50 protein-coding genes and 4 pseudogenes (2 of these 54 only partly in view) are annotated in these 57,151 nt (G+C 70.2%); 29 read left to right on the top strand and 25 right to left on the bottom strand.

All coding sequences use genetic code 11. From position 1 onward, the window contains the following. Together AB5J51_RS02370 and AB5J51_RS02365 are read left to right on the top strand one after the other, a co-directional pair. Nucleotides 1–625, top strand: partial view of a DUF4255 domain-containing protein gene (locus AB5J51_RS02370; RefSeq protein WP_369776605.1) — the 3' portion only. 32 nt of this gene lie to the left of the window's left edge; 625 of the gene's 657 nt are visible here — the last part of the coding sequence; its start codon lies beyond the left edge, outside the window; it ends in the stop codon at nt 623–625. Beyond that, nucleotides 625–2,637, top strand: coding sequence for an ATP-binding protein (locus tag AB5J51_RS02365; RefSeq protein WP_369776604.1), 2,013 nt, complete (start codon nt 625–627; stop codon nt 2,635–2,637). The genes AB5J51_RS02370 and AB5J51_RS02365 overlap by 1 nt, the downstream gene beginning before the upstream one ends. A gap of 74 nt (nt 2,638–2,711) precedes the next feature. Here AB5J51_RS02365 and AB5J51_RS02360 read toward each other — a convergent pair whose 3' ends face one another. Further along, entirely contained in the window at nt 2,712–4,190 is a 1,479-nt protein-coding gene (locus AB5J51_RS02360) for an RICIN domain-containing protein (RefSeq protein ID WP_369776603.1), read from the bottom strand. Nucleotides 4,191–4,385: 195 nt separating this feature from the next. Between AB5J51_RS02360 and AB5J51_RS02355 the strand changes: the two genes are divergently transcribed. From AB5J51_RS02355 to AB5J51_RS02295, 13 genes are all read left to right on the top strand, one after another. Next, entirely contained in the window at nt 4,386–5,975 is a 1,590-nt protein-coding gene (locus AB5J51_RS02355) for a phage tail sheath subtilisin-like domain-containing protein (protein ID WP_136227086.1), read from the top strand. A 144-nt stretch (nt 5,976–6,119) separates the two neighbouring features. Next, a complete protein-coding gene (locus tag AB5J51_RS02350; protein WP_136227087.1) occupies nt 6,120–6,563 on the top strand; it encodes a phage tail protein in 444 nt (147 codons plus the stop codon). Then, the gene (locus AB5J51_RS02345; protein WP_369776601.1) at nt 6,563–7,066 is read left to right on the top strand and encodes a hypothetical protein; all 504 of its coding nucleotides are present in this window, start codon (nt 6,563–6,565) and stop codon (nt 7,064–7,066) included. Before AB5J51_RS02350 ends, AB5J51_RS02345 begins: the two co-directional genes overlap by 1 nt. Then, nucleotides 7,063–7,221, top strand: coding sequence for a DUF6760 family protein (locus tag AB5J51_RS02340; RefSeq protein WP_168724423.1), 159 nt, complete (start codon nt 7,063–7,065; stop codon nt 7,219–7,221). Before AB5J51_RS02345 ends, AB5J51_RS02340 begins: the two co-directional genes overlap by 4 nt. 2,302 nt (nt 7,222–9,523) lie before the next feature. Continuing rightward, the gene (locus tag AB5J51_RS02335) at nt 9,524–10,255 is read left to right on the top strand and encodes a hypothetical protein (protein ID WP_369776600.1); all 732 of its coding nucleotides are present in this window, start codon (nt 9,524–9,526) and stop codon (nt 10,253–10,255) included. A 56-nt stretch (nt 10,256–10,311) separates the two neighbouring features. Further along, entirely contained in the window at nt 10,312–10,737 is a 426-nt protein-coding gene (locus AB5J51_RS02330) for a phage tail protein (protein ID WP_136227090.1), read from the top strand. A gap of 14 nt (nt 10,738–10,751) precedes the next feature. Further along, nucleotides 10,752–11,501 (top strand): LysM peptidoglycan-binding domain-containing protein, encoded by a 750-nt coding sequence (locus tag AB5J51_RS02325; protein WP_369776597.1) that lies wholly within the window; start codon nt 10,752–10,754, stop codon nt 11,499–11,501. After that, on the top strand, nt 11,501–13,408 hold the full coding sequence (locus tag AB5J51_RS02320; protein WP_369776595.1) for a VgrG-related protein: 1,908 nt from the start codon (nt 11,501–11,503) through the stop codon (nt 13,406–13,408). The genes AB5J51_RS02325 and AB5J51_RS02320 overlap by 1 nt, the downstream gene beginning before the upstream one ends. A 112-nt stretch (nt 13,409–13,520) precedes the next feature. Further along, nucleotides 13,521–13,928, top strand: a complete 408-nt coding sequence (locus AB5J51_RS02315) for a GPW/gp25 family protein (protein WP_136227093.1) — start codon at nt 13,521–13,523, stop codon at nt 13,926–13,928. Beyond that, complete coding sequence (locus AB5J51_RS02310) at nt 13,928–15,886, top strand: putative baseplate assembly protein (RefSeq protein ID WP_369776593.1); 1,959 nt, start codon at nt 13,928–13,930, stop codon at nt 15,884–15,886. Before AB5J51_RS02315 ends, AB5J51_RS02310 begins: the two co-directional genes overlap by 1 nt. After that, on the top strand, nt 15,883–16,446 hold the full coding sequence (locus AB5J51_RS02305; protein ID WP_369776591.1) for a phage tail protein: 564 nt from the start codon (nt 15,883–15,885) through the stop codon (nt 16,444–16,446). Before AB5J51_RS02310 ends, AB5J51_RS02305 begins: the two co-directional genes overlap by 4 nt. Then, nucleotides 16,443–17,813, top strand: a complete 1,371-nt coding sequence (locus tag AB5J51_RS02300; protein WP_369776590.1) for a zinc ribbon domain-containing protein — start codon at nt 16,443–16,445, stop codon at nt 17,811–17,813. Before AB5J51_RS02305 ends, AB5J51_RS02300 begins: the two co-directional genes overlap by 4 nt. A 34-nt stretch (nt 17,814–17,847) precedes the next feature. Continuing rightward, nucleotides 17,848–22,971 carry a hypothetical protein gene (locus AB5J51_RS02295; RefSeq protein ID WP_369776588.1) on the top strand — a complete coding sequence of 1,708 codons (5,124 nt, stop codon included), beginning with the start codon at nt 17,848–17,850 and terminating at the stop codon, nt 22,969–22,971. A gap of 42 nt (nt 22,972–23,013) precedes the next feature. Here AB5J51_RS02295 and AB5J51_RS02290 read toward each other — a convergent pair whose 3' ends face one another. Next, a complete protein-coding gene (locus AB5J51_RS02290; protein WP_369776587.1) occupies nt 23,014–25,167 on the bottom strand; it encodes a DUF4157 domain-containing protein in 2,154 nt (717 codons plus the stop codon). 523 nt (nt 25,168–25,690) lie between these two features. Further along, nucleotides 25,691–25,921 (bottom strand): hypothetical protein, encoded by a 231-nt coding sequence (locus AB5J51_RS02285; protein WP_369776586.1) that lies wholly within the window; start codon nt 25,919–25,921, stop codon nt 25,691–25,693. Between the two features lie 259 nt (nt 25,922–26,180). Here AB5J51_RS02285 and AB5J51_RS02280 point away from each other — a divergent pair, with 259 nt between their 5' ends. Further along, a complete protein-coding gene (locus AB5J51_RS02280) occupies nt 26,181–27,374 on the top strand; it encodes a hypothetical protein (RefSeq protein WP_369776585.1) in 1,194 nt (397 codons plus the stop codon). On the opposite strand, the gene AB5J51_RS02275 is transcribed toward AB5J51_RS02280, so the two are convergent. Beyond that, nucleotides 27,322–28,368 (bottom strand): hypothetical protein, encoded by a 1,047-nt coding sequence (locus tag AB5J51_RS02275; protein WP_369776583.1) that lies wholly within the window; start codon nt 28,366–28,368, stop codon nt 27,322–27,324. The genes AB5J51_RS02280 and AB5J51_RS02275 overlap by 53 nt on opposite strands. 61 nt (nt 28,369–28,429) lie before the next feature. Further along, nucleotides 28,430–29,506 (bottom strand): hypothetical protein, encoded by a 1,077-nt coding sequence (locus AB5J51_RS02270; RefSeq protein ID WP_369776582.1) that lies wholly within the window; start codon nt 29,504–29,506, stop codon nt 28,430–28,432. A gap of 946 nt (nt 29,507–30,452) precedes the next feature. On the opposite strand from AB5J51_RS02270, the gene AB5J51_RS02265 reads away from it, so the two are divergent. Then, entirely contained in the window at nt 30,453–31,718 is a 1,266-nt protein-coding gene (locus AB5J51_RS02265) for an IS701 family transposase (protein ID WP_369776581.1), read from the top strand. Between the two features lie 140 nt (nt 31,719–31,858). On the opposite strand, the gene AB5J51_RS02260 is transcribed toward AB5J51_RS02265, so the two are convergent. Continuing rightward, nucleotides 31,859–32,667 (bottom strand): IS5 family transposase gene (locus AB5J51_RS02260; RefSeq protein ID WP_369780200.1). Its coding sequence is split into 2 segments (ribosomal slippage): nt 31,859–32,310 and nt 32,310–32,667, totalling 810 coding nucleotides; the frame shifts between segments, so codons are not numbered across the junction. 124 nt (nt 32,668–32,791) lie between these two features. Here AB5J51_RS02260 and AB5J51_RS02255 point away from each other — a divergent pair. Beyond that, the gene (locus tag AB5J51_RS02255) at nt 32,792–33,106 is read left to right on the top strand and encodes a hypothetical protein (RefSeq protein ID WP_369776579.1); all 315 of its coding nucleotides are present in this window, start codon (nt 32,792–32,794) and stop codon (nt 33,104–33,106) included. A 95-nt stretch (nt 33,107–33,201) separates the two neighbouring features. Here the strand turns inward: AB5J51_RS02255 and AB5J51_RS02250 are convergent, their stop codons facing one another. Continuing rightward, the gene (locus tag AB5J51_RS02250; RefSeq protein WP_369776578.1) at nt 33,202–33,603 is read right to left on the bottom strand and encodes a pentapeptide repeat-containing protein; all 402 of its coding nucleotides are present in this window, start codon (nt 33,601–33,603) and stop codon (nt 33,202–33,204) included. Nucleotides 33,604–33,822: 219 nt separating this feature from the next. Between AB5J51_RS02250 and AB5J51_RS02245 the strand changes: the two genes are divergently transcribed. Beyond that, complete coding sequence (locus AB5J51_RS02245; RefSeq protein ID WP_369776577.1) at nt 33,823–34,323, top strand: transposase family protein; 501 nt, start codon at nt 33,823–33,825, stop codon at nt 34,321–34,323. Between the two features lie 82 nt (nt 34,324–34,405). Beyond that, nucleotides 34,406–34,774: a transposase gene (locus AB5J51_RS02240; RefSeq protein ID WP_369776576.1), complete on the top strand. Its 369-nt coding sequence runs from the start codon at nt 34,406–34,408 to the stop codon at nt 34,772–34,774. A 78-nt stretch (nt 34,775–34,852) separates the two neighbouring features. On the opposite strand, the gene AB5J51_RS02235 is transcribed toward AB5J51_RS02240, so the two are convergent. From AB5J51_RS02235 to AB5J51_RS02220, 4 genes and pseudogenes are all read right to left on the bottom strand, one after another. Continuing rightward, the gene (locus tag AB5J51_RS02235) at nt 34,853–35,215 is read right to left on the bottom strand and encodes a DUF1330 domain-containing protein (protein WP_369780199.1); all 363 of its coding nucleotides are present in this window, start codon (nt 35,213–35,215) and stop codon (nt 34,853–34,855) included. 222 nt (nt 35,216–35,437) lie between these two features. Beyond that, on the bottom strand, nt 35,438–35,995 hold the full coding sequence (locus AB5J51_RS02230) for a GNAT family N-acetyltransferase (protein WP_369776575.1): 558 nt from the start codon (nt 35,993–35,995) through the stop codon (nt 35,438–35,440). Between the two features lie 415 nt (nt 35,996–36,410). After that, nucleotides 36,411–37,062: pseudogene (locus AB5J51_RS02225) on the bottom strand (transposase); the annotation flags it as partial. 148 nt (nt 37,063–37,210) lie between these two features. Next, nucleotides 37,211–37,744 carry a transcriptional regulator gene (locus tag AB5J51_RS02220; protein ID WP_136227677.1) on the bottom strand — a complete coding sequence of 178 codons (534 nt, stop codon included), beginning with the start codon at nt 37,742–37,744 and terminating at the stop codon, nt 37,211–37,213. Nucleotides 37,745–37,801: 57 nt separating this feature from the next. Between AB5J51_RS02220 and AB5J51_RS02215 the strand changes: the two genes are divergently transcribed. Beyond that, nucleotides 37,802–38,707 carry a S41 family peptidase gene (locus tag AB5J51_RS02215; RefSeq protein WP_369776574.1) on the top strand — a complete coding sequence of 302 codons (906 nt, stop codon included), beginning with the start codon at nt 37,802–37,804 and terminating at the stop codon, nt 38,705–38,707. 310 nt (nt 38,708–39,017) lie between these two features. Further along, nucleotides 39,018–39,125 (top strand): annotated as a pseudogene (locus AB5J51_RS02210) (IS5/IS1182 family transposase); the annotation flags it as partial. A gap of 351 nt (nt 39,126–39,476) precedes the next feature. Here AB5J51_RS02210 and AB5J51_RS02205 read toward each other — a convergent pair. Next, nucleotides 39,477–40,028, bottom strand: a complete 552-nt coding sequence (locus tag AB5J51_RS02205) for a hypothetical protein (protein ID WP_369776572.1) — start codon at nt 40,026–40,028, stop codon at nt 39,477–39,479. A 69-nt stretch (nt 40,029–40,097) separates the two neighbouring features. Between AB5J51_RS02205 and AB5J51_RS02200 the strand changes: the two genes are divergently transcribed. Beyond that, a protein-coding gene (locus AB5J51_RS02200; RefSeq protein ID WP_369776330.1) for an IS3 family transposase occupies nt 40,098–41,308 on the top strand; the annotation gives its coding sequence in 2 pieces (ribosomal slippage) (nt 40,098–40,389 and nt 40,389–41,308; 1,212 coding nt in all). A 19-nt stretch (nt 41,309–41,327) separates the two neighbouring features. Here AB5J51_RS02200 and AB5J51_RS02195 read toward each other — a convergent pair. From AB5J51_RS02195 to AB5J51_RS02180, 4 genes and pseudogenes are all read right to left on the bottom strand, one after another. Beyond that, a complete protein-coding gene (locus AB5J51_RS02195) occupies nt 41,328–43,130 on the bottom strand; it encodes a P-loop ATPase, Sll1717 family (RefSeq protein WP_369776571.1) in 1,803 nt (600 codons plus the stop codon). A gap of 210 nt (nt 43,131–43,340) precedes the next feature. Next, on the bottom strand, nt 43,341–43,814 hold the full coding sequence (locus tag AB5J51_RS02190) for a hypothetical protein (protein WP_369776570.1): 474 nt from the start codon (nt 43,812–43,814) through the stop codon (nt 43,341–43,343). A gap of 261 nt (nt 43,815–44,075) precedes the next feature. Then, nucleotides 44,076–44,165: pseudogene (locus AB5J51_RS02185) on the bottom strand (DUF6233 domain-containing protein); the annotation flags it as partial. 18 nt (nt 44,166–44,183) lie between these two features. After that, nucleotides 44,184–44,648 (bottom strand): annotated as a pseudogene (locus AB5J51_RS02180) (transposase); the annotation flags it as partial. 42 nt (nt 44,649–44,690) lie between these two features. Here AB5J51_RS02180 and AB5J51_RS02175 point away from each other — a divergent pair. Beyond that, nucleotides 44,691–45,161: a hypothetical protein gene (locus tag AB5J51_RS02175; protein ID WP_369780417.1), complete on the top strand. Its 471-nt coding sequence runs from the start codon at nt 44,691–44,693 to the stop codon at nt 45,159–45,161. 1,201 nt (nt 45,162–46,362) lie between these two features. On the opposite strand, the gene AB5J51_RS02170 is transcribed toward AB5J51_RS02175, so the two are convergent. The 4 genes from AB5J51_RS02170 to AB5J51_RS02155 form a co-directional block, all read right to left on the bottom strand. Continuing rightward, nucleotides 46,363–46,548, bottom strand: a complete 186-nt coding sequence (locus tag AB5J51_RS02170; protein ID WP_369776568.1) for a hypothetical protein — start codon at nt 46,546–46,548, stop codon at nt 46,363–46,365. Nucleotides 46,549–46,611: 63 nt separating this feature from the next. Next, on the bottom strand, nt 46,612–47,247 hold the full coding sequence (locus AB5J51_RS02165) for a VOC family protein (RefSeq protein WP_369776566.1): 636 nt from the start codon (nt 47,245–47,247) through the stop codon (nt 46,612–46,614). 74 nt (nt 47,248–47,321) lie between these two features. After that, nucleotides 47,322–47,453: a hypothetical protein gene (locus tag AB5J51_RS02160; RefSeq protein WP_369776564.1), complete on the bottom strand. Its 132-nt coding sequence runs from the start codon at nt 47,451–47,453 to the stop codon at nt 47,322–47,324. Nucleotides 47,454–47,616: 163 nt separating this feature from the next. Continuing rightward, entirely contained in the window at nt 47,617–47,817 is a 201-nt protein-coding gene (locus tag AB5J51_RS02155; RefSeq protein ID WP_369776562.1) for a hypothetical protein, read from the bottom strand. A gap of 130 nt (nt 47,818–47,947) precedes the next feature. On the opposite strand from AB5J51_RS02155, the gene AB5J51_RS02150 reads away from it, so the two are divergent. After that, the gene (locus AB5J51_RS02150; protein WP_206310874.1) at nt 47,948–48,280 is read left to right on the top strand and encodes a hypothetical protein; all 333 of its coding nucleotides are present in this window, start codon (nt 47,948–47,950) and stop codon (nt 48,278–48,280) included. Between the two features lie 233 nt (nt 48,281–48,513). Here the strand turns inward: AB5J51_RS02150 and AB5J51_RS02145 are convergent, their stop codons facing one another. The 3 genes from AB5J51_RS02145 to AB5J51_RS02135 form a co-directional block, all read right to left on the bottom strand. Beyond that, a complete protein-coding gene (locus AB5J51_RS02145; RefSeq protein ID WP_369776561.1) occupies nt 48,514–49,644 on the bottom strand; it encodes an FAD-dependent oxidoreductase in 1,131 nt (376 codons plus the stop codon). Nucleotides 49,645–50,168: 524 nt separating this feature from the next. Continuing rightward, on the bottom strand, nt 50,169–50,651 hold the full coding sequence (locus AB5J51_RS02140) for a hypothetical protein (protein ID WP_369776560.1): 483 nt from the start codon (nt 50,649–50,651) through the stop codon (nt 50,169–50,171). A gap of 216 nt (nt 50,652–50,867) precedes the next feature. Then, complete coding sequence (locus tag AB5J51_RS02135) at nt 50,868–51,872, bottom strand: polysaccharide deacetylase family protein (RefSeq protein ID WP_369780198.1); 1,005 nt, start codon at nt 51,870–51,872, stop codon at nt 50,868–50,870. Nucleotides 51,873–52,300: 428 nt separating this feature from the next. On the opposite strand from AB5J51_RS02135, the gene AB5J51_RS02130 reads away from it, so the two are divergent. Next, a complete protein-coding gene (locus tag AB5J51_RS02130; protein WP_369776559.1) occupies nt 52,301–53,920 on the top strand; it encodes a hypothetical protein in 1,620 nt (539 codons plus the stop codon). A gap of 510 nt (nt 53,921–54,430) precedes the next feature. Here the strand turns inward: AB5J51_RS02130 and AB5J51_RS02125 are convergent. Then, nucleotides 54,431–54,751, bottom strand: a complete 321-nt coding sequence (locus tag AB5J51_RS02125; protein WP_369776558.1) for a helix-turn-helix transcriptional regulator — start codon at nt 54,749–54,751, stop codon at nt 54,431–54,433. A 70-nt stretch (nt 54,752–54,821) separates the two neighbouring features. Here AB5J51_RS02125 and AB5J51_RS02120 point away from each other — a divergent pair, with 70 nt between their 5' ends. Beyond that, nucleotides 54,822–55,628 (top strand): STAS domain-containing protein, encoded by an 807-nt coding sequence (locus AB5J51_RS02120; protein WP_369776556.1) that lies wholly within the window; start codon nt 54,822–54,824, stop codon nt 55,626–55,628. Nucleotides 55,629–55,989: 361 nt separating this feature from the next. On the opposite strand, the gene AB5J51_RS02115 is transcribed toward AB5J51_RS02120, so the two are convergent. Beyond that, nucleotides 55,990–56,247 (bottom strand): hypothetical protein, encoded by a 258-nt coding sequence (locus AB5J51_RS02115; protein WP_234381891.1) that lies wholly within the window; start codon nt 56,245–56,247, stop codon nt 55,990–55,992. Between the two features lie 138 nt (nt 56,248–56,385). Here AB5J51_RS02115 and AB5J51_RS02110 point away from each other — a divergent pair, with 138 nt between their 5' ends. Together AB5J51_RS02110 and AB5J51_RS02105 are read left to right on the top strand one after the other, a co-directional pair. Then, nucleotides 56,386–56,661, top strand: coding sequence for an isoamylase early set domain-containing protein (locus AB5J51_RS02110; protein ID WP_369776555.1), 276 nt, complete (start codon nt 56,386–56,388; stop codon nt 56,659–56,661). 391 nt (nt 56,662–57,052) lie between these two features. Next, nucleotides 57,053–57,151, top strand: the start of a protein-coding gene (locus tag AB5J51_RS02105) for an IS630 family transposase (protein WP_369776554.1). The gene runs 993 nt beyond the window's last position; the window shows 99 of its 1,092 coding nt (coding positions 1–99); it begins with the start codon at nt 57,053–57,055; its stop codon lies off the right edge, out of view.

Raw genomic sequence — 57,151 nt, 5'->3', positions numbered from 1 at the left:
GCTGCTGAACGGCGGCGCGCTGGCCGGCTCCGGCATCGAGGTCTCCTTCGAAGCGCCGACCCGTGACTGGGCCGCCAGGCGCAACTCCACGGCTGTCAACGCCTACTTGTACGACATTCGCGAGGACGTCGCCCGGCGCCAACGCGGCACGGTCCCGGTCAAGGACGACCGGGGAGCGGTGCTGAAGCGCCGTCAACCACCCCGCTGGTTCCGACTGTCCTATCTCCTCACGGCCTGGACCAAGCAGCCCAGGGACGAACACCGGCTGCTCTCAGCGGTGCTGGCCACCCTGCTGCCCCGCGAGGTACTTCCCGCAGACGAACTTCCGGGCTCGCTGCGCACGCTGGGACTGTCCGTGCCGCTCACCGTCGCCGGGATCCAGACCGAGGCACGGTCCCTGGCCGAGATCTGGTCAGCGCTCGGGGGTGAGCTCAAGCCGTCCCTGGACCTGGTGGTGACCGCGCCCTTCCCCGCGTTCCCCGAGTACGACGCCGGGCCGCCGGTCACGGAAGGCGCGGGGGTGCGCGTACGTACGATCGACGGCAGCTTGGAGGACCTCCCGGTGTGGCGGTACCGGCCGCGGCATGCCCCCGACGGTCGCCGGAGCCCGGAGCCGCGCCGGTGATGACCCAGCACGCTTCTTCCCGCCCCGACCCGGACGTGGCCCACGCGCTCCTGACGCGACTGGCCCGGGTGCGCGACCGGGCGGCCCTGCTGGTCGAGCAGCGCAGCGCCACCGATCCCACCGCCTCCGACCCGCTGCGAGGCCTGTACCTCTCCGACGACTCCGTACGGCACTTGCTGGACTCCGCCCCGATGCCCGGGGAAGGAGTGGCAGCGGCAGTGGACGGGGTGATGCGCGCGGCGACGACGGCAGCGGGCGGCGACCGGCTGGCGCGGCTCGTGCACCGGCACGGACTCACCGAGTTGGACGCGGGCCTGCTCCTGGTGGCCCTCGCGCCCGACGTCGACCGTACCTTCGAGCCGTTGTACGGCTACCTGAACGACGACGTCAGCCGGCGCCGGGCCACCACCGGTCTGGCCCTCGACCTGTGCGGACTTCCCGTGCACCTGGCGTGGGCCCGGGCCAGGTTCCATCCGTCGGCCCCGCTGTCCGCGCTCGGCCTGGTCGAGGTCGCGGAACCCGAACGCCCCTTCCTCAGCCGCACGCTGCGCGTCCCCGACCGGCTGGTCGCCCACCTGCTCGGCGACGACGAGCCCGATGCCGCGCTCGCCGGGCACATCCGCCCTCTCATCGCGCCCTCGGGCCCGTACGACGGGGAATTCACCCGCAGGCTCGCCGAACGGCTGGCCGCCACCCCGCTCACCGTCTACCTGCGCGAACACCGCGAGGGCGACGGGCTGGCCGTCGCCTCGGCAGCCCTGCGGGCGGCCGAGCTCGACGCCCTGCAGATCACCGCCGACGACGGCGACATCCCGTTCCCGGAGCTCCTGCGCGAGGCCCGGCTGCGCTGCTGCGCGCTCGTCGTGTCACCGGTGCCGGACGAGCCGGGCCCGCTGGTCCGCGCGCTGTCCACGGCTGACGTCCCCGTGGTGTTCACCGGCGAGCGGCCCTACGACCCCCGGTGGTGCGACCGCGACCCGCTGGTCCTGGAGGCGCCCCGGCTGCCGGCGGGAGCCGGGGCGGCATGGTCGGCCGCGCTCGGCGAGGAGCCGGCGTTCGATCTTGCGGCGACCGTGGCCCCGTACCACCTCGGTGGCGACCGGATCGGCCGGGCTGCGCGCGCCGCACAGGAGCTCGCCGCGTTCGACGGCACCCCCACGACCGCCGCGCATCTGCGGCTGGCCGCCCGTCAGCAGTCCGCGTCCGGTCTGGAGCGGCACGCTCGCCGGATCAGGCCCGACGTCGGCTGGGAGGACCTCGTCCTGCCGGACAAGCCCCTGGCCCAGCTGCGTGAGATCGCCCTGCGCGCCCGCCACCGCGACCAGGTCCTCGGCGACTGGCGGCTCAGTGCCGGCGGTGGCCGGGGCCGTGGTGTCCTCGGGCTCTTCGCCGGCGAGTCCGGTACCGGAAAGACGATGTCGGCCGAGGTCGTCGCCGCCGAACTCGGCCTCGATCTCTACGTCGTCCAGCTGTCCTCGATCGTCGACAAGTACGTGGGCGAGACCGAGAAGAACCTGGAGCGGATCTTCACCGAGGCCGGGCGCACCGACGCCGTGCTCTTGTTCGACGAGGCCGACGCCGTTTTCGGCAAGCGTTCCGAGGTCAAGGATTCGCACGACCGCTACGCCAACATGGAGAGCGCCTACCTGCTCCAGCGCCTGGAGTCCTTCGACGGCATCGCCCTGCTCACCACCAATCTGCGGGCGAACATCGACGAGGCGTTCACCCGGCGGCTCGACCTGGTGATCGACTTCCCCTTCCCAGACGCCCAGCAGCGGCTGGCCCTGTGGCGGCACAGCCTCGTCCGCGTGCCGTGCGCGGAGGGCACCGACCCCGGCGCGTGCGCCCGCGACTTCGAGCTGGCCGGCGGGTCGATCCGCAGCGCCGTCGTCACCGCCGCCTACGCCGCGGCTGGTCGCGGCGATCCGGTCACCACCGCCGACCTGCTGGAGGGGGCCCGCCGCGAGTACCGCAAGGCGGGCCGCCTGGTGCCGGGTGAGGGCGGTTGGTAGCGGGCGCGGGCGGCCGACAACGGGCGAGGGGCGGCTGGTGGCAGCCGCCCCTCGCCCGGCACCGAACGACCCGGTCAGGGGACGGGGCGGAGGGCCTGCCAGTTCGGCTGAGTGGGGTTGAGGATCTGCCACAGATCCTCACCCTTGCGGCAGTCATTGATCCTCAGCCTGAGCCTGGCCGACGTGGCGGCCGTGCTGGGGCCCGTCCAGTCCAGGCACCGGCCGTTGCTCGTGTGGTTGCGAATCCAGTAGGAATCGTCGTCCTTCTTCTCCAGCCACCACAGCTGGTTTCCGCTGATGTTGCCATTGCAGCCGAACACGTCCACCTCGGTGCCGGTGGGCTTCTCGCCGAACCCGCCCGGCAGGTCCAGGCAGTGTCCGCTCTTGACGTTGCGGATCTGGAACAGGGCGGCACCGTAGGGCCCCGCGTTCTTGCTCACCAGCTCCACGTTCCAGAGCTGGTTGTCCTGCGTGCCGGGATTGCAGGTGGCCGTGTTGCCCGGAGCACCCCGGTCGGCCGCGCCTGCGCCCGGGAGGTCGGCGCACACCTTGGCCGGCTTGAGCCTCAGCAGGACGTTGTTCACGGTCTGCGGCCCGGGTTTCTGCTCGCCCGCCGGGGGCTTCGCGGCACCTCCCCCGCCGCCTCCGCCTCCGCCGCCCCCGCCGGAGCCCTCAGGAGCCTTCGACGGAGCCGGTTCGGCAGGCGGGGCCAAGGGGGGCGACGGTGCGGGGCTGGGCTCCCCGGCGGCACTCGGACCAGGCGGCGCGAGCGTATTCGCACCGGCCTCTTGGAGCTTCTCCGTGGCGGCGCTGCGGACTTGGGGCTTGTACGCGATCCAGAGCATCAGGAACGTGATGGTGAGTGCCAGGAGGATTCCGAGGAGGGTGGCGAGCCAGCCGGGCAGGAACCCGCGCTGGACGTACCTGCCGTCGACGCTCAGCGGGGCCGCCCCCGAGCGTTGCACGGCCAGCGTGTACGGCCGCTGCTGCTTCGAACCGAACCAGATGACGTCGCGTGGCTTGAGCGTCGTCTTCACGAACGCGGCGCGGCCCGGCTGGATCTGGACGTTGCTCGGCCGGATGTCGTACGAGAGCTCGTCGCCGTTGTCGCTGCCGCTGATGGACGCGGTGAGCGTGGTGTTGCCGACGTTGTCGATGGCGAGCCTGGGGCGTCCGCGGAAGCGGCCCTTGACGGTGGGCGGGACCAGCTCCGCGCGTACCTCGGTGAACGGAGTGATGGTGAGGTTGCCCTCGGGAACGGTGACCGCCTCGGGGTGCTCGGTCGGTGTGATGCGTACGGCGTACGGGTTCGGGCCGGCCGTCGCGTCGGGCGTGCGCGGTGGCGCGAACGTCAGCTCCACCGTCCCCGTGGTCCCCGGATACAGGCGGAGCGTGGCCGGTTCCACGGTGGTCCACGGTGCGATGTCGCCGACCGGCTCGAAGAGGTACTCGTCGACGACATCACCGGTGTTGCGCAGCCGCAACCGAACGGTGGTGCTGCCGCCCGGATCCACGGTCGCGGAGGCAGGTTCCAAAGAAGTCCAAAGGCTCACGCCACGACGCTACGTCGGCTCCCCGAGGCCGGTCAGAGGCCCCGGGGCACCCTTGCCTGCCCGAAGGGGCACCGCCATGGGCTGCACCTGCGGGCATCCGTGCTGCCCCGGAACAGGTACCGGTGGCCGTTTCGGCGGACCGGCTCGCGGTCGAGGGTGGATGGCGTCCCGTCTCGTACCCGAGGAGAGCACAGCATGCCGTCCTACCTGTCGCCGGGCGTGTACGTCGAGGAGGTGGCCAGTGGCTCCCGCCCCATCGAGGGTGTGGGTACCTCGGTGGCGGCCTTCGTGGGTCTCGCGCCGGCCGGTCCGCTGAACGAGCCGACTCTGGTCACCAACTGGACCCAGTACGTCGCGTCCTTCGGTGATTTCACCGACGGGTACTACCTCGCGCACAGCGTCTACGGCTTCTTCAACAACGGCGGTACGGCCGCCTATGTCGTCCGGGTCGGCGGCGCCCCCGGGGGCGTGTCCGGCGATTCCGCCGCGCCCGCCGCGGTGAAGAGCTCCGCGGCCCCCGCCGCGTTGCCGCTCGGTGAGCCGCACCGGCTCGGCACCTTCACGGTGGCGGCCGCGGCCCCCGGCGCACTGAGTGTCGAGGTGGCCGACCCGGAGGGCGACGGCCCCGCGGAGCGGTTCAAGCTGATCGTCAAGGACGGCGACAAGGTCGCCGAGACGTTCGACGTGACTGCCAAGAAGGGCGGCCGCAACTACGTCGTCACGCAGGTCAAGGAACAGTCCAAGCTCATCACCCTGCAGGAGGCGGCTCCCGCCGGGCAGCTGGCGCGCCCCGAGAACCAGACGGTGGCGCTGGCAGCCCCCGGCTCGGCTCCGACTCCCGTGCCGGCCGTCCCGTCCGGGGCGACCGTCTCCCACCCCGGCCCCGCCGAGTACCTCGGCGACTCCGCCGACCGCACCGGCTTCGGTGGCCTGGAGGCAGTCGACGAGGTCTCGATGGTCGCCGTTCCCGACCTGATGGCCGCCTACCAGCGCGGCGCGATCGACCTGGAGGCGGTCAAGGCGGTGCAGCTCGGGCTGATCGCGCACTGCGAGCTGATGGGCGACCGCGTCGCCGTCATCGACCCACCGCCCGGCCTGAACGCCCGCCAGATCCGGGTCTGGCGACAGGAGACCGCGGGCTACGACTCCAAGTACGCTGCCCTGTACTACCCCTGGATCAAGGCGTTCGACCCGGCCACCGGCCAATCCCGGATGATCCCGCCGAGCGGCCACATCGCCGGCATCTGGGCCCGCAACGACGCCGAGCGCGGCGTGCACAAGGCGCCCGCCAACGAGGTCGTACGGGGCGCGGTGGACCTGGAGATGCAGATCACCCGCGGCGAGCAGGACCTGCTCAACCCCGTCGGCGTCAACTGCATCCGCGCCTTCCCGGGCCGCGGCATCCGCGTCTGGGGCGCCCGCACCCTGTCCTCCGACCCGGCCTGGCGCTACCTGAACGTACGCCGCTACTTCAACTACCTGGAGGAGTCGATCCTCATCGGCACCCAGTGGGTGGTGTTCGAGCCGAACGACCACAACCTGTGGGCCCGGATCCGGCGCAACGTCTCCGCCTTCCTGGTCAACGAGTGGCGCAACGGCGCCCTCTTCGGCTCCCGGCCCGAAGAGGCGTACTACGTCAAGTGTGACGAGGAGACCAACCCTCCGGAGTCGGTCGACCTCGGGCGGGTCATCTGCGAGATCGGCATCGCGCCGGTCAAGCCCGCCGAGTTCGTGATCTTCCGACTGGCCCAGTTCTCCAGCGGCAGCGGGGAGCTGGAGGAGTAGAGCCGAGTCAGGCACCCCGAGTCCAGCACCGAGTCCAGCACTCCGAGTCAGAGCCCCGAGCTCCGCGTCGCAAGTCGTGAGTTCATGGCCTGCCTCTCCCTTTTCCCGTACGCGGTCACGATTTCTTGGAAGGACACAGTACAGATGAGTCTCCAGCCGGGTGACGCCCTCACCTCACATAATTTCGGGCTCCAGATCGACGGCGTGATGGTCGAGTACCTCGCGGAGGTCAGCGGCCTCAGCATCGAACAGGACGTCATCGAATACCAGCAGGTCTCCTCGCAGGGCAAGGCCGTGACGAAGAAGCTGCCGGGCGTGAAGAAGGCCGGCACGTGCACCGTCGTCCGCGGTATGACGCACTCGAACGCCTTCAACCAGTGGATCAGCGAGTCGGTCCACGGCAACATGTCCACGGCCCGGAAGAACGCCACCATCATGGTGATGGACTATCAGGACAACCCGGTCAAGCGGTACAACATGCGCAATGCCTGGTGCAGCAAGATCGACACCAGCACGGTGAAGGCCGGTGAGGCGGCTGCACTCACCGAGACCGTGACCATCACGTTCGAAGAACTGGTCATCGAATAATGCGCCGTACGACTCCCAGGGCGGGTGGTGCGGCCACGGGCCCCGGTGCCGGTGCGGTCCCGGTCGCCGACCCCTCGGCGGAAGCCGGGGCGGCGACGCCGGGGCTGCAGGCCGGGGCTCCGGCTGCCCAGCGGCTGCGCACGGAGTTCGCCTTCGAACTGCCGCGCGGATACGTCGACGAAGCCGGGACCGTGCACCGGGACGGAACCATGCGGCTCGCGACCGCCCGGGACGAGCTGATCCCGCTGCGGGACGTGCGGGTGCAGGAGAGCCCGGCCTATCTGTCCGTGGTGCTGCTCGGCCGGGTGATCACCCGCCTGGGCAAGCTGCCGATGGTGCACGACGGGGTGGTGGAGAGCATGTTCGCCTCCGACCTCGCGTTCCTGCAGGACTTCTACCGACAGATCAACGCCGAGGGCCACACCCGGGCGGGAGTCACCTGCCCGCACTGCGAGCAGCCGTTCGAGGTCGAACTCGGCGGGAGCCGCCTGGGGGAATCGTGACGTACGCGACCGACCGCCTGCACGAGGAGATCGCGTACATCGCCTACCACTTCCACTGGAGCCTGGAGGAGATCCTGGACCTCGAACACCGTGACCGCCGCCGGTACACCGAGCAGATCGCCGGGCTCGTCGCACGTGCGTCGGCGGAGGGGTGAGGGAATGGGACTTCTTGATCGACTGAAGGATGGTTTGGCCGGTGGCCGCCGGGGCCGGCGAGCTGCCGCGGCGGAGCCGGGTTCCAAGGCGGGTGCGGGTGCGGGGGCGGGGGCGGGGGTGGTCCGGTCGGAGTCCGATGCCGTCGAGCCCGTGTCCGATACGGTCCGGCCGTCGGCCGGCTGGTCCGCGCTGCCGCCGATACAGCGTGTGACCGCCGGTGCGGCCGGACCGGTCGCGGACTCGGGGTTCGGGGGTCGCCTGACCACATGGCAGGACCCCTCCTTCCGCGGGACCTTGTCCCATGCCGTGCTCGACGGTGCGCCGGGCGGCCTGGTCAAGGGGGTGCTCACGGCCTCGGCGAAGCCCAGCTCCGGACTCGAACTGCCCTCACTCACCCTGCCCGTGGTGGCGTACGGAGAGACAGCCGACCTGGCCGCCGGCGCACTGCCGGTGCAGAGGGCCGTGCAGGGGGCGACCCTTCCGGTCCCGGTATCCCGCCCGGTGGGCGTCGGGGTGACCCCCGTGAAGCCGCCTCAGACCCGGCCGACCGTTCTGACCAGGTCCCAAGGCGGGCCTGCGGTGCAGCGCCGCGCGCTGCCGGTGGCGCGGAGAGTGGCTGGGAGCGGTGGGGCGGCCGCTTCCGCGGCTGCTGCCGGTTCCGCGCTTTCCGCTGGTTCCAAGGCTTCCGTCGCTTCCGTCGCTTCCGTCGCTTCCGTCGCTTCCGCCGGTTCTGCCGGTTCCGTTGGTTCCCTTGGTTCCGGGGCTTCCGCCGGTTCTGCGGCTGCCGTCGGTTCCGTCGGTTCCGTCGGTTCGGAACCCGCTCCCGTCGGTTCGGCACGGGCTGCCGGCGGCTCGGTTCATCCGGCCTCGGGCCCGGGCCCGGAGTCGTCCGGTGGCCTGCCCCTGGCTCCGGCCCCAGCTGCCGACGTTTCCCCGTCTCCCGGTCCGCCATCGACCGGTCAGGCAACCCCCGTCCAGCGGAGCACCCCTGACGGGGCACGCCGAACGGGACTCGGCACACCGATATCCGTCGGCCCAGCCCCCGCTGCGGCCCCGGCCACGGCCCCGAGCTCTGGTTCGGGCCGGGAGTCTTCCGGTGCCCCGGGCCCGGGGCCGGTAGCCGCCTCGTTCGCATCCAGGAGCACCCAACCGACCAGCGAGGCCACACCGGTTCAGCGCAGTGCCGCCGCCCGCGCACGGGGGACGGAAGCGGCCCTGCCCGTGTCCATCGGCCCTGGCCCGGCTCCGGCCGCGGCCCCGGTGCCCACGTCCGGCTCCGGTTCGGGGCGGGAGCCCGCTGGGGCCCCGCGCCCGGCGCCGACCGGCGACGCGTCCCCGTTCCGGATCACGCCAACGGCAGGTCAGACGACCCCCGTCCAGCGGATCGCCGGAGAGGGAGCACGGACGACGGGACCGCTCGAGCTCGTAGCCCCGACACCCGAGCCGGCCTCCGCCCCGGGGCACGCGCCCTCCAACGGCACGCTCCTCCGGAACACGCCGACGACCGGCCCGGCGACCCCCGTCCAGCGGAGCGCTCCCGTCCGGGCAGGTCGTACGGGACTCGGTGCACCGATATCCGCCGGCTCGGTCTCCGTCCCGGCTTGGTCCGCACCCGCAACTCCCGTAACGCCCCTTGTACGGTCTCCCAGTGCGTCCGCGTCCCGGCAGACGCCGTCCGCCAGTGAAGTGGTGCCGGTCCGTGGGAGCGCTCCTGCCGCAGCACGGCAGCCGGACCCGAGCATGCCGGTGTCCGCCACCCCGGCCCCGGTGGTGTCCGGGTCTCAGCCGCGCAGGCGGCCGCTGTTGGGCGCGCCCCTGACGGCGACGCCGGGAGACGCCAGGCCGCCCACGGGCGGCACCGTTCAGGGTGGTGGAACCGGCGCTGTCCAACGTGCGGTGAGGGCATCAACGTCAACGTCAACGTCAGCGCACGGCGCACGGAGCGGTGGCGGCGCCGGAACAGCGGCCCCGGTCCCCAGGCCGATGCCCGGGCAGGGTCAGGCCGTCCAGCGTGCCGCTGTCCCTTCCACCGCGGGGCGCGCCCCGGGTTCCGACGACCGGATCAGGCGGGCCGTTGCGAGCACGGCCGGAGCCCCCGTACCTCGGCCCACGTCTCTGCCCGTGTGGGCGCTCGTGCCGACACCCGCGCCTGCGGCGACACCTGCGGTTGCTCCCGTACGCGCGCTTGCTCCCGCGCGTGCGTTGGCCTCCCCCCTGCCGGCCAGTGCGCCGCCCGTCGCCTCCCGTCAGCCCCAGGCGCGGGCGGCCGTACCCCTGCGCCGTGGTCCTTCCGTACCGCCCGTGCAGCGTGTCCCGGTACCGACCGCCGGAGTCCACCCGGTGCTGCCCCGCGCCGGCGCTCCCGCGACACCTGGTGCCGCGCCGGGCGGCGGTGGCCTCCAGGCGGCGGACTCCGGCGGCACCGTGCCGCCCGCACGACGGCTCGCCGTCCAGCGTCTCGCCGCCCCGAAGCCGTCGTCGGCGAACGGGGCGACCCGGGAACGGCCACAAGGAGTCGCCGCCCGGCCCCAGGCGGTACCGGGCACGCCGACCGGCCATGCCGGACGCGCTCCCGTACAGCAGCACGCCGGGCCGACCGTGGCCGGCGGCAACGTGCCCGCCTCTGTACAGCGCTCTGCGCTGCCCGCCGCAGCAGTCCTGCCGGTGCAGAGGTTCCCCGCAACCCCTCCACTGCCGCCCGTCTCCCGCACGACCCCGGCACCAGCCCCGCCCCGGGCTTCCCGCACCGTCCAGCGCGCCCCCGAACCCACGACTCACAGGGCACACGAGACGCAGAAGATGCAGAAGACGCCGCGAACGCACAAGGAGCACACCGCACAGAAGAGAGTCACGGCACCGCCCGCATCCACCTCCACCCCGATCGCCGGCGGTGTGTTCGACCCCCGCTCCCTGACCGAGTTCCAGCTCGACGAGCTGACCCACCGGCTCATCGGCCGGATCACACGGCAGCTCCGTACCGAACTCCGCCTGGACCGGGAGCGCGTCGGGAGACTCCGCGACCCGCGCCAGTGACCCGCCGCAACCCCGCAGCCCAACCCACCCGGCACCGCGCCAGAAAGGCCCACCCGATGCCCAGCCATCTCGACCCGGGCTCCACCGTCTTCTTCACCCTCACCATCGACGGCGAAAGCCTCGGCTTCTTCAACGGGTGTGAAGGACTGTCCTCCACGGTGGAGATCGAGCAGCGTCAGGAGGGCGGCAACAACGGGTTCATCTGGCAGCTTCCGTCCCGCGTGACCTTCTCCACCATCCGGCTGACCCGGCCCCTGACGCCGGAGACCGCCAAGGTCGCGGCCTGGATCTCCTCTGTGACCACCGGCGTCACCCGGCCCACCGCCCAGATCGCCGCGTTGCGCGCGGACGGCTCCGAAGTGGCCCGCTGGGGGTTGATCGACGTGCTGCCCGTCAGCTGGCAGGGGCCCTCCCTCGACCCGGCCAGCCCCGGTGTGGCGACGGAGGTTCTCGAGATCACGCACCACGGGTTCACGGACTGAGGGGACGACGCCACATGGCAGGCACGGGACGACGAAGCGGCAGCGGTGGCAAGGGCGGTGCGGGCAAGAGCCTGGTGCGCGCCTCGTTGGCCATCCATGAACCCCCGATCGGCCAGAGCACCACACCCGGCGGGCTGATCAAGAACTTCACCTTCGGGTTCAATCCGTCACAGCTCGCGCTCAGCCGGCGTGCGCAGTGGAAGACCACCCCGACCGCCGCCGTGCGCGACGGCGCCGTCCCGGAGTTCATGGGGCCCGAGCCCCGGGAGATGACGGTGGAGATCTTCCTGGACTCCTCCGGCGAGCCGGGCGGCAACACGGTGCTGAAGAAGGTGGAGGCCCTCTTCTCCTGCTGTGAGGTGACCGCGAAGAGCATCGCCGCCAAGCAGCCCTCCACCCCCTGGGTGGTGTTCCAGTGGGGATCCTTCTCGACGGCGCGCTTCACGGCGTACGTCTCCTCTGTGGACGCCACCTACTCGCTGTTCAGCACGACGGGTGTGCCGATCCGGGCCACCTGTCAGGTGCGGCTGCACGAAATCCCCAGCAGGACCAAGGGGCAGAACCCGACCTCCGGCGCGCTCACCGCACAGCGCGTGCACCGTGTCGTCGCGGGCGACACGCTGCAGTCGCTGGCTTGGCGGGAGTACGGCGACGCGAACGCCTGGCGAGCGATCGCCGAGGCGAACGGCATCGACGACCCTTCCGGGCTGCGGACCGGTACGCAAGTGGTGCTGCCGGCGGCCGAAGAATTGGGCGGTCACTGATGGTGCAGGCGTCCTTCTCCAACGTCGTCCACGTCTCGATCGGCGGCGGCAAGCTCCCGGACCGGGTCGCCGACGATCTCGTCGGTGCCTGGGTCGACCTCGGTGCCGGGGTGCCCGGGGCATTCCGGCTCACCTTCCGTGACCCGCACGGGCTGCTGCTCGGTGAGTTGAAGGTGAAGTTCGGCACCAAGGTGGTTGTGGCGCCCGTCTCGGCCGGCCAGGGCGCGGCGTCGCCGCTGCTCACCGGCGAGGTGACCGGCATGGAGACCGACTACGACGGCACCGGCACGTTCACCGTGATACGCGGCTACGACCTGGGCCACCGGCTGATGCGGCAGCGCAGGGTCGCCGCGTACCGCAACCAGACGGCCTCCGACATCGCCCGGAAGCTGGCCGCCCAGAGCGGCATCCCGATCGGCAAGGTCCAGCCCACCAAGACCGTCTACGAGTTCATCAGCCAGTCGAACGTCACCGACTGGGACTTCCTCTCCCGGCTCGCCGACGAGAACGCGATGGTCATGTCGCTGGACTCCAGGGGCAGGTTCCGGTTCGTCCGGCCCGCCCCGGCGTCCGGCGCACCGCCGACGAGCACCGACGGCGAGAAGAGCCCGTTCGTACTGCACGCCGGCCGGGACGTGCTGCGCTGCCGGGCCGCTGTATCCTCCGCGGACCAGATCGGCAAGGTCGAGTCGCGCGGCTGGGACGTCGCCACCAAGAAGGCGCTCACCGCGACGGCGCCCGCGACCGGCACCCAGGCCGTCGCCATCGGCACCACCCCGGGGCAGGCGGCCTCTGCGTTCAAGGCCGGGAAGCTGGCGGAGACCGAGACTCCGTACGACCGTCAGTCCGAGGTCAAGTATGCCGCCGAGTCCCTCGCCGACGACATCGCCTCCTCCTTCGCCGAGCTGGAGGTCACGGTGCGCGGCAATCCGAAGCTGCGCCCCGGTGTGCCGGTCACGCTCAGGGATGTGGGCACGCCGTTCGAGGGCAAGTACACGGTCACCTCCGTCCGGCACGTATTCGGCGACGACAGCCACTACCAGACCTGGGTGACCGTCAGCGGCCGGCAGTGGCGTTCCCTGTACGGCCTTGCCTCCGGTGCCGGCGGTGGCGCGGCCGCGCCGAGGCTGCCGGGCGTGGCCAACGCCCTGGTCACCGATGTACAGGACCCGCTGAAGCAAGGCCGGGTGAAGCTGCGGTTCCCGTGGCTGGACGACACGTACGTCAGCGACTGGACCCGTACCGTGCAGATGGGTGGCAAGGCGGGGGGCGGCGTCTTCCCGCTGGACGTCGGCGACGAGGTGCTGGTGGCCTTCGACCGCGGGGCCCTGGACCATCCGTTCGTCATTGGCGGCCTCTACAACGGCCGGGACACCCCGACCCCGGTCAGGGACGTGCCGCTGCACGACGGGCTGAGGAAGAAGGCGATCCGGCACACGCTGTCCGACCGGGACGGCAACCGGCTTGACCTGCTCAGCCAGACGACGGGGGCGCGCAGGCAGGGTGTGCGCGTTGCCACGGGCGACAACCGGCTGACCATCAACCTCGACCGCACCAGGACCGAGATCACGGTGGACAGCAAGGGGTCCGTCACCATCAAGGGCAGCCGGTCGGTGTCGGTGGAGGCGGGCACGGACCTCACACTGAGCGCACGCCGGGCCCTGACCATCAAGAGCGGCGGTCCCCTCAACATCCAGGGCAGCGGCCTGGTCAACCTCAGGTCGCTCGGCGGGGCGGTCAACGTGGACGCGCTGGGCGCACTCAGCCTCAAGGCGGCGGGCGCGGCGACCCTGAGCGCGGCCGGGACCATCCAGGTCAACGCCGCCGCGAACGTGGGCATTCGGGCCGCCTCGCTCCTGCTGCAGGGCATGGTCCTGGTCAACAACAAGCCGTATCCGATCCCGTGAGGGCCGTGAGGGCCGTGAAGGCCGTGACGGCCGACGGCATGGCGCGGACGGTCGTGAAGTTCGTGAAGTTCGTGAAGTTCGACACGATAAGGAGAAGGCGGGTGGTCTGCTGATGGCCGAGCAGTTCGTCGGGTCCGGCTGGGCGTTCCCCCTGCGCATCGGCCCGACCGGAGGCATCGCCCTGGTCAGCGGGGAGCGGGAGATCGAGGAGGCCATCCGGCTGGTGCTGGCCACCGCGCCGGGAGAACGGCCGATGCGGCCCGAATTCGGCTGTGCCATCCACGACTTGGTCTTCGCGCCGGTCAACGAGGCCACCGCAGGCCGGATCCAGCACGAGGTGTACGTCAGTCTCGACCGCTGGGAGCCCCGGATCGAGGTGCACGACGTCGAGGTGACCGCGGGCGCGGAGCAGGGCGTGCTCTTCATCGACGTCCGCTATGAGATCCGTGGCACCAACAACCCGCGCAGTCTGGTCTTCCCCTTCTACGTGATCCCGTCCCACGATGAGAGCGAACGCTGATGGCCCTGCCCTCCCCGAACCTCGACGACCGCCGGTTCCAGCAGTTCGTCGACGACGCCAAGCGCTACATCCAGCGGCGCGCCCCCGAGTGGACGGACCACAACGTCTCCGACCCGGGCGTCACCCTCGTGGAGACGGTCGCGCACATGGCCGACCAGATCGTCTACCGGCTGAACCGGGTGCCGGAGAAGAACCATCTGGCCTTCCTCGACCTGGTCGGCATCACTCTCTTCCCGCCGTCGGCCGCCCGTACGGACGTCACGTTCTGGCTCTCCGCGCCGCAGGAGGAACCGGTGGTTCTGCCCGTCGGCACCGAGGTCGCCACCGCGCGTACGGAGAGCGAGGAGGCGGTCGTCTTCGCCACCGAACGCGAACTGAGCATTGTACCGAGTGAGTTGGTGCATCTCATGGTGCAGCGCCAGGGCGAACCCGTCGCCGATGCGACCGCCGACCTCGCCGAGGCCAAGGACGTGATGTGCTTCGCCGAGGCCCCGCGCCCCGGCGACTGCATGCTGCTCGGGCTGAGCGCCGCCGTGCCGCACTGTGCGGTGGCGCTGGGTCTGGACAGTCGGGTCGACGGTGTCGGTGTGGATCCGCGGCAGCCGCCGCTGGTGTGGGAGGCGTGGACCGAGGACGGCTGGGCCGCGTGCGAGGTCGACCGGGACGGTACCGGCGGCCTCAACCGACCGGGCGAGGCCGTGCTGCACGTTCCCGGCGGGCACGTGTTGTCCCGCACCGGCGGGCGGGAGGCCGGCTGGCTGCGCTGCCGGGTCACCGAACCACTGCCCGACCAGCCCTTCTACACGACATCGCCGAGCGTGCGGTCCGCGGAGGCGTTCACCATCGGCGGTACCACCGGCGTCGTGCACGCCGAGACCGTGTACGACGAGGTCCTCGGCGAGTCCACCGGGCTGCCCGGCCAGCGGGTGCGGCTGGCCCACGCGCCCGTGGTGGGCGATGACCCGCCGGTGCTGCTGGAGACCGCCGGGGACGACGGCTGGCGGGACTGGGACGTCGTGCCCCACTTCGCCGGCTCCGGCCCGCGTGACCGGCACATCACGCTCGACGCCGCGACCGGGGAGATCGCCTTCGGGCCGGCGGTACGGGAGCCGGACGGCACCCTGCGGCAGTACGGGGCGGTACCTCCACAGGGCGCGGTCGTCCGGGCGCGCCGCTACCGCAAGGGCGGCGGCCGGGCCGGGAACGTCGCGCGCGGCGCGGTGCAGGTGCTCCGCACCTCCGTCCCGTACGTCTGCGAGGTCGTCAACCGCGAGGCGGCGCGCGGCGGGGTCGACGGCGAGACGGTGCAGGAGGCCAAGACGCGGGCGCCGATCACCCTGCGGGCGCACGAGCGTGCGGTGACCTTGCGCGACTACGAGGAGCTGGCGCGCCGTGCCGCCCCCGAGACGGCCCGGATCGCCTGCCTGGAGGGCGAGGAGAGCGAGCACGGGGCGTACGCGGTACGGGTACTGGTGGTCCCGCAGGCGGTCCCGGACCCCGGCGGGCGGCTGCGCTTCGAGCAACTGGTCCCCGGTGACGCCCTGTTGCAGCGCATCACCCGCCATCTCAACGACCGCAGGCTCATCGGGACGCGGCTGGCGGTCGGCCCGCCCTTCTACCAGGGCGTCACCGTCGTCGCCACCGTGCACGCCTTCCGCGGCGTGGACACCGACCGGGTGCGGCGGCAGGCGCACGACGCCCTCTACCGCCACCTCGACCCGCTGACCGGCGGCGCCGACGGTTCGGGCTGGCCCTTCGGCCGCAGGGTCCAGGCCGGCGAGATCTTCGCGGTGCTCCAGCGTGTGCCCGGCGTGGAGCTGGTCGACGAGGTCCTGCTGCATCCGGCGGACCCGCTGACCGGCAAGCGGGGCGAGGCCACGGAGCGCATCGACCTCGAACCGCCGGCGCTGGTGTTCTCCTTCGACCACCGGGTGCGTGTGATCGGAGACGACGCATGAGCACGAGGGGATCCATCGACGGGCTGAGGTCCTCCGCGCCCCTCGGCGAGATGCTGCCCGCGGTCTTCGCCGACGACGAGCTGGCGCAGCGCTTCGTCGCGGGGCTGGACGAGGTCCTCGCTCCGATCCTCACCGTCCTGGACTGCCTGGACTCCTACTTCACCCCGGTACTGGCCCCGATGGATTTCACCCGCTGGCTCGGTGGCTGGGTCGGTGCCGAGACCGACGGCACGGAAGCCGAGGACCGGCTGCGGGCGGCCGTCTCCGCCGCCGTGTATCTGCACCGGGTACGAGGCACCCGGCGCGGCCTGTCCGAGGCGATCCGGCTGGCCTTCGGCGTGGAACCGGAGATCAGCGAGAGCGGAGGCGCCGACTGGAGCGCCCGGCCGCTCGGACCGGTCCCCGGCGAATGCCGCCCGCGGCTGCGCGTCGTGCTGCGGCTGCCGGACCCGACCCGCGCGGACGAACACCGGCTCGACAGCCTCGTGGCGGCGGCCCGCCCCGCCCACATGCCCTACACGGTCCAGGTGACCGCCACCGAAAGGAACCCCGAGAGATGAGCAGCCAGACCCCTGCCCGCGGTCCCGGGAGGGACGGGGCCGCGAACTGCGCCGAGTGCGGCACCCGGGCGGAACCCGGCCAGTCCTTCTGCGACTCCTGCGGCTCGGTGCTGAGCTGGGCCGACCGTACGGAAACGCGTGGCGAGACGTCCGGCCCCGCCCCGGCAGCGGGCGACCGGCCCGGTGCCGGAGTCGAGGAGACCGTGCGGGCCGCTGCCCGGAGCGACGGCGGCGACGATGCGGGCCCGGGGCTTGCCGACCGCGCCGACGCCGATGCGGCGCCGACCGGCCGGGGCGGGGCCCGGTCGGAGCCGCGGGCGCCGCAGGCAGACTCCGACGGCGCGAGCCCGTCCAGGCCCGCTTCCGGCGGACGGGGCGCCACCGAGCCGGGTACGGCCGGGGCGGACCCCGCCGTCGGCGCGGGGTCGTCGATGCTCACCGCGGCCCTGGTCGCCTCCCCGGACGACCCCGCCGCACGGGCCAGGTCCCTGCTCGTGCCCGTCGCCGATCCCGAAGCGCGGGCGGCGGTGACACCGTCCGTGGCGCCCGTACTGCCGGGCCGTCCCCTCGCGGACCGCCCCCAGGTCCGCACTCCGGGCCGGGAGCCCGGCTCCGAGGGCGGTGTCCCGTGCCCCTGGTGCGCCACGCCCAACCGGCCGGACCGGCACTTCTGCGTCCTGTGCTCCATGCCGCTCTCCGAAGGCCCCGCGGTCCCAGTGCGCCGCCCCTGGTGGCGCCGCATGCTGGACTTCCGCAACCGGGAGGCCCCGTGGGCCGGCGACCGGCCGCGGCTGCGGCGCGGTTTCGGATACCTCATGACCTGGGTGCTCTGGGCGTCGGTGCTTGCCCTGCTGATCACCGCCATCGTCTACACCGGCGACGCGGTCAACGCAGTCCGCGATCACTTCGCCAAGCGCACCCCGGTCGGGCCGGACAGCATCGCGGCCTCACGTTCCTACCCGGGGCACGAGCCCCAGCTCGTCTTCGACAAGCTGAACAACACCTGGTGGGGCCCGGGGGTCAGCCAGTCCGGGGCGGGGGAGTGGGTCGAAGCCCGCTTCGACAGGCCCACCCGGCTGCTCGACGTCATCATCACCCCGGGCGTGTCCACCCGCGCCGACCAGCTCTCCCAGTCGGCCCTCCCGCACCGCGTCGAGGCCGTGATCACCACCGCCGACGGCAAGACGACCACCCGCGTGCTCACCCTCGACCAGGGTGCCGGTGGCCAGCGCCGTACCTTCAGGGTCGGCGACACCACCGCCGTGCGCTTCAACCTGCGCTCGGCCTACGGCACTGCCCCCGACAAGCAAGTCGCCATAGCCGAGATCGAGTTCTTCGGCCCGTCGAACAGCAGCCGATCGCAGTAGCACTCGGTCGGGACATCGGAGAGGGCGGAGCAGCGTGCGGACTCAACCACAGCCGGGCAACGGCCGGGCCGGCGACTCCCATCAGGGCCCCCGGGTGCCCCGCCCCACCAGGCCACCCACCTCCGCACCCGCACCCGCCGCCGATCCCCACGCCCTGCTCGCCTTCCAGCAGTCGGCGGGGAACGCGGCCACGGCGAACGCGGTGCGGCGGGCGCGGAACGGCGCCCCCCGGCCCGCGCCGCAGCAACGGCCCCGCCCCGCGCTGGCCGGCATCGAGGAACGCACGGAGACCGGGTTCGAGCTGCCGTCGTACCTCATGGACCTCCAGGCGGGAGGGCTCTCCACGGCGTACGGGCTGACGGGGGACTCCTTCGTGAGCCACGCGATCGCCGCAGCGGTCGGGCACGGCGACGGCACCGTCGCCGACGTCGCGAGCGAGCTGGCCGGACGACCGGAGTGCTTCTACGGGTCCGGCCGCGCCTTCGCCGTGCAGGGCAGGACGGGCGCGGAGTGGTACGACGTCACCGTCCGCATCCGGCGGGCACCCGACGACCGGCCACCCGTCTTCTACAAGGACCTTCCGGCCGCCGCCCCGACGGGCCCCGGAGGGCTGCCGCAGGCCGAACTGGAGGACCCCGAGGGCAAGGACACCAAGGTCGACGTCCAGCACAACACCGCCGCCACCGCGAGCGCCACGGCCGGCGGGTCGTCGAGCAAGGGCGCCGGCGGCCTGGCCTTCGGCCTCGCACCCGTCGTCCCGGGGCTGTGGCTCGGCGGCGCCGGCACGGGCAGCCTCCAGCCCTGGCAGTCCTCCCGCGAGTCCCGCCGCCAGCGGAACGTGGCCGAACCCCGCGTGCTGCGCAGTGACAAGGGCTCGGTCGAGGTGCCGCGTAAGGTGGGCTACGAGGTACGGATCAAGAAACACGGCGCCGGGACCGCGGAGACCTACCGGGGCTCCGGCACGCTCACCCAGCGCGTGCCGACCGAGCACCTCGTCCCGACCGTGGCTGGCGCCCCCAGCCCGCCGCGGCCCCTGGCGGCGGCCACCGCCCGGGCCGTCTCCCTCGCGGACTCCCTGGCCCCCGTCGCCGTGACCGACAGCGCCGCCCCACACCAAGGTGGTCATGGCCTCTTCGACGCCGTCGCCTCCGTCCTGCACCCTTCCATCACCGAATCCGGCGCGCCCGGCCGGGCCCGGCTGTACGCGGCGACCTCCACGGCCACCGTCCTGGAGGACCTGCCCCGGCTGCTGCGCGACGGCGTGGTCGGCGAGGACCTGCAGGCCAAGGACGGCACGACGGTGGGCAGCTACCACCTGCGCGCCGCGATCACGGGCCTTTCGCCCGCCTGGAGCACCGGCAAGACCCAGCTGCGCACCCACCAGCAGACGCAGACCTCGGTCACGGAGAGCGCGGGCAAGGGGCGGTCCGTCCAGGGCGGAGCGGGCCCGGCGATCGGCGTCGGGGCGTCGGGCAACGCGGCCGTCGTGCGGGCCACCGCCATGCCGGTCGCGGCCGCCCGCAAGGCGCGCTTCACCGTGACCGACCAGACCGTCTCCAGCCGGCAGGGCGCCGAGGTCCGGGGCGAGAAGGCGCTCTACCTCGGGACGGTGAGGTTCACCGTGGAAGGTACGGGAGCGCGCTCGCCGGACATGGTCCTGCGCCCGGGAACCCGGGTGGCCGGGCACTCGATGAACGTGTGGATCAGCCTGCGGGCCGACGAGGCGAAGGCGTTCGGTCTGCCGTTACCGTCGGGAATGGAGGCCGGGGACTTCGTCAGGAAGCCCACGAGGACGGACGAGAACGGCGACGAGGTGGACGTCGAGCGGCACCTCCCCTTCGGCGGCAAGGGTTCGAGCGTCGCGCTCAGCGGGCTCGACACCGGTCCCATGGTGCGGGCGGTGCGCGACCTGTTCGCCACCGACCCCCGGCTGGCCGGCTACCTTCCCGCCTTCGGCGCCACCCCTCCGGCCGCCGACCTCAGCGGCGAGGAGGCCGAGGCCCAGCGGCGCAACCACCGCGAGCTGACGACCGCCCTCTCGGAGACCAACCTCCGCATCAACAAAGACCAGTTGCTGTCCACCGGAATCCGGGTGCGGCTGCGCCGCAAGACGAGCCTGCACGCCCACGATGTGCAGCTCCTCGTGAAGGGCGCACTGGGCGGCACCTCCTACCAGGGCGACATCAAGGACTGGTCGGTGCGCAGCCACTCCGGTGTCTCGGGCAATGCGCAGAGCGGGCGCAGCAGTTTGCGGTCGATCGGCGGACTCGTCCTGGGCCAGGCCCGTCTGGTCCCCGGCGTGCTGACCGGCGCGGCCCGCTACGAGAGGCACGGCATCGGCACCCGCCGCAACCAGGCGGGCCCCACCGGCCGTACGGACATCGTGGCCAACGGCTCCGACACGGCGAGCGCCTTCGGGGCCGCCCTGAACCTCGACGTGGAGGTCACCATGACCTCCCGGCCCCGCAAACTCGCCCGGAGCCTCACTCCCGACGCGCCCGGCCGGACGGTCCCGCAGGCCGAGACGATGGCGTACATGAACCTCGGGCCCCAGGACGTGCGGCTGCTCACCCCGGCCGAGTTCACGGTGGACCAGGCGGGCAAGGAACGGCTCGACGCGGTGGCCGCGGCGCGCCGGGGCCAGGCCGCCGCTCCCGAGCACGACTTCAACGCCGAGGGCATCGGCGACCTGGCCGCGCTCACCCCGCAGCCCTCCACCGGGTCCCTGCTGCGGGACTGGCAGCTGGTGGAGACCCTCGACGGGGAGCCCGTCCGGGACCTCGCTCTCCAGCTGCTGTCCCGGGCGGCCGCCCGCAACAAGGGCCTGCGCGAGGACCCGGCGCTGGCCACGGAGGGGCTCGCCCCGCGTTTGGCGATCGAGGAGCGGTTCGGCGAGCGGGCCATCCAGGGCGCGCTGCGGCAGGCCGCGTCCTCTGGCTGGGTGGTGAAGAACCTCCGCTATCCGCGGCGCCTCGCGGGCCTGAACGGCGCGGTCGGCACCCGGCTTTCCCTGGCCAACCCGAAGTTCCTGCACAAGGGCGCGGGCCCGGGCACCGAGACCTTCGTGCTCGGCGGACACCAGTCGGCGGGGCAGAGCGGCCAAGGCACCTCCAGCACCGTCCAGTTCGGCTTCACCGCCTCCGAGAACGGCCCCGCGTGGCGCACCGGCCAGGGCCTGTCCACGTTCCGCACCACCAGCGAGGGAACCGCCGAGGCCTTCAGTCTGTCCGGCACCGTTGAGCGCAACGCGCATACCCCGAAGAAGGCCCCGCTGTATCTGGTCCTGTGCGACGTGCTGGTCAACATGGTCGCGGAGGTCAAGGCAACCGGCGGCGGGCCTTACGTGGCGAAGGGCGTCCGCACCCTGCCGGCCGCAGCGGGGGTGTGGCTGACGGAGGCGCAGCTGCCGCCGAGGATCCGGCGGGAACTGAGGCTGGACGCCACCACCGCGCCGAACTCGAACCCCTCCGTCCCGCCAGCGGCGCAGGGCGAGACCCGGGCGGAAAGCTCCCGGACCGCCGCCGAGCGGGCCAACACCCGAGCAGGGGCGGGTACGTCCTCGTCCTCGTCCGCGCGGGTCGCGGGTCCCGCCTCGAGGCTCGGCAGCGACCGCGCCCTGGGCTTCGGCATGATCGAGCGACTGCCGGACTTCGTCCCGCTGCTCGGGCAACTGCGCACCCGCCTCGCCGCGGGCCGGCACCGGGACCTCGCCGACGACCTGCTGCCCCGGCAGCAGCTGGGCGACCGCAACGACAACGTGCAGCGGCTGCTGCGCGTCCTGGACCGGGACGGCTCGGCCGGGATCCTGTCCAGTGCCATGGACGGAGGGGTCACCGTCGAGCTGTTCGACGGCCGCAAGACCCCGTACTGGGCGGTGTTCAAGGTGAGCCGCGTGGGCGACGGGGGCTCCGAGGGCGACGCGAACGACGGCCGGGACATGGAGTACATCACCTCGGCCGTCGTGCAGCAGGCCTCCTTCCACGACGAGGGCGCGGCGACCGGCATCGAGGGCATCCTCGCCGGATCGGGCAAACCCGACGGCGGGTCCGGCAAGTTGAAAGGCGTCGGCGGCGCGGCTGGCCTCGGCTACGCGTCCGGTGGTTCGCGGCGTAGCGGCGCCGCGAACCGTGCCCAGCTCGGTATGAAGTCCGTCGCGGACAGCTCCGCGAAGTCGGCCAAGATGCGCCTCCCGATCCGGGCGAGTCTCGAACTGTACAAGGGCAACACCCGGTTGGAGATCGCCCAGCTGGCGCATCTGACGCTCGCCCATCGCATCCTGCGCAAGGACTTGGAGGCGCTGTCCCGCGTGCGGCTCCCGGCGGACGACGTACGACTCGCCGCGCGGGGAGGGCGCGACGACGGTGGGGTCGCCCTCGGTGCCTGGCGGGCGGCCGGCGTACGGCTTCCGATGGAGGCACAGGTCAACGGTTTTCAAGGGGCGCCGCAAGTCCGGGAGTTGGTGAACTCGGCGATCCGGCAGGCGGGCGGTGGCGATCGGTTCCGCGACAAGGGACAGGCCGCGGCGTACGCGTTGAACGAGGCGGTGTCCACCGAGTGGATGATCGCCGCGCTGCCGCTGCTCACTTCTGCCGGCGCAGACCTGCCACCGGTGCACGCCTCCGGCGCGGAGGGCCAGGACCTGCGGGCCTCCCTGCACGCGCGGCTGCGCAACGGGCGGGTCCTGGGCCTCGGCGACAAGATGACCTTCGAGACGGTCGGCCAGAGCCATCTGGAGGCGCCCCGCCCCACGCAGGCGGACGGCCTGAGCTCCGCCGACCACGGCAGGGCCGCCCGCCCGGTCTTCGGTGCGGGGGTGCTCAACGCCACCGAGTTCCGCCTCAACCAGCTGATGGGCAACACGGGTGGTTCGGGCGGCGCGACCGAGGCCACGGCGAACTCCTCCGGCTCGATGCCGCTGCACAAGCCGAAGATGAAGGCGGTCCTGGTCCAGTTCACGCTGGACGTCCGGGTGGTGGCCAAGGTGACCGGCAGGGTCCGGGGCCGCGCGACCACGGCCGTGCGGGAGACGACCCTCGCGCAGCCGGTGGTGATCCGCATGCCGGAGCCCGTGGTCCGCCGCATGCTGGCTGCCCAGGGCGACCGGCTGCAGGACGTCGGAAACCACCTGGGCCCGGCCGTGCCCCCGCCTGTCTCCTAGGGATCAGGGGCGGCGGCCCGGCCCCGGCGCGCAGGTCGGGCACTACGGGATCGCGGCGGGAGCAGTGGGTACGGCGCCTGGCGCGCCCGCCTGCGCGGGCAGCGGCGGGGGCGCCGCCTTGAGGGCGTTGCAGATCGTCTGGTACAGTCTGATGGCCTGCTGGCAGAGCATCGCGAACTCACGCAAGGCGCCCTGCCGTTCCTCGCGCCGCCCCGCCTGTTCGGCGCTGTGGACCTCGGCGGACACCCGGGCGAGGGCGGTCACCAGGCGTTCGAGGCGAGTGAGGGATCGGGTCAGAGGGGTGAGGCCTGCACCGAACGCGCGCTTGTCGTACTCCTCGACGGGCTTCTCCAGCTTGTCCACCTCGTCCTCCATATGGTTGTGCCAACCCCTCAGGTTGTGGAGGAGACTGCCCGGCTGGTACCCCCGCAGTCCCTGCTCCGGCTGCAGCAGGTTGTACGGAACCCCGAAATTGTTCGCGATGTCGAGCACCTCGTGGAGCGTGTGGTAGCCCAAGGTGACGGTGTGGTCGTAGTCGAGGCGCCAGAAGGCGAACAGCGCCCACGCGGCGGCGCCGAGCTCGACGTTGTCGCCACCGGCCACAGCACCGAGGTTCAACATGCGCGCGGTCGTCTCCGACTGGCCCACCCAGACGGGGACCTTGTAGTCCCGGGCCAGCACGGTCGTGGGGTCCTTCTCGTCGCGGGTGATGAAGCCGACATTGCGGTCGACGTGCATTCCCTTGCTGGCCACCGTCGTGGACCGGTTGCCGAACAGGTCCACCTTCGAGGTCCCGCGCTTCTGGTCCGCGGTCGGGGCGCCGAGGAGACCGCTGCCCGCGGTCGCCGCACCGTGGCGTGCGGCGAGGAAGTACTCCATCACATCGTGCAGGACCACGACCTTGTCACGCATGCTGTACTTTTCCGGATGCCCCAGTACGGCGAGCATGTTGCCGTTGATTCCCGTCTTCACTGCGGGGTTGCGCGCGGCCGCCGTGATGTCGAAGTGGGTCCGGTAGGTACCGTACTCCTGCTGGTTCACGAGACCGGTCTGGAGCTCTTGGATGATCTGCTGGTGTTTGCCCGGATCCAGCGGCTTCAGGGCGAGCTCGGTGATCCAGCGGTGAACTCGGGCCAGAAGAATGTCGAGATAGACCTCGATCTCGTCGTTTCCCTTCACCTGTTGGGCGAGTTCCTTCTCACGGTGGCGCCCCGGCTTCTGCACCACCCAGCCCAACAGGCTCTGGTAGAGCTGCTCGACGTCGGGGAAGCTGTGGTTGCGGATCTTGCGGCCGTACACCGGATGGTGATGGCCGGAGCCGCCCTGGGTGTTCTTCTCGCCCGCCCCCAGGTCGTCGACCCACTTGGTCAACTGCTTCTTCAGAGCCGACCCATGTTTCCGAAACTCGGACTGGCGCCCGGCAGGCTCGTTCTGGACCCAGTTCTCCAGCTGCTTCCACAGCGGTTCTGGGTTCTTCTCGTGCGCCTGAGGATGGGAGTTGGAGTAGATCCGCCTGCCCACCACGACGGCCCGCTGTACGGGCGCCGCCAGCGCCGTCCGCGCCTCGGGGACGACGGAACGCTGGACTTCGGGCGACCGCGCGGGCACCGGACGGCTCATTACGGCCCGGGCGTTGGCCTCGGCCGCGCGCTCGAAACGGTCCGAGGGATCGCTCACCCGCAGGCCCGCGCCGTTGTCGGTGCCCGCGACGGCCCCCTGCCGCTGCTGGATCACGTGCGTCAGCTCATGGGCGAGCGTGTGCTTGTCGCTCCCGCCCTCTCCGATGATCACGTGGCTTCCCGACGTGTAGGCGCGAGCGCCCAGCTCGGCCGCGGACCGCTTCGCGGAGCTGTCGGTGTGGAGGCGTACGTCCGAGAAGTCGGCACCCAGACGTGATTCCATCTCGGACCGGGTGGTGTCGTCCAACGGTCGCCCGGGCCCCCGCAAGACATCGTGGGCGGTGGAACGTTGCACCACTGCCGCCTCTGCCCGGTGACCGCAGCTGTCGCTGTGCTCGTGCCGTTCCTGGGTCCACGGATGGCCGGCCTGCCGGAGCATCTGGACGACGGCGGCGTTCCCCGCCGCGTTCTGCAGCCCCAGCAGCCCCTGATCGGCGGCGCTCGCGGGAGCCGCGGGACGGTGCCGGGGCGCAGGATCGCGCTTGGCCGTGGAGTTCTTGTCCTTCGCGGAGATCATGGATCCTTCGTCACCTCGCGCTTTCATGAAGCGGGCTGTCCGACAGGCGGTCAGGCAAGTGAAACACGCCCCTGATGGCCGATCCGTAGGAGAGATGCGTCAACACGGCACCGAGGGGCAGGCTTTGTGCGTCTTCGGGCAACGCACCTTCACCTCCCCGTGGGCGGAAAGGGCAACCGGGGTGGGACTCCTCGGCCAAGGCAACCGACGCTCCGTCCCATAGCGGACAAGGTCGCCGCCATGACCCACCGAAGAGACCGCGTCTGTTCTTCGACTCGACTCGAGGCGTCCGGCACGCTGTCAGGTCATGAGTCCCTCAGCAGTGCCCGGAAGAGCGGCGACCGCGCATCTCGGAGCTCAAGGGCGGTAGTCGGCGGTCGCGCTGTCGACGAACGACCGCATCATCGGGTTCGCGTCGGCGGCCTTCCCCGCCGCAACTACGCGGCTCGGCGGTATGTCTGCGCGCAGCTCGAGGACGTCGCACCAGCCGGGGTGACGCGGCCCGGCGGCGCTGGCTATCGACTCACGTCCCGAGCTTCAGCGTTACGTCCGGCTGCGCTTGGCCGTCGCCGCCGAGGGTGATCGCCTCGGCGTGGTTGCGGGGAACCACCAAGTGTCCCTCGCGCTCGAAGAACTGGGCGGCGGCGTTGACGTACATAGCCCACTTGTCGGTCTGGCTGGTGCGCGGTTTCGGCTTCTCGTCCTCGCTGGCGGGCTCGATCTCCTCCAGCTGCTTGCGGCGCTCCCGCGTCAATGGCGACCGGTCACCGCGAGGCTCCCGAGGGACGATCCGGCGGCGGGGACTGGCGAAGCGCGCTGAGGAGGCAACGGGGCCGGTTTCCCTGTTCCGCCCCTGGGGAGAATCTGCGTGCAGCAGGAGGAGGTGAAGCCGGAAGGCCGCTGCAGGAGAGCCACGCGGCACCTGCGTGACGGGCCGCAGTGCAATGCGCCGACGAGGCGAGTGCTGTGAACGACCTCCACGCCACCCTTCGCGGAAAGCCGACGGAGACCTCATGCCACCTGACCCGCTCCCGCGCCGCATACGACGGTCGCGCGTCCTGCTGACCGTGTCCCTCGCCGCCGCGCTGCTGATCAGCGTCGCCGCCTTCTTCATCCTCCAGGCGATCCCGGACGTCCGTACCGCGTTCCTCATCGACACCTCGCAGACCAAGAGCGACGAGGACTTCGTCGCGATCACCAACGCCGTCGGCTCCGCGGCTCAGAACTCCGCCGACGCGGACTCCCTGTCCCTGCGCCGCTTCGGCGGCACGTGCGGCGACAGGCACAACACCGAGTCGATCGTGGAGCCCGGCACAGGGCAGGCCCGGAAGATCAACACCTCGGTGCGCACACTGACCCCGTCGGGCCAACCCACCCTGGAGAGCGGCCTCCTGGCCGCGATCGGCGAATTCTCCGGCCGTTACCCGTTCCGTGGGAGCAAGAGCAACCGGATCATCGTGGTGACCTCGCACGGAGTCGACGCCTGCACGGCGGACCGGGCCGCACTCGAGCGCGCCGTCGCCACGAAGGCTCAGGACAGCGGGGTCCGGCTGGACTTCCGGTTCGTCGGCTACAAGATCCCTCAGGAGCAACAGCAGCCCCTCGCCCGACTCGCCACCGCGGCCAAGGCTCCCGCACCCCGGTTCGTCACCACCTCCGCGGAACTCACCACGGCCCTCAAAGAACTCACCATCCCCGCGTCCCCGGACGCCAAGCACGTCGAGGTCCACCCCACGGAACCGTCGCCATCGCCGACACCGAAGACATCACCAACACCACCGCCGACGGTCTCCGCCGCGCCGGCCGCTGCCCTCGCCGACGGCACGCACCAGGTGTACATCAAGAACGTGGACCCGCAAGCGCACACCCTGACCGTCGACGAGATCGAATACCTCACCGGAGCCGAAGCCCAGGCAGCCGCGAAGGCAGACGGGATCGGCCGTGCGCCGAACGACGTCTACATCCGGAATGCAGACAAGAAGACGGTCGACCTCTCGGTCGCATCCGACGCGCGCATCGAAATCAACCGCATGACCACGGATCCTGCAGCCGGCGACCCCACGTGGAGCCGGAAGGTCAGCCTAGAACAACTGGCCGAGAGGTTCGCGGCGCTCGGCAGGACCCACTTCGAGCCGACGACGAGAGCATTCGACCTCACCATGACCAACGGGCGGGTCGGCGCGCTGCACGAGAAGTGGCGCCCTTGACGTCGTCCGGACAGCGGCATCCCTTGGAGCTGGAAGGGGCACACAGGGAAATGGCTCCCAGCGGAACGGCTGGGAATGGACACCGGGGCGCGAAAGCCGCCATCAGCGCCCGCCCACAGTTCTCCGTTCTGCGCGCTCCCGTGGGGTCGTCGGCGGGGGGTGCTCCATCCGGGGGATGGTGGAACGTTCTTTCGAGAAGGCGAGGGTTGTGCGAACGTGGCCGGTGGGACGACCATGCTGGCCGGCCGGACCGGCAGGCCATCTCATCCGTGCTGCAGATCGCGTAGGCGTAGGTCATGTTGTCGGCGCCGCGTCCGCCGCCGATCCCGCCGACCGCCGTCCAGGAGTCGGGGTTGCGCTCGCCGTCGTCCGCTGCGATCGAGCCGAAGTGGTGGTCGGCGTCGTTGAAGGTGGGGAAGCTGGCGATCGGCTTGAGGCTGCCGACGCTGGCAGGGGTGGTGCGGGCGCCGCCGCCGATGAGGACGGTGTCGGCGGGACAGGTCGCCGTCACGAGCTTGGAAGACAGCCCGACGGACGGCCCCTGGGCCTTGTTCATGACCACCTGGGTGTGCCTGATCAGGTTGCTGTTGAGGCAGATCGCATACGGGGTGGTGGAGAAGGCGTCGCTGCTGCGGCTCCCGCTTCCGCCGAACGCCATCCAGTGCGTGGCGTCGGTGCCGACGATCCCGGGTGTGTCGATGTACTCGGTGGCGCCGTCGGCGCTGGGCACCATGCCCATCACGTGATTGCCGTTGGACATCTCGTCGCTGCCGATGGCCTGGTCGGCCCCGCCGCCGGAAACGAGGCCGTCGGGGCAGTCGGCGTGTGATGAGACCCCGGTGAAGGGGGTCGGGGGACCCATGGTGGGTCCGGGAGTGACGACGGTGACGTCGGTGGTCTTGGCGTACGCGGCTCCCGGCACCGCGACGGTCAGCAGGGCGGCCAGGGTCAGGGCCTTGCCCGAGGCGGAGCCCCGCAGGTATTTCAGGCTCATAGGAGTCTCTCTCGTGGGTTCAGGTGCACGGCCGGTTGTCCGGCTGACGGGAACGGCTGCCTCAGACGCCGTCGTTGGCGCACAGCGCCCAGGCGTCGGTGTAGGTGCCGGGAGAGGACTGGGCTCCGGTGTGGGCGGAGGCCGTCCAGTACGCCGCCGTGGTGGTCCCGTCGCTGACCGCGGCGCCGCCGGAGGTGCTGGGGAAGCTGCCGTTGAGGTGGTCACCGCCCGAACCCGGCCCGGTGAAATTGGTGGTGGTCACGCTGCCTCCGCTGATTGCGGCGCCGCCGCTGACCAGGTTCCCGTCGCCCTGGCCGCAGCCCACGGTCGCCGTCTGGCCGGTGCTTCCGGTGGTCGGGCCGCTGACCTCGGTGTGGCGAACGTTCAGCGTGGTGCCGCTGACGTTGATGCCGCTTCCGCTGCAGATCGCGTAGGCGTAGGTGTAGTTGGCGCCGTTGGCGCCGGAGTCCCAGCCGACCGCCGACCAGGAGTCGGGGTTCGTCTCTCCGTCCGCCGCGGCCTTCGCGCCGAAGGCGTGCGCGGAGTTGTTGAAGGTGGGGAAGCTCGCGATCGTCTTCAAGCTGCCCGTGTTGCCCGGAGTGGTCCGGGCGCCGCCGCCGAGCAGGCGGGTGTTGGCCGGGCAGGTCGCCGTGACCAGGCCCGCGGTCGCGCCGGCGGTGGGGGTGTTCGCCTTGTGCATGACGACCTGGGTGTGATGGATCAGGTTGCTGGTGAAGCACATGGCGTAAGGAGTGGTGGAGAAGGAGGCGTTGACCTGGCCCCCGCTGCCGCCGATGCCGAGCCAGTGCGTCACATCGGTGCCGACGACGCCGGTGGAGCCGGTGTATTCGGTGGTGTCGTCGGAGCTGGGCGAGGTGCCGTTGACGTGGTTGCCGTTCACGCTGGAGCCGGTGCCGATGGCCTGGTTGATCCCACCACCGGAGATCAGACCGCTGGAACAGTCCGCGTGGGTCGATATCTCGGAGTTGGCGGAGGCGGGACCACTGGTGGCACCGGGGGTCTTCACGGTCACGCTCACGGTGTTGGCGTACGCGGTTCCCGGCACGGCCAGGGCCAGAACGGCACCCAGGAGGACCGTCTTGCCTGTGGCGAAGCGGCGCAGAAGTCCTGATTTCATGTGGATCTCCCCATCTGATGGGCGATAAGCGACGAGCGGTACACGGGGGATGGGCCTCAAAGGCGGGCATGGGCGGTACGGAGCGGAAGAGGCGCACGGGCATCGTCGGTGCAGCATTGCCACGGCATCACAACGGCTGACTGCCTCACGGATGTACGCCGCTCAGGGGCAGACCTGGGGGTCGGACCGGCCATCTCGCCACCCTGTCCCGAGCAGCGCATGCGGACTCTAACAGTCCTTAAGCCCTGCATCTACCCAGCCGCTTCGTACTTTCAAGTAGCAGATGCGTAGACGAGGGGACTGGCCTTCCCGGGTTCGCTTCTTCCCGGTCACCTTGCTGGCCCGGACGAAGAAGGCGGCGAGAGAGGTGCCCTGCGCCGGGGCCGGGGCCGGGGTGAGCGTGAAGTCAGCGATCTCCTCGAAGACTGACCAGGGCAGCTCCGGCCGGACGGACGGAAGACGACGAGCGTGACCTCCGTTGCCTTCACACTGCATCACGCCGCTTCTGCGGGCAGCAGAGGCGGGTGTGTCCAATAAACGGTCAGCGGCGGGCGGCTGAGAGTCGGCCGATGCCGGTCAGCCGGCGGGCAGGGCAGCGAGTCGGCGGAACGCGGCGGCAAGGTCCTGTCTCCAAGGCCAGGTGGCGGAGAGTCGCAGATGAAGGCGTCGGCCGCCGCAGGGGAGGACTCCACTCGAAAATCGGCCCACGCCACGTGACACGGCGAGGCTGGAACACCGAGGGGTCTGACCGACACCCTGGTGCGGCTGCGCGTTGACCGACAGCTCGAAGAGGCCTTCACCCATGGCACCGATCCCCTCCACCTCGCGCTCGTCTTCAGCATCGACGAGAAGACCGCCATCCGTTACGCGGACTCGGCTAGTAGGGCTTGGTCAGGTCGGGGCTGGTGTTGCGTGTCCTGGGGGTTTGGTGTGGCGTTGAGGACGTGTGACACCGGAGGAAATCGCATCCGTACGTGCCGAGTTGGAGGACTTCGCGGCAGAGGTCTTCGAGCCGTTCGCGAGAAACGACCAGCGTCGGTGGGGGCAGGTCTACCTGCGGGGTCTGCTCACTGACGGGCAGCGTAAGTCGGTCGAGCCGATGGCTGCCCGGCTGGGTGAGGACGGGAACCGGCAGGCGCTGGCCCACTTCGTGACTACGAGCCCCTGGGATCCGGCGCATGTGCGGGCCCGGCTGGCCTGGAGGATGGAAAAGGCGATCCGACCCACCGCGGTGGTCGTCGACGACACCGGGTTCCTCAAGGACGGCAACGCCTCGGCGTGTGTGTCCCGGCAGTACACCGGCACTGCCGGCAAGGTCACCAACTGCCAGGTGGGCGTGTCCCTGCACCTGGCCTCCGACCATGCCTCAGCGGCGGTCGACTGGCGGCTCTTCCTGCCCGAAAACTGGGCGCCCGAGTCCGTGAAGGCGGACCCGGACAAGGTCGCCCGCCGCGCCGCCTGCGGCATTCCCGACGACATCGGGCACGTGGAGAAGTGGCAGCTCGCACTCGACATGCTCGACGAGACCCGCTCGTGGGGCATCGAGGTGCCGCTGGCCATCGCGGACGCCGGATACGGTGACGCGGCGGCGTTCCGGCACGGCGTGCAGGCCCGCGGCCTCAACTACGTGGTGGGCATCTCCACCACCCTCTCCGCCCAGCCCGGCGAAGCCGTGCCAGTCGCCGAACCGTACTCCGGGACCGGGCGCCCGCCGGTGGCGAAGTACCCCGACCCGCCGCGGTCGGTGAAACAGCTCGTCATCGCGGCGGGCCGGAAGGCAGCGAAACCGGTGCAGTGGCGTGAGGGCTCCCGGCCCGGCACGGGCCGCAGTGGCTTCAAGCGGATGTACTCGCGGTTCGTCACCTTGCGGATCCGGCCTGCCGGGCGCCAGACCCGGCAGGCCGTTGACGGCCCGGAACTGCCCGAGTGCTGGCTGCTGGCCGAATGGCCCGCCGGCCAGGCCGAGCCGGTCCAGTTCTGGCTGTCCGACCTGCCCGCAGACACCCCGCTGACCACCCTGGTCCGCCTGGCCAAGCTCCGCTGGCGCATCGAGCACGACTACCGCGAGATGAAGCAGGCCTTGGGCCTGGCCCATTTCGAGGGCCGCACCTGGAACGGCTGGCACCACCACGTCACCCTCGTCTCCGTCGCGCATGCCTTCTGCACCCTGCAACGACTGGCCCAAGCCCCAAAAGACACGGCGCCGGCCTGAGCCTCTACCGAATCGTCCGCGAGCTACAGACCCTCCTCGCGACATGGACCGGCGTCTGCCCCACCTGTCAACGCGGCATACCCACCCCAGCCCCGACCTGACCAAGCCCTACTAGTGCCCTGACCGCATAAGACGTCGTTTCATTTGGTGAGGCGGCGGTGGCATATGAGGGCCGCGGCTATGCCGACGAAGGCGAGGAAGTGTTCAGCCTTGCGTTCGTAGCGGCGGTGAAGTCGGCGGCAGCCCGCGAGCCAGGACACGGTCCTCTCGACGACCCATCGGTGGCGGCCGAGCCGCTGCGAGGACTCGATGCCCCTGCGTGCGATGCGATGGCGGATGCCGCGCTTGCGGAGCCATCGGCGCAGGTGGTCGTAGTCGTAGCCCTTGTCGCCGTGCAGTTTCGCCGGCCGTCGCCTGCGGGGGCCGCGGCGGGAACGAATGGGCGGGATCCCGCGTACGAGCGGCTCGAGGCCGAGGCTGTCGTGCATGTTGGCGCCCGAGATGCCCAGCGACAGAGGCAGTCCGTTCCGGTCAGTGATCAGGTGAATCTTCGACCCCGGCTTGCCGCGGTCGGTCGGATTCGGTCCCGTCAGTGGCCCCCCTTTGCGGCCCGCATGCTGACGGAATCGATCGAGCACCGCGACCAGTCGAGCTCGCCGCGGGAGCCGAGTTCGTCAAGGATGATGCGGTGGAGGCGGGCCCAGACCCTGGCCTGACTCCACTGGGCGAAGCGTCGGTAGACCGTCTGCCAGCTCGGGCCGAACACCGGTGGAAGCTGCCGCCACGTGCAGCCCGACGTCGCCACGAAGATGATCGCCGCCAGTGTCTCGCGATCACCCGCCCGCCGCCGGCCCCCACCCTGCGGGCGTATCACCTCTGTCGGCGGCACCACTCGCCGGAACAACACCCACAACTCATCCGGCACCAGCCGCTCAACCAAATCCGTCATGCACGGCTCAACGAACGATCGGGCCATAAGAAACGGCGTCTAAGTCCGCCGGGTCGCGTGTGTTTGGGGCCTGCCGGAGCATCCGGTCCAAAGCCGCGAGCCCGTGTCTGGCAGGATCTCCCACATGCTTGAAGAAAAGCTCGACGCGCTTGCCCAAGTGATGGCCGAGCACACGGCCAGGCCGTTCCCGTCCGGCTTCCGCGGCCTGGACGTCCAAGGCCAGGACATGGTGTTGCTCGACGCGGACATCTATGGCTATGCAGCCGTCGTTCGTGAAGGCCCACTCAGTGAGCAGCACCGGGCAGGCTTGACGCGGCTGACGACGGTGTTCGCGAGGGTCCTCCCGGCGATCGACGACGAGTACGCGGCCGAGTACTACACGCACGTCCGCGACATGGCTGTGCTGGCCGCCGAAATTGCCAGCCTGCGCGAAAAGTAGGCCTTCGCCCGGAAAGGCACTGCGGATGGGCATCCGATGGAGCGGACGCCTCCATGCCAACGCGGCATGACCCGCAACCCGGTGAACCAATGCGGTCAGAGCACTAGGCAGCTCCTCCAAGCCGACCTCGAAGCCGGTCCCGCGAGTTCGCCACGAACCCATGGGTCAACCACCGGCAATGGGAGTCTCGGACCCTCGGACCCTCGGGTCCCCGCTGAAGAAGCCCCAGTTTCCGCGAACTCGCGGGGATCAGGGCCCTGCCCTCCCGAGGCTCCCACCAGGAAGATACTTGCCCCGCTACTTCCGAATTGCGAAGATTGACGTCCCGTAGGTCGGCATGGTTCAGGTGGGGTTTTCAGGTTGGCGTTATACAGGTAGGTGTTGCGGAGATCGCTGTCCGAGAGCTGCGCGTTCGCCAGGTTTCCGTCACTCAGATCAGCGTGGCGCAGGTCGGTGCTGCGGAGGTCGATGTCCCGGCGGTGGCCGAGCGTCGCCAACTGGGACCAGATGGCGCGGGTGGCTGGTGGGGCTGAACCTCACTCACGGTCCGAGTGTGCATGGTCAAACCGAATCGAATCCATGGCTGTGCAGGCCCCACCTGGCCTGCCATACAGCAATGCCCGGCCGGCTATATCAGCGAGTTCTGGATTCTGGAACACATTCCGTGAAGACGATCACCTGGGTTCTGCCACGGTGACCCGGCGTCATCTGGGACCGTGGTGCGGTGTGATGACCTCATAACAGTGCTGTTTCCGCACTTCAACGCGGTGCTGGTGGAGCGAGTGTTCACGGAGTGCGGGGTGGTGCACATCGTGGCGAGGACCCTGGAGGGCAGTGTTTCGTGCCCGGACTGTGGGCTTCCGTCGGATCGCGTGCACAGCTGCTACGAACGTCGACTGGCCGACACCCCGGTTGGCGACCAGCCAGTTCTGATCAAGCTGACCGTACGGCGGTTGTACTGCGAAAACGACCGGTGTGGGCGTCGTACGTTCGTCGAGCAGGTCGGGGGGCTGACGCGGGAACACGGTCCGGCGATGTGCCCGCGCGGCAAATCCAGAGGAGCTGCTCGGCGGCCGGCGGCAACCACGGCCCAGCCAGCTCGACCCTTACAAGCCCCACCTGGACAAACGCTGGGCAGAAGGACTCACCAACGCGATCCAGCTCCACTCCGAGCTCCAGGCCCTCGGCTACCGCGGCAGCTACCAGATCATCAGTGACTACCTGCGGCCACGACGCCGACGCCGCATCCGCGTCGTCGGGCCCGCGCCGCCAACGGTTCGGCAAGTCACCGGGTGGATCATGCGACACCCCGACCAGCTCTCGGAGAGTGAGGGCCGGCAGCTGACTGAAGTCCTCACTCATTGCCTGGAACTCGCTGCAACCCACCGTCTCGTTCGCGGCTTCGCCGAGATCCTCTCTACCCGCACTGGCCAGCATCTCAAGGACTGGGCCGTCAGCGCGCGAGCCGAGGAACTTCCCAACCTTCGCTCTTTCGCCACCGGCCTGGAGAAGGACTGGGAGGCCGTCGTCCAGGGCCTGACGACTCACTGGAACTCCGGTCCCGTCGAAGGCCGCGTCAACCACATCAAGATGGTCAAGCGCCAGATGTTCGGCCGCGCCAAGCTCCCACTCCTCCGCAAACGGGTACTTCTCACCGCCGCCCGATGACTTTGCTGCTCAGAGAGTGACTGATTAGGAAAAACAACCAGCGAACTATCGCAGTGCCGGAAGAGGCGGCTGCCAGGACTACATGCCCGACTGGCCCGCTCGCTCCGCTTCTGTTCGCAACGTCCGAGCCCGCTCGGCCGGGTCGTAGTTGGGCCCGACGCCCTCGATCAGCAGCAAGTCGCCTTCGATGTGGTCGGTACGCAGGCGCAGGATGGCCCGGTAGGCGGGAGAGTCGTACCAGGCACGGGCTTCAGCCAGGCTGGGAAACTCGATCAGCACCATGCTGCCGGGCCACGTCCCCTCCACGACTTCGGCCGGCGCACCGTGGATGACGAAACGGCCCGCGAAGGGGTCGAGGGTCGCCTGGATGCGCTCTAGGTACTCCATGATGTCTGAGTGATTCCGGCGGCTGCGGAGATGAGCGAAGCCATAAGCGGACACCATGGGGCTCCTTCGTTCCGGGGGGATGACCAGAACGTAGCTGAGGGTGCTTGGCCGGTGCGATTACCCCAGGGGTAATTGCCGCCACATCGCAAACATGCACCAAGGCCGCCGCCCGCCCCACAGCCTGCCTCTCACGGAATGTGTTCCAGAACTGAGTTTTGAGAGCATCCATCTGCTTGCTCCGGCAGCACGGGTCTGCTGCACAACGAGAGGGTCGTGTCACGCCGCGTGGTGTAGCCCGTGGGCATCTCTACGGAGCATCCGGTACAACACACACTGGCGAAGCGGCCCTTTGGGCGCGCTCGGATCCTCGAAGTCGTCGGCCGTGTCCCGGGACATGCCGATCCGGCGCATCACTGCCTGGGAACGGAGGTTGTTGACGGTCGTCGATGCAACGACCTGCGGCAGCCCGAGGGCCTCGAAGCCGAAGGCCAGGCAAGCCAGGGCGGCCTCCGTGGCGTAACCGTGACCCCACGCCGAACGTGCCAACCGCCAACCGATATCCACCCCCGCGAATGGCATGTCCTCGCCGACCTCGTCCAAGCCGACGCGGCCGATGAACTCACCGGTCTCCCGTGCTTCGAGCGCCCACCACCCAAAACCTCGCCGGTCGAACTCGGCCTGCATGAGTGCCACCGCGGCATCGCTCTGCTCCCGCGTCAGCAGTTCACCCAGGTGTTCTCGGACTTCGGGATCGGCGTTCATAGCCGCCCACGGTTCGAGGTCGGACTCCCGCCACCGGCGGAGAAGGAGACGATCGGTACGCAGCTCTGGCATGCCGGCCAGCTAACGCCATCACGATCAGGGTGTCGATCGGATTTGGCGATACGGTGCTCGCCGATTCATGACCTGCTGCGTACGTCTTCACGGCCTGCACCACCCAGCGGGAAACGCCATCGCGACCGGACTCAGCGCTCCCAGAAACTGCTACTTCTCATCGACGTCTCTGGGGCTCTCGACGGCGAACCGATGCCAGGAACCCCGCCGTTCGCTCTCGGTACTCACCGACGCAGCCACCCGGCGCACGCCGATACCGTCAGGCCCAGCCAGCGCCTCACCGACACCCGGTACGGGTCCCCGCGGGTGAGCCCCGTACCGTCGACGCCCGCCGGCTCTCCCCGCACCGCTGGTAGGGCCGAACCGCATTCCGTACGGTCCGGCGCGGGCCCGGAGGCGGTGGTCACCACCAGAGCGCGGCCTCCTCGGTCGGCACCGTGGAGATGGGCTTGCGGAGCTTGGCGGTCTTGCCCCAGTCCTGGCGGGCGGCAGAGCGGAAGGAGTTCCGCAGCAGGTGGATCACGCAGGTGTGCACGATCGTCTTCGGCCAGACGGTCTCGACCGCCTCGGGCACGCCTTTCAGACCGTCGCAGACAAGCACCAGGACGTCGTTCACGCCGCGGTTCTTGATCTCGGTGAGGATGTGCATCCAGTGCTTTGCGCCCTCGCCGCCGTCGCCGGCCCACCGCCCGAGGATCTCGCGCCGCCCTCGACAGTGACGGCCAGAGCGAGGCAAATGGGCCGGTTGGCGACGGCAACGTCGCGGATCTTTACGTGGATGGTGTCGATGAAGACCACCGGACAGACCCCGTCCAGCGGCCGGTTCTGTCACTCGACCCTGCTCTAGAGCACCTTGTCGGTGATCGTGGAGATCGTCTGGCGGGAGACCTCGGCGCCATGGACCTCCGCGAGGTGGGCCTGAACGTCACCGGTGTGTCAGACCCTTGGCAGGATCGTGCTTGTCATAGCCGAGATGGTTGCTGAGCTCCACCCTCCAGGGCGGACTCCAGCAGCCGCTTCGTCAGCTGCTGGAGCAGTCCGCCCTCGCCGGTCAGCTGCAGGCCCTCTGCCTGTGTCCGGAGACCAACTCAGGGATCAACCGGTCATCCACCACGCTCGCCGGCCGAGGCTAGGCCGTCTCGCCGATCTCGGCCTCGGTCACGTTCTCACTGGTCATCGATGCATCCTCCATGATCGGGAGTTGCACCGAACGATTTACAGTCCATCGGTCGGCAGGGCCTGCTGATAGAGCGCCACCAACACGCCGTGCAGGGGCTGGTCCTGCGCGTCTTCCTCGGCCTCGTCGACCAGTTGGGCGAGGGTCTCACCGAGTTCCCTCGCTTTCGCGGGGCTGAGGCGCAGGTGGCGCAGCGTCAGGTGGGTCTCGGCGGGTGAGAGGTCCAGCTCCTGGGCGAACGCTGCGAGCATCGCCGCGGTGCCTGCCGCTTGTGGTTCGGCGACGACCATGCGGCGGGCCGTGCGCTGGTAGTACTGCTCTGTGCCGCCGCGGACCTGGCGGGTCGCGGCGATGTGGATCAGCCCGGCATCGCGGAGCACTTTGAGGTGGTGGGCCACGTTGCCCTTCTGCGCGTCGAGCTGCACCGCAAGCTGGCTGGTGGTGGCGGGCCGGTGGCCCAGGGCGAAGAGCAACCGCTGACGCAACGGGTGGGCGAGCGCCGCGAACTGCTCAGGCGCACCGATCTCCAGGACGTCCTCAGGAGGCGGCAGGTGGAGAGGCTGATCACGCATACACAAAGTGTCTAAACTCTTTGACGCTTTGGCAAGGGCCGTGCTCTACTCCCTGCCATGACGACTCCAACGAAGCTTCTCACGGCCCCTGTTATCGACGAGACAGTCCGACTGCTGACCGAGCACTACGTGTTCCCCGATATAGCCGAGCAACTCGCAGGCCTGCTCCAGCGACGCCTCACCGAGGGCGCCTACGACGTCAACGACGCCGAGGAACTCGCCCGGCTGGTCACCGCGGACCTGCAGTCCGTCAATGGCGACCGACACCTGAGACTGAAGCACCACGCCGCCCCGGTGCCCCCGAAGCAGGGGGCAGCCACCCTGGACGCCATGCGCCGGGACTTCGACACCTCGCTGGGCGGCGCGCCCCGGATGCAGTTGCTCGACGGCGGGGTCGCCGTGCTGGAGCTGGCACCGATGCTGTTCCCGCTGGAGTGGGCCGCCGAACCACTGAGCGCCGCGCTCACCCTGGCCTCCCGCGCCCAGGCGCTGATCGTGGACCTTCGCGCCAACCGGGGCGGCGACCCGGACACGGTCGCCTTCGTCTGCAGCTACCTGCTCGACGAGCGCACCCACCTCAACACGATGCACTGGCGCGGCGGCGAGCGCATCGAGCAGTCCTGGAGCCTGCCGCACGTTCCCGGCGCGCGCTTCGGCGGCAGCAAGCCGTTGTACGTGCTCTCCAGCGACAGCACGTTCTCCGCCGCCGAGGAGCTGGCGTACAACCTCCAGCAGCTCGGCCGCGCCGTAGTCGTCGGCGAGCCCACGCGCGGCGGCGCACACCCGTGCCAGGGCTGGACCGTGCACCCCCACCTGGAGGTCACCGTCCCCTTTGGCCGTGCCGTCAACCCCGTCTCCGGCACGAACTGGGAGGGCACCGGTGTGCAGCCGGACGTCCCTTGCGCTGCCGCCGACTCCCTCGACCGCGCTCACGCCCTGGCGCTCGCCCGACTGACAGGCTGACCCGGTCCAGCTCATCGCACGCAGCGCCTCTCCCGCTCCACGTCAACGGCTGACCCGGCGGCGGAAGCCCAGTCTCCGGATGCCCCCGCATACGCACCACCCGCATCACTGGGTCACCTTCATGGAAGCCGAAGGGACCGACACGAGAACGACCCCTTGATCGGGCGGCTCAGGCCCCGAAGGACCTTGACTCGTCTGCCTCTTGGTGCAGCGTTGCGGCCGGGCGCTTGTCCGCGACCCAGACCGCCACGAGATTCCGGGCATGAGTGGCGACCGGGCCCACGAGAGGAAGCCACACCGAACCGGAGACCTCGGTATCTCGGGCGAGAACATGCACGACAGCCTCGGTTTGGAGCCGCTCGTGCGGGTCATCCCGCCGATCCGGTCCCGGCGCGGACCTCGCCGACGGCGCCCCGGGTGAGGCCAGCGGTAGCCGAGGCGTACCGCAGGGTGCCCGGGACCGTCGGCCTCCGCGTCATCCCGTTCGCCCTCTCACCGGTGCGCAGCCCACATCTGACTGCAGGGCATGACAGAGCCCGGCCGGGGTGCCTTGGGCTCTGCCGCGAGACGGGGCGCCGGGCTCAGGATGGACCGGGTCCTGGCGGGGCCTGTGGAGACTTGCCCGCTCCGTTCGCGACGGTGCAGTGCAGCGGGGGTTGCGGTGGCGCGGACCTCCGTGAGGGCCCGGGAATCGAGCCTTTGATGATGCTGGTCGAGCGAGATCCGCATCAGTGTTCGTTCCGCAGCCGGAAGCTGGCCCTGCCACGTATCAGGCGTAGTCCCAGCATCGGGTGTAGAGCCGCGGAATCCGAAACGTCGACCTGGTCTGCGTGCCGCGCTGCTCCACCACGCGCTCAAGGAAGCCCAGGCGCTCCAGGAGGCGGACTTGGTCACCGATCTTGCCTTCCGTGCCCTCGAACAGCTGCTGCACTTCGGACAGGGTGAAGTTCGTGAGTTTGCCGGCCCGGCAGTTCAATACGAAGGTCTGCGCGACCTTGAAGTCGTTCGCCACCTCGTAGAAGCTCAGGTCGGACAGTTTCGTCATGGCGCGCTGCACCGTATCGGCGGTAAACAGCGGGAGTGCGGTGACGGGGGCGTCGGGTCGCGGCGAGTGGTCCCGAGCCAGGTGCAGGAGCAGCACGGCCAGGCGTGGGGAGATGTCACCGTTGCCGTTCCGCAGCGAGTCCACGAGCCAGCGGTCGACGGGCTGACCTTCGATCTCGGGCGGGAACAGCACCTCAAGCGCGGCGCGCAGCTCGATGTTGTCATCGGTGACGCGCAGCCGTCGTGCAAGCCGGTCGAATGGTTCGTTGGCGAACACGGGCCTTGACCCCGGGTTTTGGACACCGGAGACACTTGGATCTTGATGGTCCAGGAGAACGGAGTCCCCGTGGGGATGAAGCACTATCCCGCCGAGTTCAAGGCGGACGCGGTCGCGTTGTACCGGTCGAGGCCGGGAGCGACGATCAAGTCGGTCGCGGCTGATCTCGGGGTGAACACCGAGACACTGCGAAACTGGATCCGGGCCGCCGACGGGCGCCGGCCCGGCGCCCATTCCGCACCGCCGGCCGCTGCCCGGGATGGCGGTGACGACGTTCAGGCGGAGCTGGCCGCGGCACGCAAGAGGATCCGTGAGCTGGAGGAAGAGCGCGACATTCTCCGCAAGGCGGCCCGGTATTTCGCGACGGAGACGCGCTGGTGAACCGCTGCCAGTTCGTTGAAGATCACCAGCGCCGTCACGGCGTGAAGCGGCTCTGCGACATCCTCGGCCTCTCCCGCTCGAGCTTCTACTACTGGCGCCGCACCGCGGCCGCGAGGGCGGCCCGGCAGAACGTCGAGGCCGGGCTCGCGGCTCGGATACGCAAGGTTCACCAGGACTCCGACGGCACCTACGGAGCCCCCAGAATCACTGCCGAACTCCGTGACGAGGGCGGCCCGGCGGTCAACCACAAGCGCGTCGCGAGGATCATGCGGACCATCGGACTTGAGGGGGTCCGTCTGCGCCGCCGGCACCAGACCACCGTCGCGGACCAGGCCGCGGCGAAGGCGCCGGATCTGATCGGCCGTGACTTCACCGCGGTCGTAGTGAACACGAAGTACGTAGGAGACATCACGTATCTGCCGGTCAGTGGCGCGAAGCCGCTCTACCTCGCGACCGTCATCGACCTCGCCTCACGCCGGCTGGCCGGGTGGGTGATCGCCGATCACATGCGAGCCGAGCTCGTCACCGATGCCCTGGCGGCCGCCGAGCGAACCCGCGGGAGCCTGGCTGGAGCGATCATGCACACCGATCACGGCTCGCAATATACGAGTAGGGCCTTCGCTGAAGCCTGCAGGTCAGCAGGGGTCCTGCAGAGCATGGGCGCGATCGGGTCCAGCGCGGACAACGCCGCCGCGGAAAGCTTCAACGCCGCCTTCAAGAGGGAGACGCTCAAAGGCCGGAAGGCCTGGTCGAGCGAGCGTGAGGCCAGGCTCGACGCCTTCCGCTGGCTGACCCGTTACAACACCCGGCGCCGGCACTCCCGCCTCGGTCAGCGGTCTCCGATCGCCTACGAGAACACCCTCCGACCAGCAGCAACTACCCTGGCCCAAGCCGCATAGACGTGTTCAAAATCCGGGGTCAAGGCCCCACCCTGCGGATCAGTACTTGCAGCCAGTCTTCTTCCGACCATTCGAGCACGAGGGAGCGGGAGACCAACTTGTTCTTCTCCTGGATGTCGTACAGCTCGAACAGGTCCGTCCGCAAGAACACGACGAGCGTGATACGGGCCAGCTGGATCACCCGGGCCTCGGCTTGCAGCAGTGCCTGGACCAGGGCCTCCTGTCGGCCCCGGTCGTACTTGAACGCCTCGTCGATCCGGTCGAGGAGGACCACGACGTGCCGGTCGGTCTGTTCGAGCAGGGCGTCCGTCTCCTGCAGCAGTGAGTCGACGTCGAGGAAGCCGCTGTTGGGTCGGGCGCCGACAGGAAGCTTGGCCTCGAAGTCGACAGGCCCTACCCCGAACTTCAGCGTCGTACCGCCCAGAAGGCGGGCGAGCAGGTGCATGGTCTGCCGGGTGAGGCCGGGTGGTTCGGTGGGCAGGCCGAGTGCGGCCCGCAGCCCCGAGGCGTTGCGGCGCAGCGCGTTCGGTGCTTTTGCGGGGATGGCCGAAGCCGCCGTGGCTGCAATGGCCACGAGCCAGGCTGCGCGCAGTGCGTCGGCGTCTGGAGGGGTGTCCTTGTCGACGATGCGGTGCAGCAGGTCGGTGACGTCGTCTACAGGGAGGGCCTCGATGGATTGCTCTTCCGCAAGCTTGCGGAAGATGGCGCTCTTGCCCGAGCCGCGGTCGCCGATGACGATGGTCCGCTCGTGGACGAGGATCCGCTCCAGGCTGTGCCGTCCGACGTAACTCTCGTCGAGTAGGTCGTCCCGTTCGGCCTCCTCGGCTCCGAATCTAAGCTCGGCCAGCTGGAATGGCCGTACGAAGACCTGCTGGGACAGCACGGCTTCTTGGATAGAGGCATGGGCGAACGCCACGGTCCCGGCCTGCTCGTCGACGGTGAGCAGGCTGGCCACCGACGGGTGGTCCAGTGCCGTCCGGACTTCGTTTTCTGCGATCCGTAGTTTCCCGGCCAGCATGGGAATCCAGTCCTGGCCGCCAGCGAGCGCGAGCTCTTCCAGGACCAAACCGGCCAGGGCCCGGTCCGGGGAAGAGCTGAGGGCGGCATCGATCCGCGCTTCGGCGAGGTCCTCGAGACTGTTCGCGGACTCCACCCCTGCTGTTTCGCCGTGCTGCGTGGCCTGGGCCGAGTCCAGGCGCGCGAGGAGTGGATTTCCCTCCGCCCGCTTGACGATGTCGCGTACGACGTCCTCGCGGAGGAACGGAGCGGACTGCCGCAGCAGGGCGACCATGTCCTCCTCGCTGAGGGGCCCGAGACGAAGTACGTCCCAGTCGTGGAATCGGCGTACTTCGATGTCGGTCAGGCGCGATGCCAGGACGAGCTTCCAGCCGTGTAGGCCTTGGCTGAGCTCCTCGATGGCGGCGGCCGTCCGTTGTGGATAGCCCGACTCGTCGAGGCCGTCGAACAGCAGCACGGGCAGGTTCAGCATCTCGGCGATCTGGTTCAGTGTCGCTGTGGTCTGCTGGAGCGAGCCGCCTCCGGATTCCCGGAGGAGCGTCACGTGGACGTCATAGGGGTTCCTCGTTGCGTGCATCATCTCGCTCATGACCCGGGCTGGGAGATCGTACACATCGACGTCTCGCAGACTGACCAGGTAGGCCACTCGGAGCCGGCTGTCCAATGCGGCTTCGAGCTGCTGGAGCAGCACGGACTTGCCGACCCCCGGGTCTCCGAGAAGCAGGACGCCGCGGCGGTCCGGGTCCGGGTTGTCGAGGAGGTGCAGGAGTTCGACGAGTTCGGGCCGTTGGAAGAATGCCTCCACGCTGGTTCACGGTAGCCGGGTCAGGCGGTGTCTGCCGTGCGCCGCGCTGACGCCATGATCGCTCCCCTGACAGTGCACACGCCGGCAGCGACGGCGGTCACTCAGCCGGCCGCCAGGCAGCGGGAGCCGTCCGGATGCGGCGGCGCCCGGCGGGGAGCTCTGTCCCGGCCGGCGCCGTCGTGGGGTGTCCTGTTGTGCCGTCGGGTGGGGTCACCCGATGGTGAGGAACTTGTTCCAGCCGTCCTCGTCCCGGCCGGATGCGCCGCCGAGCGTGGTGGTTCCTCCTTGGAAGAGCCACTGGTTGCCGAGGGTGTCCACGGCCCGGATGTCGGGGATGCCGTCGCCGTTGGTGTCGGGTGTGCTGAGGAGCATGGGGATGGTGGTGCGGCCCCAGCCGGTCGTGGCGTAGGTGTAGTCCTGTCCGCCTTCGGAGTCCGCGGCGGCGGACAGGGAGGCGAGGTCGACTCCGCCGTTCGCGGCTGCCTTGCCCTTGCGCAGGAGAAGGCCGTGGCTTGTGTTGGTGTCGTCGCGGAAGATCACGTCGCGGGGGTTCAAGACTGCGCCGGCCATCTTCTTCTGTTTGGTGAAGCCGGCTCCGGTGTATCGGGAGAAGACCCAAAGGCCGTCTGGGTTGAGGGCGACCATGTCGGCGAAGCCGTCGCCGTCGGTGTCTTCGGTGACCACGATCTGCCGGGAGGTTGCCGGGGCGGGTGTGCACCCCGGACACCACGCCCGGCGCCGATGACTGGGAAGCTTTCTTCGGCACCTACGCCCCTGGGTCGCGGTGCGCGAAGCAGCGGTTGCTGCAGGCATCCGGCCCGAGGCCGTCTACCATCGCCGCCGCGCCGATCGTGTCTTCGCCCACCGCTGCGACCAGCAGCGAACCGCCCCGTAACCCCTGGGGGCAGGCCGTGGAGTGTGCCGGTCGCCGTGTCCTGGGCCGCGTCATTCCCTGCCGAGTGCGGCGTCGGACCGGCAGTGCGGGCAGGCGGGTACCCCCTCGGCCAATGCCCGGCGCGCCTCGTCGGTGCTAGGGCCTGTGTGATGTCGTGATCATTCGGTGGTCTTGAGCAGGTCGTCGATCCAGATCATTGCGGCGCGGAGGTGGAGGCCGGCGATGTAGCTGTCTGGGGTTTTGTCGTATCGGGTGGCGATGCCGCGCCAGGCCTTCAGCTTGTTAGAGGTCGGCGTCGTGGCTGATGGTCCGGCCGCCTCGTGCGCCCTTCTTCTTGCGGTTGGCAGCCTGGTCCCGTTTTCCGGGATGACTGCCTGGATTCCGCGTCTGCGCAGGTAGGAGCGGTTGCCGCGAGATGAGTAGGCCTTGTCGCCGGCGACGGCGCCGGGCCTGGTGCGGGGACGGCCGACCGGCAGACGGACCCGCACCTTCTCGAGCACGTGGATGAACTGCGGGCTGTCCCCGGCCTCCCCGGCGGTCAGGACGAACGCGAGGGGACCGATGGTTCGATCGTGGAACCGACCCACGTCCGCATGGTTCCCAAACCTGACGGAACCTATAAGACAGCAGTCCCGATAGTGAAATGACGGTGAAGTTAAATGAGGATGGCCCTCACATCCCCCTCGGCGGAACTGCCGCCCGATCTGGTGGAAGTCGAGCTCTCGGACGACTACGAGTCGCTGACCATGGATGCATGTCAGCTGCTTGCCGAAACCGATGCACGCTTCGTCGTCTCGGGGTTCGGCCAAGAGGAATGGCCGGTCAACATTTCGTACGATCTCTCATCGGTGATCGAGCAGCTCCCCGAGGCGATCGAGAAACTGCAGTCGGGCCGTTCCGCTGGGATCGACCTCTACGGGCAGGGGATCGAGCGACGCCTGACTTTCGTGCCTGCAGGCGACACCACGGAGATCCGATGCGTCTCGGGCACCGCATGGCGCCCGGAGCCGGACATGGAAGTCCTGTCGCGGACGGCAGCACTGGAACTTCTCACCGGCTTGGCCGGTGACTTCGGGGCCGCGCTACGACGAGCCGCTCCCGAGCTTGCGACGAGGACGCCTTTCGCACAGTGGTAGTCGCGTCGGATCGTCGCAGGGCGGCGCTCCGCGTCGCCCGTGCGCCGCTTCCCTCGGCCTAGGTATAAAACTGCCGACGGGCGGCCCCCATCGAACAGACCCGCGCCGAGCGCCGCCGCCAGGCCTCGGCGACCGAGGCCGCCGCCCTGCGTCGAGCCTGGCCGGAACGCGCGGCCCGGGTAGCTGGGACGACGGCCATTGTCACGCAGCTGGCTGCCCTGCGGACCACAGCTTGAGTGCGCGGCAACAGCGTCTTCTCGGTTATTGCGGGTGCCGAATCGGGCAGCTCGGAGCATCGGTGGTGTGCCGCAGGCGGTCCCGCTCCATGATCTGCGGCAGCAGGGCGCGACCAGCGGCCGTACGCACCGGTGCCGGTGCCGGCGGAAGTCGTCAAGTCCTGGCTGACCACCCCGCCACGCTGAGCGGGGTGCTCCGGCCCAGGGCCGCGGGAGCCGTTGTACGCGGACCCCATGCATCGTGCACCGCATCGCGCTCCTCAAGGGCGGGAACGTCGTACGCGGTGAGGCGGCTTCCGTGCTCAAGCGGGCTCAAGCAGCGGGCGCATTCGCTCGGCGTTCGGGACCAGCGTGCGCAGCTTGTCCGCCCAGGCCCTGATGCACCATCGGCGAGGTGGACATCCGCGGATCAGGGTTCAGGCAGCCTTCAGAACAACCGGCCGAGGACGTCTTGCCATGTGCAGACAGTCTGAGCCAGCTAGGACGAAGTGCCAGCTCCGGCAGCGATCGCGGCCATGGCCGCCCTGGCACGGCAGAGCCTGCGCGGCTCGTCCGGCACGGCCGCCGCGTCGGCGACGTCCGCAACGTGGTCGAGGAGCTGCGCTCGCAGATCCTCGGTGAGCCCGGGGTCGTGCTGAACGGCCCCCGGCCAGAGCGCGGATGGCGTCGGCGGCACCGGTCTCACCGCGGTCGGCGACGGCCTGAATGGTGGTCCCCATGTTGGTGACCGTGTCGGTCACGGAGATGTTGCTGTTGCTGACCTGGCTGTGGATCGCGCCCACGTTCCCGTAGATGGTGACCGGGTCGCGCCGCTTCCCCAGCGTGCCGTCATCATGGCCTCAGCTCTCAGTCACGACAACGGTCGGGGGAAGCTGCCCAGTCCGGCCACCATCACGGACAGCGTGCTCGGCTGGCCAAGTCGGTAAGCCTCAGGTGGCTGGGCGAGCCGGGCTCCCCGTCTACCGCTACCCGTCGTCGTACGCGCCCGCCTCACTCCAGACCGGCGAGGCGTTCGTGGAGCGCGGGCCGGGAGCGGCGCCGGCCGTGTACCGGACCGGCGAGGTTGACGTCAGCGAGTCACGCATCTGGATCCCGGTGTGCCCGTACTTGGCGAGGACCGCGATGGGCCAGTCCCTCGTGGGCGAGCCCATGCGCAGGACCTTGCTAGCGAGGAGACCCCACCCAGCTGCTCCCGCGAGGCTGTCGGGCCCTGGTCAGATCGTGACCGGGCCGTGGGCGGTGGCGAACTCGACCGAGACCAGGCCCGGTTCCTCATCCTCGACCCAGGTGACGTCGATCTGCTCGAGGGGGTGGTCGGCCGGTTCGCCGAGGAATTCTGCGATGGAGGCAGCGTCGCCGGAGATGGAGACCCCGTGGATGGTGGTGGAGGTGCGCGGGTCGGCGCTCGGGCGCTCCTCGATGGGGACCAACCACTGAAGGAAGTAGGGCAGTTGCGGGTCCTCCATCAGTTCCAGCAGGCCGATCTGCTTCCACCTCAGGTCGAACCCGTCGGGGCGGACACGGTGGCCCTCGGCCGAGGTGCGGCCGAGGCGGGCCTCGACCGGGGCGATGTCGTCGACGGAGACCACCCAACCGAGCCAGCCACCGCCCTCGGCGGCGCGGCGCGCGACCGCCTGGCCGAAGGGCGCGCGGTCGGCGGCGGGGTGGTCGAGTGTGGTGACGACCTCGACGTAGGTGCCGCCGCTCAGCGGGAGAATGAAATTGCGGGTACCGAATCGCGGGTGCACGCCCCCGTCGACGAACCCGGCGCCGAGGGCCGATCCGATCCACTGGACGGTCGAGACGAAGCTGTCGCGGGCCACCGCATAGGACACGTGATCAAGTCGCACTACGCCATCATCACCCGACAACCCGCACAAATCCCGACGCCACGCCCGCCGCCCCGGCCACGTCCGCCGTGGATTCAGCCGTGGAGCGGATCGGTCATCGTCATCCCGGTGGGGGAGGCCCGGTCAAAGCCAGGCAGCAGCGCTGCCGCCTCGTCGAGGCCCTCGGCCCGCTCGATCCGCCACTGCGGGGCGAGCGCTGCTGCCACAGGATTCCGATCCGGCATGCAGCACCATGCGCACCGCACTTCCAAGAGACAGGCTCTAGTGGGTGTCGCCCTTGGGACGGCGATGGGCCGGACCGGGTTGGTCCGGCCCTTCGCGTGCCGGGCAAAGTACACAGTGTCGAGGCACATACGTGCCGGGTCCGGCCTACTCGGCGAGGTCGGCCGGGTCCGGCACGTACGGGAGACATTCGGTGGCGAAGGCCAGCTCCCGGCCGCCGACCGGCCTCGGGACCAGGCGCCCGAGGCTGCCGTGGCTGCCCGGCACCCGCTCCTGCACGCGGTAGGCGACGGGCGGCCCGGCCTCCGCCCATTCGACCGGGTAGACCATGGTCGGGCGTCCTGCCACAGGCCGCAGCTCCGTGGGACGGCCCGGTCTCGACGCCCGGACAGCTGCCTGGGCAGGATGAGTAAGAAGACCTGCCGACCTGAGTACGCCCGCGCAAGCGAATCGGCGCCGGAGCCGATTGGCTGTTCCCATGCACGAGACGACTCCCTTCCTGACCACCGACCGCGCCGCCGCGACCCCTGTCACCGACGTGGTGTTGCGGTGGGTCACGAGCTTGGCGCTGGCCCTGATTCCGATGGCGTTTCTCTTCGGGGCCTTTGCCGGGATGGCCGCGGAGGTTCATCCTCAAACCGTGGCGGTCGTCACGGTCTGCTGGTTTGGGTCCTGGACGGCTACTCCACTGCTCGTGGCGGCATTCTGGCTGTGCCGACGCCACCCCGCCCTGGCCAGGGCGGGCCGCTGGGCGGGGTGGGTTGCGCCGGTCCCGCCGACGGTAACGATCCTGCTGGCCCTTGGCCTGTAAACGGCGGCCTTGCAGCGGGTGCGCATTGCCGCCCGCCGGTTCGTCAGCGAAGACCGGCCGTCTCATGGGCGTTGCCCTTTGCTCACGTCGCGAAGTGAACCGCTCACCCGCCAAGTGAAGACCACAAGTGCCGTGGCCGATCGGCAACGGAGCATCCCTCGGGAGTCACCGGGCTGCGGCGAAGTGGGCTTGAGCGAGGGCGGGACGGAGTGCATCAGAGGGTGCCGCGCGACTCATTGACCCTTCTCGGTGATCATGTTGATCAGGCCCTGGGCCGTGTTGTACTCGGCGTCCATTCCCGGAACCTCGCCACCCTCAAAAGTGCCGACTTGGGCACTGCGGGGGAACATGGCCCGCTCGTACTCGGTGAGCGCGGCCTCGATGTCGTCGGGGTACGCGGCGAGGGCCTCGCCGAGCTCGGCTCCGTCGAGCATGGCGAGGTTGGCGCCTTCGCCGTTCGGGGGCGCGAGGTGGGCGGCATCGCCGATCAGGGTCACCCCCGGCACGCGGTCCCACCGGTGCTCGGCGGGCAGAGCGTACTGGGCGCGCAGGACCGGCGGGGTGTCGCCGTCGGTGATCAGGGCGGTGAGTTCCGGTGCCCAGCCGTCGAATTCCCGCGCGATGCGCGCGGTGGCCGCGGCGGGATCGGTGAAGTCGATGGCGGCGAACCAGTCCTGCGGCCTGGCCAGCATGACGTAGGTGTGCAGGGTGTCGCCGCTTTCCCGGTGAGCGAAGATCTCCTTGCCCGGCGCGGGCGCGATCAGCATCCCGCCGCCGACCGCCTTCGCGGCATCAGGGTGCCGGGTGTCGGCGTTGAACAGGTACGTCTCGACGGACGACGTGCCGGCGTACTCAGGTGTGGCGGTGGTGAGCAGCGGCCGGACCCGCGACCACGCGCCGTCCGCGCCGACCAGCAGGCTGGTGACGACGGTGCTGCCGTCGGCGAACGTCACCTCGTGGCGGCCCTCACCGAGGGCGCGGGTGCTGCCGGCCCTGTGCCCCCACCGGACGGTGCCGGCCGGGAGCGAGTCGAGCAGGATCTGTCGCAACTCGCCGCGCTGCACCTCGGGGCGTCCGCCCGTGCCGTCGTCGGCCTTGTCGAGCAGGACAGTCCCGTCCAGGTCGAGGACCCGCAGCGCCTGGCGGCCCTCCAGGACGATGGCCTGGAACTCGTCCATCAGACCGGCCGCCTTGAGGGCGAGCTGCCCGTTGTAGTCGTGGATGTCGAGCATCCCGCCCTGCGTGCGCACCGTCGGGGAGGACTCCGCCTCGTAGACCGTGACCGGGATTCCGTGGACGTGCAGGACGCGGGCCAGCGTGAGTCCGCCGAGTCCGGCGCCGATGATCGTGACGGGCATGTGCATGGTGGCTCCTGGGGATCGGGACCGCCCAGTGGGCTCCGGCGGCCGTCTCTGGAACGTTGCCGGACCTCGCCGACAAGCCACCGACATCGAACCCGCAGCCGCCGATAGACGACCGACACCGCACATCAGTCCCGACATCTACCCGCCATGGAGTTCCGCTCGGAGTCCGGGGCAGAAGCGCATCTCGCCGCGGCCTGTGACCGCCCGTCCGCCCTCGCCCCGGACTGTCGCCGGATGGGTCCCTGCTCGCGGTGGCGGTCTCCGCGGCCGGCTTCGGCTACGGCAAAGCCGCGCACATCTTGACGTCGATGGGGCTGCTGATCGTGCTGTTCACCGCCTACCGGGCCGCGGCACACCGTCCGTCCGCCACTCTGGGCCCGGGTGCGCCACGGGTGCCCGTGTCGGAGGAAGTAAGCTCACGCTGAGCGCCGGGGCGCTGCCGGGCCCGGGCTCTGACCCGGGGGACGATCCACTGGTGCGGATGTCAGCGGAGCCGACTAATCGGTCATGAATCCGGATCGGCGTCACCTGTCGGCGTTCTCCTCGGTGTGCTCCGCCAGGTATGGAGAACGGCTGACCAGGCGCCCGTTGAGGACGACTTCCAGCCAGGTGTAGCAGTCGCTGATCCAGAGTCCGACTTCGGCCCCGCACCCCGAGCAGGCCAGATTCGGCCCGTCCTGCCCGCCTGGCCCGCAGCAACCTCCCCAGCGGCTGAGGATCTTCGTAGTACCGGCCAGGTCGCCGGGGCTCAACAGCAGGTCGACCCCTGGCCCGTGCCCCGCCCGGGACATCCTGAAGCCCTTGGGCGGCGAGCTCCAGGTGATGCGTCCTGGCTGCGGGTCGCGGGCGAAGGTGCCTGCCGCCATCCTGGGCGGGCAGGGGTCCACAGGCGAGTCGAGCGGCGTCCAGGCCCCGCCCTCCGCCGGCGGGTGCACCTCGCGCACCGGCGCGGACAACCGGGCGCTGCACACGGCGCAAGAGAAGACCTCGGCACCAGCCATCTGCATGTCATCTTCCTTGTCCTTCGATGTCGACGAAGCTACCCGACGTCGCTGACACACCCCAGCCGCTCCCGAGCCGATCGCAGACAGGCACTGAGTTTGCCGTTTAACCTCCGGCCTCGGTAAAGAGCGGGCAGGGAAGGGCGTTGAGATCCAGGTTGCCCCAACGAGCTCGTGCATGGTTGGCGGTGCGATGTCGAAAGGTGCAGGTCGGCCCGGTGGTCACTGTGGCTGACCGGGTCCGCGGGTGGCAGTCTGCTGGTCTGAAAGCAGTCCGGCGATGGCTTGGATGGTGTCGGTCAGCTGCTCGCGTCGGCCGTGGTGGCGGGCGAGTGCCCGCCAGTTCTTCAGGGGCGCGATGCCGTGCTCGACCCGGATCCGGCGTGAAGAGTGCGCCTTGCGCTGGCGCTCGTAGATCTCTTCGTACCTCCGGTACGTCTGGCCCGGTTCGGGCCGGTGGGGGGCGAAGAGCTGGGAGACGGTCACGGGGGTGAGGCCGCGCCGCCTCAGACCGTCGATGATCCCGGGCACGGCGGGAAGAGTGCCCGGGTACACGTCGTGCAAGAGGATGATCCCGTTGCGCTGGGCCCCTTGCAGCACACGGCTCGTGATGACCTCGGGATCGTGGTCGCGGTAATCCTTGGCTGTGACGGACCACAGAATCTGCGCGAGACCCAGGGAGCGGCAGACCTCGGCGACACTCGGGTTCGTCAATCCCCGAGGCGGACGCATCAGGGTGGGAGCCCGGCCGGTGAGCTCCCTGACACGTTCCTGGAGGAGGACGAGCTCGCGGCGGGTCTCCTCTGCCGATGCCTCGGTCAGGAGCCGGTGCGTCCAGGTGTGGTTGGCCAACTCGTGCCCCTCAGACGCCTCTCTCCGTACCAGGTCGGGACGGCGGGTCACATTCTTGCCCAGTAGGAAGAACGTCGCGTTGACGCCTTTGGCCTTGAGGACGTCCAGCAGTCGGGTCGTGTCGGGGCCGGGTCCTGCGTCGAAGGTCAGAGCGACGCAATGAGTCTTTCGGCAGTCGACGGGGTGTGGCTTCTGAGGAATCGGAGAGGGTGTGGGGCTCGGGGCCGGCCGTGAAACGCGAGAAGACGCCGGAGGAGTCTTGGCGCCAGGGGCCGAAGCGGGCCGCGCCGAGCCACAGGCGCCGAGGAATACGGTCGCGGTTGCGGCGGCCGCGACGCCGGCCAGGATTCTTCTGAGACGGCAGCGTGCGCTCATGCTCACAGAACTATCAGTATCAAGGGTACGAAACGCACGGCACCCGACACGGCGGAGGCGGCTGGCTCAGCAGGCACGACGTCGTTCTCAGCAGATGCGCGAAATCATGCGCAAGCCGTGGTGGATGCAGCCGGCCAGCGAGCATGGCCGCCATCCCGGTGCGCAGGACACAGCCGGTGTTCTCGAGCACGGACGAGGGCTCCGGTTCCTCCTGGTGACAGCCCTGGCACTCGTGCGACAAGCCGCAGCCGCAGGCACTGGTCCGAGTGCCGTACCGCGGAATGCGGGGGCTGCTGTCCGGCGGCACCGTGGTGGTCGAACGCGAGGTCCGATTCCCGAAAGACCAGTGGGGTCCAGCCGTGACGCAGACATCAGCCAGAGCGGGCAGCCCGGGAGCAGAGCAGCCCCGCTCCCGCAGATACCGGGCGATGGTCCGTGATGTCCGGTGGCCCGTTGGCGTCGCGGCGGCGTACACCGTCGCCCAGCTGTTACTCGTCGTGCCGGGGACCGGTCTGGGATGGGACGAGACGGTCTATGTCAGCCAGGTCAGCCCGCATGCCCCTGCCGCGTTCTTCAGCGCCCCGCGGGCCCGTGGCATCACCTTTCTTGTCGCTCCCGTCGTGGCGTTGACGGATTCGCTGCAGGCGCTCCGCGTCTATCTTGCCGTCCTCTCGGGAGCCGGTCTCCTGCTGTCGATGTGCGTATGGCGTCGGCTCCTCTCCTCCTATGTCGCCGCTCTTGCGGGTGCGCTCTTCGCCGGACTGTGGATCACCATGCTCTACGGCTCGCAGGCCATGCCCAACCTGTGGGTCGCGTACGGGGCGCTGATCGCGGTCGGCTGCTTCCTGCTAGCGGCGCAGGACCGTACGGACCGTGCGGCGCTGGCCGGCCTCGGCGCAGCTGTGGCCTTCACCGCGCTCATGCGGCCGGGCGACGCGTTCTGGCTCCTCTTGCCGCTCTTCGGTGCCGCACTGTCCGTTCGGGCGTGGCGGCGTCCGGCCGTGCTGCTCGTGCTAGTTGCGGGAGCGGCCCTCGGCAGCGCCGAATGGGTCATCGAGGCGTACCTCCGTTACGGCGGTCTGCCCGCCCGGCTCAGCCGTGCGGGCGAGATCCAGGGGCACCTCGGATGGCACCTCGCATTTGACGACCATGTACGGGCGCTGCAGGGGCGGACCCTGTGCCGCCCCTGCAATGTGCCGTTGCGGGAACCGCTCGCCGCTGCGTGGTGGTTCGTTCTGCCGCTGCTCACCGCGGGCGGCGTCGTGGCCGCGGCCCGGGCACGCAAGAGGGCCCTCGTCCTCGTACCCACCGTGGTCGGACTGGCCCTGGCCGCGCCATACCTGCTCCTGGTCGGTTACGCGGCACCGCGCTTCCTGCTGCCCGCCTACGCGCTGCTCCTGCTCCCGGCAGCGCTTGGCCTGATGTGGCTGGCCGGCACCGCGCTGCCACGCGCGGTCGTCATCACCGCCCTGGTGCTGGCGCTGGCCGCTCACCTGACTGTCCAATACCTGATTCTCGAAGCAGCCGTCTCCCGCAGCCGGTCGAGCCAGACGGCGTTCGGGCGGGTGGCCGCGGAACTCCGCCGCCAAGGGCTTCGCCCCCCATGTGTCGTCAGTGGCGAGGAAGCCGTCCGAGTCGCGTTCCGCTCCGGCTGCGCGTCCCGCCAGACCGGTGGCCACGACGGCAGCATCACCCCGGCCGCGATGGGGGTCACTGCACGGAGCCGACCTGTTGCCGTCCTCGTACGAGGCGACGCGCACCCACCTCCGTACGCCCGGTTCTGGCGGCCTCACCCCCTCCCCGCCCTGCCTGGCATGCCGGGCCTTCGCGCCTACCTCGGGCCCGCGACGCTGCCGGGCCCGGCCGGGAATCAGCAGCATGCGGCCTCAATGAGCACGGGTCCACACCCGGTCCGCTCAGACGGCCCTACCCGAGTCCCGGTCAGGGCTTTGCGGCTGCCGCATTCCATTCAACCGTTCTCGCTCGAGTGCTCGTCGCCCCCCGTCCACGCCCACGGCGGTCGGGGGCGGCGGCCGCAAACCGCCTGAGGGTCGGGCGCCGGATCTCCCCGGCGATGCACCGCCGGACCGCCGCGCACCCCGACCGCGCGATCCGGAATGCCTCCGCAGACTTCGTCCGGCACATGGTGGAACGCGCCGATAGCCGCAGCTCACAGACGAGTACGAACCTGCCTGCGGGCCGGACACCCACGCCCAGTGGATCCCTGATCACGAGCTCCCCAATGTACGGGCGTGGTGTGTGTGATCGGTGGTGGGCTGGCTGGCCTGGGCTGATCAGTGCGGCGTGCAGGCTGCCTGCACTGGTAGTGACTTGTGCGGGGTCGGCCCAGGAGCGGTGCGGGGGAGCCGGACGGGTCGGGAGCGCTCCGCGCCGGAGGCCGTGCGAGTCCCTGGCGGGGCGCGCCCTGCGGCGGGCCCCTACGTGTACCTCTCATCGCCCTGCCACCGTGCCGTACGCGGGCCTGGACTGCTCGCCGGGGGCGAGATGCGCAGGCCGGCCGGGGACCCCGGTGGGTATCCGGATGGCAGTGTGGGCGCTCAGCCGTGTGGTGGTGGGCGGGCTGGCGGGTCTTCGGTGAAGAGGGCGAGGAGTCCGGCGATGTCGCGGCCGGCTTCGGCGGGGTGGCGGAACTTTGCTCCGGCGGTGATGCGGTAGTGGTTACGGCGGCCTTCGCGTACCCGGGTGAGGTACCCGTCCGCCTCCAGGTCGGCGACGATCGACTGGACGGTCCGTTCGGTCAGCACGCAGGTGGCGGCGACGTCGCGCAGGCGAGCGCCGGGGTTTCGGGCGAGGGCCAGCAGGACGTGTGCGTGGCTGGTCAGGAACGTCCAGGAGGTTCTGGGGAGTCCTTCAGCCATGCCTTGAGTCTGCCCAGATTTTTATATATACGTCCTGTTTTTCAGGTAATTCTTGACGTGGGTCGGAGAGGTGCCGACGATACTCGCCCCCACCTCCCACCGGGGCACCCTCCTCCTGGACATGCAGCAGGTCGCCTTCTGCGACTGCGCCTGCCTCAACGCCCTCCTGGCCATCCGCGACACCGCGCGGCGAGCCGGCCGCCGCCTGCGGATCACCGTGGCCAGCCGCCCGGTGGAGCGGCTCCTCGAGCTCACCGACACCACGCCCTTCCTCGCCTGCCCCCCGCCCGCCAAAGCAGGTGACCCCCGTGACCGCGCCCCTTCCCGACCTGACCGCGTCCGCCCGAAGGCCGGCGATCCCCGTGAGCGTGTCCCCTCCCCTGACCGGCCGGCCGGCCGGCCCCAGACCCTGCGTCCTGCGGACACGGGGGTGCCACCGGAGCAGGCCCTTGGATGGGCGGTGGGCACCCTGATGGTGACGACCCCCGACCCAGCCCGCGTCGCCGAACGGATCTTGACCGCTGCGGCCGCACGCTCCGGCCTGTCCGCGGCCGTGCTGGCTGACGTGATGCTCGCCGCGTCCCGGGGCCTGCACGCCCCGGCCCACGCTGAACGGGCTCTGCGCCAAGCGGTCCAGGCCGCCCGCACCCCGCACACCGCCATCACAACGCCCGGACCCCCTCTGAGGCCGCTCGAGGCAGACGCAGAGCTGGCCCTCGGCCGCTTCTACGACGCCTGCCTCCACCTGACCACCGCCCCAACCGATCCGACGGCGCGCCAGGCCTTCGAGGACACCCTGTTCACCCTGTGCATCCCCATGTCCCAGCCCAACGCATCCAACGCGGTACACGAAGCCCTCAAGTACACCGAAGGCTGACCTAGGCGCCGGCCCTGCCGGGGGCCGCAGGGCCGGCGCAGTCTCACCGCTGTGGGACCGCTGACCGCCGCGCCCCTCGCCCCTCGCCATGAACCGCACCCGCCAGGCCGCCAGCGCCGCCTCCGCCCTATCGGCGCCGCCTCCAGCTTCCTCCACCGGCGCACTCGTTTCCCCATTCGCCCGACTCACCGCCGGCGCCGTCCCCATGCCCGTCATCCAGAGCGTGCCGCCGCGGCGGCGCTGGCCGGGTTCACCACCCTTGCCGGGACACAGTCCGGGTTTGGCTGCAGGGTGTGACAGAGCCCGGCCGGGGTGCCTCGGGGCGCCTGGCCGGGCTCTGCGTGCGTGGGAGGCTGTGCTGTCAGAAGTCCTCGTCGCGCAGGTCGCGTTCCTCGCGCAGCGGGTCGTCTTCGCGGCGCTTGATCTCATCGGGGCTCTTGCCGCGGGCCGGGGCACCGGGCTCGGGATGGACCGGGTCCTGGCCGGGCCTGTGAGGGCGCTGCTGCTCCTCGCGGCCCTTGCCCGGCTCTTGGCGCTTGTCCTGCCTACCGCCCATGACGGCGACTCCCTTGCTGCGCGGGGTGCTGATTCCTGCCGCCAGGCTGACACGAAGCAGCACGTTTCGCACCATCTCGGATACGGGGCGTGGCGGAAGGGTGATGCTCGGCCTGGTACGGATGCGCCGGAATGCGGGCCGGGGCGCAGATGCGCAGGATGGGCGTACCCCATCCCCCTTCGCCGTCAGGAGCCGATCCCCATGCTGGAGCGCATGCTGCACAAGGACCGCACCGAGGTCACCTTCATCCTTCCTACCGACACGCCGCCCGGACCGGTCAGCGTGGTGGGTGACTTCAACGACTGGCGGCCCGGCGTCCACACCCTGCGCCCGCGCGAGGACGGAAAGCGGGCTGTCACAGTCGAGTTGCCTCCCGCGAGTACGCACTCATTCCGGTACCTGGCGGCGGGGGACTACTGGTTCAATGACGAGAGCGCCGGTGACCAGGACGGCCCCAACAGCCGCCTGTGCACCTGATAAGTACTGGATCTCGAACCTGCCCGGGGAGATCCCGGCGAAGGATCTGGTCCGTCTGGCGAAAGCCCGCTGGCGGATCGAGGAAACGACTACCGCGAGTTGAAAACAGGCTTGGGCCCGGACCACTTCGAAGGCCGTTCCTTCGCCGGCTGGCACCGGCACGTCACGCTCGTCACCGCGGCCCATCTGTTCCTGACGGAACAGCGGAGGAGCCCAAAAGCCCGTGCCAGCGCCTGACCTTCTACCAGGCCCTGGGCCTCCTCCAACACCTCATCGCCACCTGGACCGGCACCTGCCCCACCTGTCGGCAGACGGTCCCATGGCAGCCCTACGACACCACCTAACCAAGCACTACTAGTGTCCTGAGTCGGAGATTCGTCGTTGGTCTGGTGTGAGTCGTCCTGGACCGAAGATCCCGCCGGTGGTGCTGTCCGATGCCGAGCGGGCGATATTGCAGTCGTGGGTACGTCGTCGTTCGAGTGCCCAGTCG

This window comes from Streptomyces sp. R33 (assembly GCF_041200175.1).
Classification (GTDB): domain Bacteria; phylum Actinomycetota; class Actinomycetes; order Streptomycetales; family Streptomycetaceae; genus Streptomyces; species Streptomyces katrae_B.
The sequence above is the reverse complement of the archived record's forward strand: the minus strand, read 5'-3'. Positions and strand labels throughout refer to the sequence as shown.

Bases quoted from the DNA above. Each gene is read 5' to 3' on its own strand.
- AB5J51_RS02275 (WP_369776583.1), bottom strand. From the start codon at position 28,368: ATGAGCCTGAAATACCTGCGGGGCTCCGCCTCGGGCAAGGCCCTGACC.
- AB5J51_RS02135 (WP_369780198.1), bottom strand. From the start codon at position 51,872: ATGAGCGCACGCTGCCGTCTCAGAAGAATCCTGGCCGGCGTCGCGGCC.
- AB5J51_RS02315 (WP_136227093.1), top strand. From the start codon at position 13,521: ATGGCCGAGCAGTTCGTCGGGTCCGGCTGGGCGTTCCCCCTGCGCATC.
- AB5J51_RS02230 (WP_369776575.1), bottom strand. From the start codon at position 35,995: ATGCCAGAGCTGCGTACCGATCGTCTCCTTCTCCGCCGGTGGCGGGAG.
- AB5J51_RS02350 (WP_136227087.1), top strand. From the start codon at position 6,120: ATGAGTCTCCAGCCGGGTGACGCCCTCACCTCACATAATTTCGGGCTC.
- AB5J51_RS02325 (WP_369776597.1), top strand. From the start codon at position 10,752: ATGGCAGGCACGGGACGACGAAGCGGCAGCGGTGGCAAGGGCGGTGCG.
- AB5J51_RS02145 (WP_369776561.1), bottom strand. From the start codon at position 49,644: ATGCACATGCCCGTCACGATCATCGGCGCCGGACTCGGCGGACTCACG.
- AB5J51_RS02255 (WP_369776579.1), top strand. From the start codon at position 32,792: ATGCTTGAAGAAAAGCTCGACGCGCTTGCCCAAGTGATGGCCGAGCAC.
- AB5J51_RS02345 (WP_369776601.1), top strand. From the start codon at position 6,563: ATGCGCCGTACGACTCCCAGGGCGGGTGGTGCGGCCACGGGCCCCGGT.
- AB5J51_RS02175 (WP_369780417.1), top strand. From the start codon at position 44,691: ATGGCCCTCACATCCCCCTCGGCGGAACTGCCGCCCGATCTGGTGGAA.
- AB5J51_RS02300 (WP_369776590.1), top strand. From the start codon at position 16,443: ATGAGCAGCCAGACCCCTGCCCGCGGTCCCGGGAGGGACGGGGCCGCG.
- AB5J51_RS02240 (WP_369776576.1), top strand. From the start codon at position 34,406: ATGCGACACCCCGACCAGCTCTCGGAGAGTGAGGGCCGGCAGCTGACT.
- AB5J51_RS02170 (WP_369776568.1), bottom strand. From the start codon at position 46,548: ATGGGCTCGCCCACGAGGGACTGGCCCATCGCGGTCCTCGCCAAGTAC.
- AB5J51_RS02270 (WP_369776582.1), bottom strand. From the start codon at position 29,506: ATGAAATCAGGACTTCTGCGCCGCTTCGCCACAGGCAAGACGGTCCTC.
- AB5J51_RS02320 (WP_369776595.1), top strand. From the start codon at position 11,501: ATGGTGCAGGCGTCCTTCTCCAACGTCGTCCACGTCTCGATCGGCGGC.
- AB5J51_RS02280 (WP_369776585.1), top strand. From the start codon at position 26,181: ATGCCACCTGACCCGCTCCCGCGCCGCATACGACGGTCGCGCGTCCTG.
- AB5J51_RS02125 (WP_369776558.1), bottom strand. From the start codon at position 54,751: ATGGCTGAAGGACTCCCCAGAACCTCCTGGACGTTCCTGACCAGCCAC.
- AB5J51_RS02130 (WP_369776559.1), top strand. From the start codon at position 52,301: ATGGTCCGTGATGTCCGGTGGCCCGTTGGCGTCGCGGCGGCGTACACC.
- AB5J51_RS02110 (WP_369776555.1), top strand. From the start codon at position 56,386: ATGCTGGAGCGCATGCTGCACAAGGACCGCACCGAGGTCACCTTCATC.
- AB5J51_RS02220 (WP_136227677.1), bottom strand. From the start codon at position 37,744: ATGCGTGATCAGCCTCTCCACCTGCCGCCTCCTGAGGACGTCCTGGAG.
- AB5J51_RS02330 (WP_136227090.1), top strand. From the start codon at position 10,312: ATGCCCAGCCATCTCGACCCGGGCTCCACCGTCTTCTTCACCCTCACC.
- AB5J51_RS02365 (WP_369776604.1), top strand. From the start codon at position 625: ATGACCCAGCACGCTTCTTCCCGCCCCGACCCGGACGTGGCCCACGCG.
- AB5J51_RS02305 (WP_369776591.1), top strand. From the start codon at position 15,883: ATGAGCACGAGGGGATCCATCGACGGGCTGAGGTCCTCCGCGCCCCTC.
- AB5J51_RS02355 (WP_136227086.1), top strand. From the start codon at position 4,386: ATGCCGTCCTACCTGTCGCCGGGCGTGTACGTCGAGGAGGTGGCCAGT.
- AB5J51_RS02310 (WP_369776593.1), top strand. From the start codon at position 13,928: ATGGCCCTGCCCTCCCCGAACCTCGACGACCGCCGGTTCCAGCAGTTC.
- AB5J51_RS02140 (WP_369776560.1), bottom strand. From the start codon at position 50,651: ATGCAGATGGCTGGTGCCGAGGTCTTCTCTTGCGCCGTGTGCAGCGCC.
- AB5J51_RS02290 (WP_369776587.1), bottom strand. From the start codon at position 25,167: ATGATCTCCGCGAAGGACAAGAACTCCACGGCCAAGCGCGATCCTGCG.
- AB5J51_RS02150 (WP_206310874.1), top strand. From the start codon at position 47,948: ATGCACGAGACGACTCCCTTCCTGACCACCGACCGCGCCGCCGCGACC.
- AB5J51_RS02215 (WP_369776574.1), top strand. From the start codon at position 37,802: ATGACGACTCCAACGAAGCTTCTCACGGCCCCTGTTATCGACGAGACA.